We start from the raw sequence: 57,671 nt of genomic DNA, 5'->3' as shown, positions 1-57,671 counted from the left end.
TTACCGTACACGAATTGCAATTTTTATATTGATCTTGATACATTTTTAGTTTGGCTTCTTTGGTAAAGTTAGGAAATTGCGGAATAGGTTCGTTCCAATTTGTGAGTACCAATGTTGGCGTTTTGATGGTTTTGATGGCTTCCCGTAAATCTGTACTCATCATTTCAAACATGGTATATCCTAACGTTCTACGATCTGATTTTGCAGCATCATTGAGTACGAAGCCAATTTTTTCTTTGTTGCGCATCATACCGTTTAGCGTTTGTTTTAGCGTATTTCGCAACATTATACTGTCCATAGGCATGTACATTTCTTTGAGCATTCCATAAGACGATTTTACAAAGTCTTCAGTTATGGCAGGATTGGAAGCGCCAGCTAAGAATGGTAAACTGTCTACAATGATGATTTTAGAAACGATACGTTCTTCCTCAATTGCCATAAGCAAGCTTGTAAATCCACCTATACTGTGCCCGATAAGAATACAGTTGTCCGTTTTTTGTTTTTTGATGTAATTGATTAATTGTGATTTTACTTCTTGCAAAATGGTATTTGAGGCAATTGGTTTTGTGCCGCCATAACCCGCAAGTGTAATGACATGAATTTGATAGTTTTTTTGGTATTTGGCAACTGTTTCATTCCAAACATTTCCTGAACAGGAAGCGCCTGGAATTAGGAACATAGTATCGCCTTTTCCGTGTATGGAAACTTCAAAAGCAGTTGGTGTTGTAACTTCTTGTGCTTGTACATTCGCGAAAGCAAAAAAGAATAAGAGCATAGATTGTATTGTTTTCATCGTTTTTTGATTTTGTATTTTCCTTTTAGTACAGACCTGTTTTATTTATTACAGTTTTTTATAAAAAAAATGAAGTTGTTCGTTTTAAAAGCTGTTCTTAATACGTTTTGTTACGAATTATTTTCTGTGCTGAACTGGATTCAGTAAGGCAGGAATCTACTATACTTTAAAATGGATTCCGCATCAAGTGCGGAATGACAAATGATAAATGACAAACAATGAAGTCACAAGCGTCAGTTTGAGTGATTTTTGATAGAAACTTGCATCTCGACTGCGCTCAATGTGACATAAAAATGAAAAGAATACTTTATGCGTCTTATTTATTTTAAAATATACTAAATTGTTGTTCATTCAGTTTTTATAAGTAAATCAAGTCGTAATGAAATATACTTTTAACCTTTTGATTATTTTTTTGACCGTTTTTGTGAGTTGTACCGAATCGCAACACAATAATTGTGTAAAATTACAAGAAGAAAATGCTATGCTTAAAGATTCGTTAGCTACGCTTCAACAATTTTCTAATACACAACCAGAAGCAATTGTTGAACTTAAAAAGATGAATATTGTCTATCGTGGCGTTGATAATCCTTTAAAAATTGTAGTTCCGAATGCAAAAAATGTTGCTGTAATGGCGCCAGGCTTGCTCAATAAAGGAAATGGAAATTTTAATTTGAAACCACAGTCGGGCAATGAAGTTACGCTTAAAATTGTAGCTCAAATGCATTCTGGAAAACAGTTAACGTTTGAAAAAGTGTTACGGATTGAAGATGTTGAAAATCCTAATTAGTAGCATCTTATACACTGTAGTTTGTATTCAAATAGTTAAAATTAATCTTGGATTCCGCATCAAGTGCGGAATGACAAATGACAAATAACAAATGACTAACAATGAAAGTACAATCGTGAGTTTGAGTAATTCTTGATTGAAACTTGTATCGAGAACTACTCCACTATCTCCATTTTCTTCAACAAGAACGAAGCATTCATATTGGCGCAGATTCCTTTTTTGAGTAAGTAGCCAAAGAAGAGTTCATCATTAATGATTTCGGCATCAAAGAAGTAGTTTTTTACTTGGTCAATTTCTTTTTCCAATTCACACAAACTTAAATCATGCGTGGCAATGATTCCCGCAGCATTTTGTGAAGCTAGTTTTTGAACGATCTTTTTTGAACCCATCGCTTTGTCATGACTGTTGGTTCCTTTTAAAATTTCATCTAAAATGATAAAATACGTATCGTCTTCAATTTTGTCTACGATCATTTTTAAGCGTTGCAATTCTGAAAAGAAGTACGAAGCACCTTCTGCCAACGAATCCGTCGTACGCATGCTTGTAATAAGTTTTATAGGCGAATATTCGGCGGTTTCTGCACAAATTGGCAAACCAATATTAGACATGACAATTCCGAGCGAAACCGTTCGTAAAAAGGTACTTTTTCCAGCCATATTTGCACCTGTAACAATGAAAAATTCCGAGTTCCCAATGTTGAAATCGTTGTCAATTCTGTTTGTCGTTCGCAATAATGGATGTCCCAATTGTGAAGCATTCAGTACTTGCGTTGCGTTTTCTGAAATCGTTGGATAATTAAATTCTGGATGATTGAACGCAAAGTTCCCTAAACTGTTATATGCATCAAAAAATGTCACGACATCAAACCATTGCGCCACTTTTGTACTGTGTTTTGCAATCCATGTTTCGATGTGATATGATTTTGAAATATCCCACAATAACAATCCATTTAAAAATACTCCAACTAAGATATTATTTCTATTGTCCAATGCATCAATTCGTTTTGAAAATTCGCGCACTAAGGCAGATGCTTTTTGTACATCGCTGTGAATGTTTTGTTGTTTTTCTTTCAACAGTGTTGTTGTAAATGTTTCTTCTTCAATACGTTGCAACAAGTGTCCGTATTGTTGAAATGTATCTTTTGCTTTGTTCGTATTGATCGATAATAGATTGATACTTTTTAGAAATCTCCCTGTAATTCCCAAGCCCAATCCTATCCACATTAGCACGTATAAAAACGGAATGATTTCTAAAAACGATAAGGTTATGATTGTGATAGAAAGTACTGAAAATAGCATTGGCAAGAAACGAACTGCTTTTGGAATGAAGCTTTTGTATTCGTGTAACCATGTTGTGATACTTTTTGAAGTTGCATCTACTTTGATGAGCAATGCAATGGCTGAAAAATGTTGTCGCCACGTTGCTTTTTCGCCTAATTCTTTGATGGCTTCTTGTCGTGTAGTAATGTTTGAAATGTCGTTACTTGCGAGTAATTCTGCCAATTTGTTTTTTCCTTCGCGTGTGGTTGCTCTGTTGAGATATTGAAAGAAAGAAGCATTTCCAAAGAGATCAATATCGTAACTAAATTCGTGTGAAGCGTCTAGAAATTCCTCGCCTGTTGGTAGTTTTGACAAATCGCCATTGATGACATCTATTTCAAGCTGATTGCATTGTATTAATGCTTTTAGTTTGTTGCTTTGATAGACTAAATCTGAATGACGAAAGACTAAAAACAGAAAGATTCCCATACCAACTATGGACGCCAATATTACATAGTGCCATTGTCCAAATAAGAGATATATCGCGAAAGCAATGCTTAAAAAAACGAGCAAACGCAAGAAACTAGATTGGTTTAGTTTTCGTCGTTGTACTTTTAATTCGGCTTCAAATTTGGCTTTTTGTGCTGTGTAAAAAGTTATTGGGTTCTGCATGATGGTATTCTGAGAAATATCTCGCCAAGAAACAAAAAAAAACGCAAAACAAATAGCTTTGCGTTCGCTAGTATTTCATCCTAAGAAAAGTTTAACAATTACCGTTGTCAAATCTACTTTTTAATAAACTTTAGTACTCTTTTTTCTAGTTGGATGAAATAGATTCCTTTGGTTAATTGTTTAATATAAATTGGTTCATTTTCGTTTACAATTCCTTCCACAACTTTTTTTCCAGAGATATCCAAAATTGTATAGTTTTCTGTTTTTTGCAAAGCTGTTAACTGAATACTATTTGTAGCAGGATTTGGATAGACGCGTAACTTCATTTCAGCTGTATCCACATCAGTTACGCTTAGTGTAGAATCATCAATATTAACAGAGAAAGCCAAGTGTTCTCCAATTTGCGCAACTCCATTTCTGTATCGTACTCCACCTGTGTAATTTGTAGAAAAAGGGCCATTAAATCCTCGTCCTGTTAAGGTTGGCAGTGTAAAATCGGATACTATAATTGTGTATTGTGAAGAAGTATTCATAGAAATCATCAATGCAGAAAAGTCAAAAGTAGTACTAGCGCCTATGTCAGCAATATTTAATGTACCTAATACAGTTCCTCCCAATCCGTCGCCTTCATACAAACGTACGATAGCTTGACCAATCATATTATCAGGACTTGCTGCTATGACAGAGAAACCTGAGTTGAATGTGATGCTTGTTAATATTCCGCTACAAGTACCATCTGTAGTAAAAGAGATTCCTGTTGAGTTGCCTGCAGCATCAAAATTTGAATTGTCACTGAAAGAAGGTCCACATTGTGCATTTAAAAATAATGATGCACTTATAAGCATCACAAAAGCGAGTATTTTTTTTGTCATAACATGTAAGATTTAGGTTAAGACTATAAAGGTATTCAACTACTTGTCATGTTTCTTACAAATGTTCTGAACTGCTTACTTAATGTTCTGAATGTACTATTTAAATGCGCTTATTTAATTTTATAGGTAGCTTGGAAAAAGATAGCTGCTGTTTATAACAAATTGATTTTGCTTAATAGTTCTTCCTTGTATTTTTTACCAATAGGAATGGCTTGTTTGTTAATTACGATGGTATTTTGATCTATTTGTTCTAAGTATTCTAAGTTGACAATGTAACTGCGATGTACACGTACAAATTTTTGATTGAGCTTCGTAATGATTTTGTTTAAATTCCCACGAATGACATGTTTTTGATTGTTTTTTAGTTGAATTTCCGCGTATACATGTTCGCTTTTGATGAATAGAATGTCTTCAAATTTCAACTTGATAAATACGTTTTTTTCTTTGATGAAAAATGCATCTTTGATGATGAGTTCTTCTTCATTGACTTCTCCGACACGTTTGGAATAGTTGTAGAGTGCAATTTCTATAGAAGAGTAGAGTTCATCTTTGGTAAACGGTTTGACCAAATACGCTGGTGGCATTACTTTTTTGGCTTCCGAAACCGTTAGTGGATCAGAGTTTGAGGTTAGAAATATAAATGGGAAATCGTATTCTTTTCGGATTTTTTCTGCGATATCAATTCCTGTTTTTCGTCCAGAAAGTTGAATGTCTAAGATTGCCAAATCAGGTTTTTCAGCTTCTATCGCTTCTATGGCTTCTGTGTAATTGATTACAGGTTCTAACGCTTCATATCCTAAATCGTCAAGTGTATCACATATGTGATCGGCAATGATAATTTCGTCTTCAACTACTAATATTTTTACTTTACTCATAGCTTGATTAGTCTAATAATGCTCTTCGTTGTGTGTCTTTAAAGGTAATTTCAAATGAAGCGCCATCACTGTTATTTAGTGTAAATTTTCCTTGCAATTGTTTCGTCAGTCGTTTTACCAAACGCAATCCTAAACTTTTCACTTTCGCCAAATCGATTGTATCATCAATTCCTTTTCCATTGTCGGCTACAACGAGTTTGTATTCTTCTTCATTGACTTTGTTGATCGAAATGTTTAGTTGATTTTCTTTGGTAGCATCAAACGCATATTTGTACGCATTTGTAATCAATTCATTCACAATTAACCCTAATGGAATTGCCGTATCGATATCAAATTGCATGTTCTCTGTATGGATATTCGTTTGTACTTTTTTCTCAGAAGCATACATGTATGATAGTTCTTTTACCAATACGTTGATGTATTCGTCAAAATCAATCAACCCTGTTTCATTTTGATAGAGTTTTTGATGAATTAACGCCATCGATTTGACTCTGTTTTTTCCTTCATTTGCCAAACTCAGTGCTTTTTCATCTTCAATACCTTTCGTTTGTAATTCAAGCAAACTTGATACAATTTGGAAATTATTTTTAACTCTGTGATGTACTTCTTTTAGTAAAAGTTGTTTTTCTTGTAATGCTTTTTCTATGATTTTATTTTTCTCGTCTAATAGTTTAGAGGTTTTCTTTTTTCGTTGGTATGCGTAATAGGCAAATCCGCCAAGCGCTAATGCTGCCAAGAATAATCCTAAAAGAATTTGTTGTATGTGTTGCTCACGTTGAATTTCATTTTGTTGTTCTAACGCCATGATATCTAGCGCTTCGGCATTTTGGATACTGTCTCTGTATTGTTGCTTTTCAAAAGTATACGTAAGTTCTAATTCTTTTTCTTTTTCAATTTTAGTTTTATTTACTAAAGAATCTTTTGTCGTGGTGTAGTTTTCCAGATAGAAGAACGCCTTTTTATCATTATTTAAATCTTGATACAAACTCGCTAAATGTTGCGAAACATATTGTTTATCTTTTAGTTTATTGAGCTTGTCCCAAATTTTGAATGCTTTTTCAAATTCTTGAATTGTTTTTCGTTTGTTTCCAAGGTTTCCCCAATAATCACCAGTTGTTTGATATAAGTATCCTAAAAAGCTAGGATTTATTTTTTTTGGTAAACCTTCTTTTGCAGTAGAAAGATATGTATATGCACTATCAAACTTTTTCTGTTTCATTAAAGCTCTTGCCATATGTACTGAAGCATACGATTTTCCATAATTAAAATTAATACTGTCTGATAATGCTATGGAAGCATGCATATTGTTCTTTTGCTCATCTAACGAAGTACAGTTACAACTTGCATAAATCATCCCTAAGTTATTTCGCCATACAACAACACTTCGCTTGTTATTTTTTTGATCAAAATAAGCAATCATTTCTTTAACAGCGGCTATTCCTTCTTTATAATATCCTTTTGAGTAATATAGAAAGCTTTTTGCTTGAAGAATAGGTAATAACTTCTCTCCATCTTTGTATTGTAATGCTAATTTTTGTGCTTTGTTTAAGTCTTTGATGGCATTGTCAACTTGTGAAAAGTTTCCATATACATTTGATCGAAAAGAGTATGCATTGATGATGAGTTCAGTGTCTTCAGCCATTTCTGCATATTCCAATGCTTTATTTACAGCCTGAAATGCTTCATTGTATTTACTTTGCGATTGATACGCTCTTCCTATAGCCACATGTGCTTTGCTCAGTGCAGCAATATCATCTAGTTCTTCATATAGTAAAATTGCTTTTTCAAAGTTTTCTATAGATTTCATTTCTCCATAATTACTTCGTAAAGCAATGGTAAAGATTGTTTCAGCTAATCGTTTCTTGTCATTTGCTTTTTCTGCAAGTTCTTTTTGAAGATTTAATAAGGATACAATACTGTCTTTTTGCTTTGTTTTTTCAAGTATTGCAGCAATACTGTCATATTCTTTTTGAATTTCAGTGGTTTGTGCTTTTACACTAATAACACATAATAACATCAAAAATGAAAGACTGAATTTTAGTGATTTGAAATTCATAAAGACAGGTTAAAGGTTCGTTTGGTTACACAAAAATACACATGTTTTTAAATATGTTAAGGAGACAGCTTTTTAAAAGTGTCTCCTTAAAGTAGTACTCAGTATATATGTTATACTTACTGAACGGTAATTTTTTTCACGATGGTTTCATTTCCGTCATTTTTTATCTGCAAAAAGTACAATCCTGATGTTAATTTTGACACATCAATTTTTACACTTCTATCACTCTGAACGAGTTTGTTACTTTCATATACCTTTTGTCCTGTAATGGTATACATCGTTATGTTTGTTTTATTGATTTGATTGTTTTCAAATTGTATCGTTAACAAATCACTTACAGGATTTGGACTTACCTGTACTTTTACAGCAACGTTTTCTTCTTCAATACTTAATGGCGTTGTCAATACACCTTCAAACCATGCAAAATATCCAGGGCTAAACGATCCTAAGATAGCATCTAAAACTCCATCACTATTTACATCTCCAAAACTAACTGTTGCAAATTGTCCAAAATCGAATGTTTCTAAATCTCCTGGCATATTTTGATACGCATATGTTCCGAAGTCTGGTGCTGTTGGCGAACCGATATTTTCTACCCAACGTACAATTCCTGTATCAGTTCCCACAATTAAGTCATAATCGCCATCACGATCTACATCTTCAAAACTAGGCATTGTTACCAATATGTCGCCGTGTGGCCAGTTACGATCCAATACTCCTGTACCTGTGTTCATATCCCAAGGATTGTCTAAATGCAATCTACGTTCATACATTGGCACTAATTTAGTTCCTGTATTTTCAAGATAGGATATAGAATCACTTCCGATACCTACCATATCTAAATCATCATCGTCATCTAAATCGACAAATCCGAGACCTGGAAAGTTTGCTATATTCTGATTCAAAATCCCAGGAATGGTCGTTTCTACAAAATTCGGTACGGTAGCGGTTCCCGTATTTTCATAGTAATGAATATCATTAAAGTTAAATTGATTTATATCATTTTTAGTCGCAAGGAATAAATCAAAATCTCCATCATCATCGATGTCTACAAATTGACCTTTTGTTTCATTATTTCCTCCTGGAGCAATGGCAACGGCGTCTAATGCTGGCTGTGCTGTTTGCACCCAGTTTGGAGCCGTAGCAGAACCTGTGTTTTCATAGTAAAATAATTTTCCTTCCGCAGCTTGTGCGCCAGAAACCATGTCCAAATCACCATCACCATCTAAATCGACCAATACTGGTGCGCTGAGTCTTCCAGTTAATGTTGGCAAAACGGCTACATCTAAACCCGCAGGATTCGGTCCTGGAGCTGGTACTGCGCCCACATCGGGCGCATTGGAGTTTATTCCTCGAAATTCGAATGTATCAGGAAATACAGCTTGTGCTGTGAGTATGTATGTGCAAAGCACACACGATAGAAAAAGTAATTTTTGCTTCATTGTAGTTAAGATTTGAGTGTTTACTGTAGGTTAGCACGACAAATATATACCGAAAAGCACTTGACAGTTTCTTAAATGTTCTGAACGTTTTCTATAATGTTCTAAACCGCTTTGTGATGTTATGAAACAAAAAAAGCGAATACCTATTACGATATTCGATCTTTATTTTTTCTTGATTTTATTTACAATGAACTATTGTCTACATCTTTGAAAAAAGTGAGGATGGTTTGCACTGCATTTGTATAGAATATTGGATGAATGTTTTCAAAATCGTCCGTGGGTTTGTGATAGTCTTCATGATCTTCTACACCAAAATATATGAATGGAATTTTAGCCTGATGAAATCCAGCATGATCGCTCATGTGTGTCCATTCTTTGTGACCAATTTTTAAGCTTAGATCTCCGCTTGTTTTGGTGTTTTCGATAATTGATGTGTATTGTGGATAGTGTTGCGGACCTACAGCGTACAATTCTTTTTTGTCGCTTCTACTAATCATATCCATATTGATATTTAGTTTGAGCTGCGTTTGTTCTACTATTGGATTTTTTACATAGTAAAACGAACCTACCAAGCCTTTCTCTTCTGCGTCAAACGCTGCAAGAATGACTGAATGTTTTGGTGGATTTTTTTGAAAATATGCTGCGAACGCTATTAATGCGCTGATTCCAGAAGCATCATCATCAGCACCATTGTATATGTCTCCATTTTTGATTCCTTCATGATCGTAATGTGCAGATATTACTATGTATTCAGTAGGCTTTTCACTTCCTTTGATGAGTCCCAAAATGTTTTCTCCTTGCATTTCTTTTAGTGGAAATACTTGTCCAAAATCATTTCCTAATGGTTGTACATTTAGTTTTTTGAATTCTGAGATAATGTAATTCTTAGCTTTTGTAGCACCTTGGGTTCCTGTTTCGCGTCCTTCATATGCATCGGATGATAATTCTTTGACATGATTTAACAAGATCGTTTTATCAAAATCATACACGATTTCCGTTTGTACTTCAGATTGTTCTTTTGCTTCTTTTTTAGATGCTTTCTCCGTTTTACAACTTATAAAAAGCAGTAATAGGACAATTAAAATGTTTTTTGATTGTATCATAGTTTTTTGATGAATGTAATTAAAAAATCCCAAGCAGGTTGTACTTGGGATTTTGATATGATTGTATAGGCTTAGCGTTTATCCTTTGAAAGATGCTTTTAAATACTCACGATTCATACGTGCAATATTTTCAAGCGAAATTCCTTTTGGACATTCTACTTCGCAAGCTCCAGTGTTTGTACAGTTTCCAAATCCTTCAGCGTCCATTTGATTTACCATGTTCATCACACGGTCAGTTGCTTCTACTTGTCCTTGTGGTAGTAATGCGAATTGCGATACTTTTGCTGAAACAAATAGCATGGCACTTGAGTTTTTACAACTTGCCACACATGCTCCACAACCAATACATGTTGCTGCATCAAACGCTGCATCTGCATTTGCTTTTTCAATTGGAATTGAGTTTGCATCTTGCGTGTTTCCTGAGGTGTTTACAGAAACAAATCCTCCTGCGTGTTGAATCCGATCAAAAGAACTTCTGTCTACAATTAAATCTTTGATTACAGGAAATGCTTTGGCTCTCCATGGTTCGATGTAGATTGTATCTCCATCTTTAAACTTACGCATGTGCAATTGGCATGTAGTAACCAAGCGATCTGGTCCATGCGCTTCTCCGTTTATATATAGTGAACAAGAACCACAAATTCCTTCACGGCAATCGTGATCAAAAGCTACGGGCTCGTCTCCTTTTATTATAAGTTCGCTGTTAAGAACGTCTAACATTTCAAGAAAAGACATGTCTGGAGAAACATCGTTGATTTGATAATCAACCATTTTCCCTTTAGCGTTTGCGCCTTTTTGACGCCATATTTTTAATGTTAAATTCATAACTATTAGATTTTAGTATTGAGTATTGAGTATTGAGCAGTTAGCTTTCTAACATCTCATATCTCAATACTGACATCTATTTATAACTTCTTTCTTTTACTTCAATATTCTCATATGCCAAGTCTTCCTTGTGTAAGACAGCATCTTTTGGTTCTCCTTTATATTCCCATGCAGAAACAAATTGGAATTCCTTACGACGTTTTGCTTCTCCTTCAGGAGTTTGGTGTTCTTCTCTAAAGTGTCCACCTGCGGATTCTTCTCTTACTAAAGCATCTTTTGCAAACAATTCTCCTAATTCTAAGAAATCTGCTACACGACCTGCTTTTGCTAATTCTTCGTTGTATTCATCAGCTTCTCCAGGAACACGTACATCTTTCCAAAATTCTGCTCTTAGTTGTGAAATTTCTTCAATAGCAGATTTTAAATCTTTTTCGTTACGTGCCATTCCACATTTATTCCACATAATTTTTCCTAATTTTTTGTGGAAATAGTCAACTGGCTTCGTTCCTTTATTATTGATTAAGTGATTGATATCTTCGCGTACTTTGTTTTCAGCTTCTTCAAATTCTTTTGTTTCTGTAGAAATTGGTCCTGTACGGATATCATTTGCTAAGAAGTCTCCAATGGTGTAAGGCAATACAAAATAACCATCTGCCAATCCTTGCATTAATGCAGAAGCTCCCAAACGGTTGGCTCCGTGATCAGAAAAGTTTGCTTCTCCGATAGCATACAATCCAGGAACGGTTGTTTGCAAGTTATAATCTACCCAAATTCCTCCCATTGTATAATGTACCGCTGGGTAAATCATCATTGGTGTTTCGTATGGATTTTCGTCAACGATTTTCTCATACATTTGGAATAGATTTCCATATTTATTTTTAACAACTTCTTGTCCTAGTTTTTTCACTAAAGCCGCATCATTTTCATCCAATCCTTTTACGTGTGCTTGCTCTTTTCCGTAACGCTCAATGGCTGCCGCAAAGTCTAAATACACTGCTTCACCTGTAGCGTTTACACCAAATCCTGCATCGCAACGTTCTTTAGCTGCACGCGACGCAACATCACGTGGTACTAAGTTACCAAAGGCTGGATAACGACGTTCTAAGTAGTAATCTCTATCTTCTTCTTTAAGATCGGTAGGTTTCAATGATTTGGCACGAATTGCCTCCACATCTTTTTTGTGTTTTGGCACCCAAATACGACCATCATTACGCAATGATTCTGACATTAACGTTAATTTTGATTGATGATCTCCAGAAACTGGAATACATGTTGGGTGAATTTGTGTGTAACAAGGATTTGCAAAGTATGCACCACGTTTGTGTGCTTTCCAAGCTGCCGTTACATTACTTCCCATAGCGTTTGTAGAAAGGAAAAATACGTTTCCGTATCCACCAGTTCCTAATACAACTGCATGTGCCGAATGTCTTTCTATTTCTCCTGTAACTAAGTTACGTGCTATAATTCCTCTAGCTTTTCCATCAACAACAACAACATCTAACATTTCGTGACGGTTGTACATTTTGATTTTTCCACGACCAATCTGGCGGTTCATGGCAGAATAAGCTCCCAATAATAATTGTTGTCCTGTTTGTCCTTTGGCATAAAACGTACGTGATACTAATACACCACCAAACGAACGGTTGTCAAGTAATCCGCCATAATCACGTGCAAAAGGAACTCCTTGTGCTACACATTGATCAATGATGTTTGCAGAAACCTCAGCCAAACGATATACATTAGCTTCACGCGAACGGTAATCGCCACCTTTTACAGTATCGTAAAAAAGTCGGTAGGTTGAATCTCCATCTCCTTGATAGTTTTTTGCGGCGTTGATTCCTCCTTGTGCTGCAATTGAGTGTGCACGACGTGGAGAATCTTGAAAGCAAAACGCTTTTACGTTGTATCCTAGTTCAGCTAATGTCGCTGCCGCAGATCCACCTGCGAGTCCTGTTCCTACAACAATCACATCAATAAGACGTTTGTTGGCAGGGTTTACAAGATTGATTTCGTTTTTATGTTTTGTCCACTTATCTGCTAGTGGTCCTTGAGGTATTTTTGAATCTAAAGCCATAGTTTTGATAAGTATTTTTTAATGTGTTCCTGTGAAATGGTGATATAATGCAATGAAAATAAATCCTGCTGGAATTCCGATAGAATATACTTTACTTATACCTTGTAATGCTTTTGTGTATTTGTTGTTTGCTCCAATGGATTGGAATGCTGAACCAAAACCATGTAATAAATGTAATGCCAAAAAGACAAATCCTACACAGTACAAAGCAACTCTCCAAATTGGCTCAAATTTTACTACCAATTCTTCATAATATCTAAATCCACTTCCTGGATCTGCTGGATTGATTAATCCTGTCATATCGCCTGCAATGTATTTTACATTCATTTCATGTACCCAAAAGTCAATCATGTGTATGACGATGAAGATCAAGATAAAACCTCCACTCCAAATCATATTTCTACTCATCCAAGAAGAGTTTGCGCTTCCATTGTTTTTGGCATAACTCACTTTTCTTGCATTGTTGTTTTTTATTTCAAGAACGAATCCCATCACGAAGTGAAAGATGACTCCCAAAATTAAAACTGGCTGCAATAGGTATTGTACTGCCCAAAACGTTCCCATAAAGTGTGATGCTTCATTGAAAGCATCTGGACTAAACACAGAAAGAATATTGATTGCAAAGTGTTGTAGGATAAAAACCATTAGGAAGAGTGCCGAAAGTGCCATCGCAAACTTTCTTCCAATCGAAGAATTTAAAATTCCGCTCATTATAATTGTGATTAATTATTTGTTTCACAAATATACGGCTCGCTAAGAATCTCTACAAGTTTTAATGATTGTTTTGAAGTCTATTTAGAATGAATTTAAGTAGTTTGCTTGCTAAAAAATCGGCTATTTGATTGTTTTGCTATAACGTTTGCGCGAATTAGCTTTTAGATTGTAAAAAAATGAGGCTATTTTGTAGTTTCTTTTGTCTAGTTTGAAACAGAAGGAATTAGTCCTCGCAATCCCATATCGACAGGTTGTTCGCCAATGGCAGGTTCATATTTACCATCGGCATTTACTTCTGTCCATTCAAAACTATTGTTTACCGAAAAAGATAAAGTGACTTCTACGTCTGCTATTTCGTTTCCTGTGATGATGAAAGCATTTTCGAATTGTCCTGTAACTACACACGAACCTTGTGGCACTGGCGACGAATTGAATAACGGATTTGGAACAGTCGTTGCTCCTGCTGGCGCTTGTCCTTGCGTGGTAAATCCTAAGGCTTCAAATGTCCAAAATCCTTGTAATTTATTTTCATTAATGTTGAATGTACTTCCGTTGACATCAAAGTTAGTGATGTAATTGTTGTACCCAACAAAACTTGCCAAAGTTCCTGTGATATCATTTCCATTTTGTAAAAAATTGATGCTTCCTTCTTGATATGCCAAGGAAACACGCACCCAATTGTAGTTTCCTGAAGCAACTTCACTTAAAGGAATTGACAAGAAAACCTCATCATTTCCTGCAAATTGTGCCGATTGAAAATCAATTGCCGTAGCACCACCTTGCGTAGTTTCTGCTCCTGAATATATGATTTCGCCAGCTCCTAAGAGTGTATTCGCGCTTGACGCAAATTCTATATAATTAGCGCTCATTTTTGCAAAGTTTGGCGATTGTGCCGCATTTCCTGCTGGAATAACAGCAGGTTGTCCCAAATTGTCTAAACGCGCTTGTGTTGCATCAAACTTGAACTTTATAATCAAATTTGCTTCTCCTGGGTTTGGTAAACAACAGTCTTCATCAGATGCACAAGACAAGAAAAATGTGCAAAGTACGATTACGAGATACAGAAATTTTTTCATCGGTTTATTTATTTTTCAATCCAAAATATATGAAAGAATAACGGCTTTTTTATAAATTTTAGTATGTTTTTACATAATTGATTTTTAAATATTTATCGTTTTTTATCGAACGAGTCTTTTTTAGTAAGAAAGTTTACTTATTTTTAAAAATTCTTACTTGACTCAACCTAAAATGAATATTTATATTCTCTCTATTAATTCCCGAATTTATTCCACGAATAGATTGTACCATGAAGCCACCAAAAAAGGACATAATGTCCGTGTGGTAGATCACACGCGTTGTGCTGTACTTCTCGGAGAAGCGAAACCTCAAATTTATCTAGGTTCTGAAAATATTACACATGGTGTAGATGCTATTATTCCGCGTATTGGCACTTCGGTAACACGACACGGTTCTGCTATTGTAAAACAGTTTGAAATGAATGGCGCTTTTACTACTGCAAAATCTTTAGGCATTATTCGATCGAGAAATAAGTTGCGTACGATGCAAATTTTAGCTCGAAAGCGCATTCCAATTCCGAAAACCTTGTTTGCAAAAGATACCGCTAATATTAAAGAACATATTGAGTTGCTTGGTGGCGCTCCCATTATTATAAAGTTGCAAGAAGGAACACAAGGTTTGGGCGTGATGATTGCAGAAAGTAAAAAATCGGCGAAATCGATTATTGAGTCGCTGTATAATATGAACGTAAATATTATTTTACAAGAATTTATTGAAGAAGCTAACGGACAAGATATTCGTGTGTATATTGTGGGAAATAAAATTGTGGCTTCCATGATGCGAAGTAGTACAGAGGAAGATTTTAGAAGTAACGTGCATCGCGGCGGAACGACAGAATCTGTAACGTTGACAGCTTACGAAAAGAAAATTGCCATACATACTTCAAAAGTGTTAGGATTGCCTGTTTGTGGCGTTGATATTATTCGCTCCAAACGTGGTCCGTTGGTTATTGAAGCCAATTCGTCCGCAGGTTTGGAAGGTATTGAATCGCACACCAATATTAATGTAGCTGGCGAGATTATTAAATATTTAGAAAAGAATGTTCGAAGATTCGGAAAATAAAGATATTAGCATTCACGGAGAAACTGTGAAGCCTGGCGAAGCCAAATGGATTAAGATTCCTATTGATCGGTTGCCGACGGGAACATTGATTGATATTCCTATATATGTGTTTAATGCACAACAACCTGGACCGACATTGTTGGTACAAGGCGGTTTGCATGGCGATGAGATAAATGGTGTGGAAATTATCCGTAGAATGCTGTTTGAAGGTTGTTATAAAATCAAACGTGGCGCTGTGATTGTCTTACCCTTATTGAATATTTTTGGGTTTGTACATTTTTCACGTCAAGTACCTGATGGCAAAGATGTAAATCGTAGTTTTCCTGGTGTCAAGAACGGTTCGCTTGCCGCGAGAATTGCCTATGAAGTCACACACAACGTATTGCCACAAGTAGATTTTGGTATTGATTTGCATACAGGCGGCGCACAACGTCACAATCATCCACAGATTCGCTATACTGAAAGTATGCCTGAGAGTAAAAAACTTGCGGAAGTGTTTCATGCGCCTTTCTATTTTGCAACACCGCTGATTTCAAAATCGTTTCGAAAAACGGCATATGACCGAAAGATTCCGATTATAGTATTTGAAGGTGGCGAAAGCATGCGTTTTGACGAATATGCCATTAAAGAAGGCATACAAGGTGTGCTGAATGTCATGAAATTTGTGGGTATGATTGACAAGATTGATCCCATGCTGATAGAACGTAAGGAGAGCGAATTGCTAACCAAACACAAATGGTTACGAGCGCCAACGGCTGGTATGTTTGTTCCGCAAGTGTTGAATGGAAGTTCTATAAAAAAGGGAGAAGTGCTCGGTTTTGTAACAGATACTTTTGCCAGCTACTGTGAAGAAGTGAAAGCTCCGTATAACGGTTTTGTGTTTTGCATTAACAATCAAGCAGTTGTGAATCAGGGAGATGCGTTGTTTCATATAGGTCAATAACTTTGTCATTCCTGCGAAGGCAGGAATCTGGACTTCTTAGATTGTTAGAATATTAGATTCGATTCGATTCGCTCCATTCAAAGATTTAAGGATTCAATAATTAAATGTTGTTTTGATTTTAGACGTATTTCTTGTGTTAAGGAGTTTGGCGTATGTATGACAGAAAAGCAAGAACTTAGATATTCCTGCTTTTCTGTTATTCTACAGCTTTATAAATATGATTTTATGAAAATTCAGTTGTTAATTATTTGGTTTGGATATCATATTTTAAATCGTACGTGCTATCGAAGTTGCCTTTTTGGTTAAATTTCCCATTGGTCGTATCACCTATCAGTTGTACTAATTGATTGCCATATTTCATATAAAATTTAAATGTGTAGGTTTCGCCAGCCTGAAAAGCTAATGAACCTTTTCCTCCTTGAAAATTGATTGTTCTTTCTGTACCAAAATTTCCAGGTTGGAATTTGATTCCTTCTTGTATGTATACAGGATTTCCAGACGTTGTTTCTCCTTTATATATTTCTACATTGATGGAAAAGGGACTGTTGCCTTGCGATATCCAAGAAAATGATTTGAATTGACTTCCCGAGTAGCAAGCTTTATTTACAACCACACTTTGTGCATAGTATTCTCCAGGTTTAATATATACGCTGTGTTTTCTTTTTTTATTGATGGTACTGCAATCTGTTACGGTTGGTTGCTTATTTTTGGCGGTTTCTAGAATGTCTGATTTACTGTTGCAACCTTTGCCATTATTACCAATTGTAAAGTCAGTTAGATCCAAAAAAGGAATGAAAACACTACAATCTCTTAAATTTGGATTATTAACAATATATGTGAACGCGTCAATTTCATCTGTAGGTGTTATTTTCTTAAGCTTGTCAAACTGTACAGCCTCCAAAATAGGGTTGTCGAATATTTGTATGACATTAGTTTCTTCAACTGAGTTAAGGGCTATGTTTTTGAGTTTGGGATTGTTCTCAATATGAATATATTTTACTTTGGAGAGGTTCTCTAATCCTTTGAGTGATGATAAATCAGTCCCCATTATTACTAAAGCTGCAACTTCTGTTAAATTGGATAATGGACTTAAATCGTGTACATCTTCTCCAGTTATCCAAAACATACCTGTAATCTTTGATGTATTTTTATACTCAGATACCTCAGATTGGCTGTTAATATCCCATTGACCTTCTTTTACTTCTTGCGCAACGCTATTGTTGATAAAAATTAGTAGTAATGTAAATGTTGTAATGAATTTTAGTGATTTCATAGTGTAAAAGTGTTAATTCATGATGAATATTATTTTCGCTTTTGAGCTGCTTTTTTTAGGAAATAATTGATATAAATTCAGTTGTAAATTATTTGGTTTGGATATCATATTTTAAATCGTATGTGTATACAGTATAAGTAATGCGCTACCAATTCAAGCCCATATTAACAGCGTTGATAGTTTCCATAGCGCCATTAGTGCGTTTTTGGTTAGTTATCATGTTTGCTGAATACGAAGGTTGTATTAGTAGCGCATTTAAGTTGATGCCGTAGCATCTTTGGGGTACTAGTGATAAGATAGTAGCTTACCTGTTTCTTAAGACAATAAGTGATTATTTATTTCTTTTCTAGAAACCACATTTGTCCTGTATATCTTCCTGGTTTTGCCATAAAAGCGGCATTTCTTTTACTATTGTAAATATCTAATGCTCTTTCTCCATCATCTTCCTCTCTATTTGTTGTACTGTCAGTATCAATATAAAATACGAACTGATAATAGTTAAAATTCCATTTTCTTATTCTTACCATGGCTTTATCACGTGATCTTGAGCGTTTCTTTACTTTTACATTTTTTCCAGACCCATAAATTTCCATGTCTGTTTCCATGTTCACTAATTTTGGACTAGGATCATCTCCACCAGGATGTATGTACCATGTTTGATTTGGATATTTTCCTTTTTCTTTTAAAGCTACGGTGTATTTACCTTTATTTTCGATGAGTGTCAACACTTTATCAGTTCCTCTAAATTTTGTAGAAAGATAGAATTGATTGTAATTTCCATCAGCGGCAACAAAAATTTTAGCAAATTCTTTACTTCTTACACTTATATCGCTTTGCGCAAAACTTATTTGACTTATAAGGATAAAAAAAGTGAAAATTAATTTAAGTTTCATTGTATATTAATTATTGATTCTTACTCTATTTCATATGAGGCTTTTCAGATTCCGCCCTTGTTATTGAATTTTGGTATATTATTTAAATTGACAGTTATTCGTCCTTTTCCAATTGATTGTTATTTGTGAGACCAGATTTCTTTGCCGTTTTTATCTAGCAACACAATTCTACCATCATCAGTAATGATTAGTTTATCAACTTTGTGTAGAACAGTTCTGTTTTTATCTCTTCCATCCGTCATTCCCCAATATTGTTTGTTTGGGTTTGCATATTGTAGATTTCCATCAGATTTTTGAACAAAAAACTTTATTTCATCGGTTTTTAACCAAGAAGCTCTTACCACAGGAAACACATAAACCGTCTGAGTTTTGGCTAGTTCCAGTTCTTCTTTTCTTTTTCTTTTTACAATCTTTCCTAATTCTGGGATGTTGTCTTTATTGAGGTATAACAAATAATTTTGGTTTGATGACATGAGCATCTGACGTCCTTTGATACTTTCTCCTCGTTTGAGTTCAAAACGTATTTTTTTTAACTTGCGCCATTCATTACTATCATCTTGTGCAGGATTGGACGTAGTAGTTGTATTAGAAGAAGAATTACTGCTTTTTCCAACCATAATTACATCTCGTAAATAGCGTTGGTCACCTGAACTATGCAAGGCAAGATCTACTCCTATTTCATCAATATTATCTTTCATTAAAATATCTCTATGCCCAGGACTTGTGAGAAAGCTTATTACAAAACCTGCTGGTGATATATGACCTCCGTTTAAACATTCTCCACGAACACCTTCGTATCCAACAACTTCAGCTCTTGCCCATGGACTTCGTCCTTTACTATCAAGGTGTTCAGGTCCATTTATGATTCCTTTATCCGCCGCAAGAAGTTCTGCTGCTTTCGCGAGTGTTGTATTTTCTTTTAAGATTGGTAATGAAGTTGCTCTTTTAAGATAATTAATTGCAACTTGTAATTTTTTTTGGCGGGCGGCAATACAAGCATTATCATTTTCTCTACAAACTGAAAGAAAGCCTTTGCCTATTGCTATAAATTCACCAGCGTTTTCTTTTGGTCCATATGTTTTAAAAGAAAGTTTTTCTAACGCTGCTGCATAGGCTTTTGGATTTTGTCGTACGATGTTCACCTCTTTTATGATTGCTTTTTCCATCGCTCTGATATCAATATTAGATGGCAAAACATCTGTCGGTCTTTCTGTATACGTTTCTACACATTTACCAACATAATTGATTTTATCAGCTTTCATATCCTTTTCTTGGCCTTGTTTAGGTCCTTCTAGATACCGTATCTTATAGGTGTGTTTTTTCGCATCAAAATATTTATCCAAAATAGACTTCCCATAAACCATTCCTTTAGTAGGTGTTCCGTCAACAGTTACACAGACTCTAGTGCCTAATTTCATATTAGATTTATCTTGGTTGGCGTCTTTTTTAGTAGTGATATCTTTTAATTTTCCTTTGGTAAGGTTGTACTGTAAGTTTGAGGAGGCAACAGAATATTGAGCCATTATTTTTTGTGAGTTCAAGCCGAAAATAAAAAGGCAAAGAATCAAAATTAGTTTTTTCATTGTGTGGGTTTTTATTGTTTGTTTCTGCTTTTTTGAAGGATTTTTGACTTCCTCCATATTATGATGTAGTACAACTTTTTCCACGTTCGTTTTTGAAAAAGTTGTAGTTATGATTTAGATTTTCTAACTATATATTTTAATTAAAGGTTGGTGTAGCAATACGTTACAATAGTATCAAATCATCACATAACTGCAAATTATATGTTATAAACAACCGTTTTTTGTTGCAAACAACATGCTTTCTAGTGTTGATATAAAAGAGATTGTCTGAAAAGTTTTAAAAGGTGTCATGTTGAATCATGTCTGAATCAAGTTTGATTTGACGAAACTTCAACTTTTTAGAAAGTTACTTTACTTAAGTTTATATTTTAACTAGCGTCAGTTCTATGTAGGTAATTCAATTTATGTTTAAGTTTGGAAACCCTCTACTAATTATCTTATTTTCATTTTCTTTGCTTTCCCAAAGAAAAGAAACAAAAGAAAGGGAACTTTTCCAGAGGTATTTTTAGTTTTTCTTTCTGAAAAAAACTAAAACCGCATGAATTTCCCTAAATTTTTTCCAAGGCTTCAAAAATTTTTAACGGAAAATCCCTGCTATACTTCGGAAAAGAAAAGTATAGAACTAAATTTTTCACATCGAACTCATATTAATTAAGTAAACTTTTGAAGTGATTGTTAGCTGCTATTTTTTAGAATGACAAGTTTTTAACGTGTTGTAGAAAGTCTTTTTTATACGATCTGCCAAGCGGAAGTTTTAAATCGCTTAGTCGTACAAATTGACTTGTATAGCCTTGGATGTATTCTTTATTGATAATGGTAGATTTGTGTATTCTAATGAAGAAGCTTTGGTATATCTTCATAAATTCAGAGAGTGATTTCCGTACCAAATAACGTTCGCTATCAGATTTGTAAATGTATGAATATGCGCCTTCTGCTTCAATATGCGTAATTTCAGAGAGTTGTATTTGCTGTTTGATGCCTTTGTTTATAAATGTAAACGAATCACTTTTTGAAACTGAACTCAAAGCCATTTCCACATTGGCAAATACCGCTTTGTTTGTAAAAGGTTTTACAATGTATCCTGTAGGCGTCGTAGTTTTAGCTTTTTCCAATGTTTTGGCATCTGCGTTTGCCGTAATGTAAATATAGTTGAACGTTTGCTGCTGCGATAGTATTTTTATCAAATCAATACCATCCATACTGCTATATTCGCCCAAGTTGATATCCATAAGCACCAATTGGTATTTTTTTTGGCTGAATAGTTCTTGTGCTTCATCAGCATCAATTGCGACATCTACATTGTCATACTTGTATTCTTTTAGGATGAAACGTAAATTTTCAGCAATGATTTGTTCGTCTTCAACTATTAATATATTACAATCTTTCATGAACTATTTTTTAGTGCGTCATCGGAAATACCAAGCGCGTCATAAACATCTCAGATTCAAAATAGCGATCCATTTTTCCTCGCAATTGTCTGTTTAACGATTTTATTAAAAATAAACCTAACGAATCTTTCAAATCGTGCGTTTCCTTATTTTCAAATCCTCGACCAGAGTCAGCTATTACCATTTCGAGTTGTTCATTTGTGGTGGCTACTTTTAATTGGATTTGATTCGCCGTATTTCCTTCTTCTACACCATATTTTAAACTATTGGTAAGTAATTCATTTACAATCAATCCTAACGGAACAGCCTGTGTTAGCGACAATTCTACATCTTCCACAGAAATCTGATATTTAATAGGAGAATTGATACTTGTGTAACTGTTTTTTACATAATACAACAATTCTTCTAAGTAACTTTTTAAATTGATTCGTGCCAAATTATCTGATTGATATAATTTTTGATGTATTAACGACATAGAGTATACTCTAGATTTACTCTGCAGTAATACTTTTTTATTTTTGGAATTTTTGGCGGAAGCTACTTGCAAATCCAACAAGCTAATCACAATCTGCAAGTTGTTTTTTACTCTATGATGAATTTCTCTTAGTAGCACTTCTTTTTCTTCTAAAGACACCGCAAGTTCATTGGTTTGAATTTTTACCAATGCTTCCAGTTCTTCTTTTGTTTGTTTTTCTAATTTTTCCTTTTCTTTTCGCACTAAATTGTATTTGTGACCTAACGCAAACGACAGTACCATCACTTCTATAAAACTTCCTATATGGACAAAGTTTTTTGTGTACATATTTTCAGGAAGAATTCCTATCCTATTGAATGCATACAACACGACACCAATTAAATAAATCGTCCACGCAATGTTGAAATACAACGCTATTTTATGTCCTTTGATAAGTCGATCTAAAGAAGAAAGATAAATAACAAACGACACTGCAAGGCTTATGACAATGGTTATTTTCCGAGACAAATAATCAAACTCTAAAAACTCAATAATAAGCGCAGGTATCGGTAAAATAGTAAACAATACAAGGAGATAATAAAAAATACCATCTTGTTTCTTAAAATTCAAAAACTTTAGCGCAAACCAGCTTGAAAACACACAGGTAGTCAACATAGAAACCACCGGAATTCGAAAAGAGAATTCTGTCCATTCAGGAGTGATATAGTGAATGTAAAAACCTAACACATATCCTTGCGTTACAATGGTAGAAACCAATGCCAACACGTATAATAAATAACCATAATCGCGTAAACTAAAAAATAAGAATAGGTTATAAATCGCCATGCATATTAAACCGCCTAATAGTAAAGCTGTAACGAAATAAATATTCCCTTTTTCTTTGTAAAAGACCTCTTTTTGTTTCATGACAGGAGAAACGGCCATTGCCCATCTGCTGTTTACTTTCAGAAATACTTCAGGAGATTTTACATTTTTAAGCGGAATTTCAAATGCAGGAATGTGATGATTGAGTTTGTTTTTAGATTGAGAATACATGATTCCCAAAGTATCAGATACTTGTTTTCCTTCTTGTGTTGTGTAAAAAAGGATGATTTCATCTAAAAAAGGACTGTCTATTTCAAGAACTGCTGTCGTGTCTAATTTGGCAGGATTTAAGTTTATATGTACCCAAACGGTACTTTTGGTAATTCCTAGTCGGACAATGTTATCTTTTGCTTTTTGAAATTTTTCTTTTTTAACAGAAGTTAGATCGTGTATGTGTTGTGAGTCTTCAAAGAATGAAACTTCCGAAATGATGTTTTCTTGAGAAAAAACGTTGTTATTGTTTATGCCAATGAGGGAAACTAAAAGAAGGCAAAATACGATTGATTTATGCATGTTTGTGTACTTCGTATGATTTTATATTAAAATTTGACATGCTTCATCTTCCTTATATTTTAACTGATTATAAATACTTAGATTTTTTAAAATAAACTCACTTCTTTGTGTCAAACCAAATATAAAAAAACTTCTCCTAAATATGTATTGTCACTTAAAAAAAGTTAAGGAGGAAGCTTTTTTAGTTTGTATGAAAAACATACAGGAATTTTCGTGAGTAGACTTGTACTCACAATCAATTTTGTACGGTGATGTATAGACCGTTTTATGTCATTTGAATTATAAAACAAGCTACTTTACTTTCAGGATCGAAGAATATGTATAAATCTCCGTCTCCCCAAAAATTCATATTTTCAAAGTATTGTGTATACCATTCGTCTTTTGGGTGTACGTTTGTTCTTTTGGTTTTGACTTCAAGTGCGTCGGTCAATTGGCAAAGAAATTTCATTGTTTTCTTTGATTTTGGACACGTAGGAATTTCAGGATATTGAATCCAATTGGGAACTCCTGTAAAACCGATACTTTCAAAATCATTTGTTTTTTCTGTAGCTATGAATACTTTTTCATAAACTATTTCAGAATTTGGCTGTATATCATCATATGAATTATCCGTTTCTTTAAGTTTCTCTATGTTTAGAACTTTTGGTTTTAATGGATCTGAATAGTCAATATATAATTTATCAAAATTTATATAGATTGGAGCTACTAAATGCAAATCGAAAGGAAGCCAATTAAACGCTTCGTCTGATTTAGAGAGTTTTCCCAAATATTGAAAAGGTGCATTGAATTCAAATTTTGGAATAGAGAATTCTTTTGGGATTTCTCCACCAAAGTAACTTTCAGATTTGGATACTTGGGTAAAGCCATAAATTTGATTGGGTACTAATTCTTGAAATTCAAATCCTAGCTCACTTTCTTTTAATTTTCTTTCGCTTCTAATTCCTTCGTCAATATCATACGCTTTTATGAGTTTGTTATCTTTAAAGACAAGGTCAATTGAACTCCAAACATGGTTTGCCGTTTTTTTATCTACAACTTGGGTTTCAAGAAATTTTTGACATTGTTCGTCTCCATTAAATTCAGCTTCCCAACCAGCCAAATAAATATGTTTTTCGTCTTTTTGTTCCAAAGAAGAAGTAAATAATCCCATAAATGTAAATAGTATGATTTTGATTAGTGTTTTCATTTTCTCAAGTTCACTACAGCGTGTTTGTGTGTTGTTTTGTTGTATAGTTCAGCATCTAATTTAACAAATAAAAACCGAACAGAAAACCCGTGAAGACTTTTGTGAAGTAGTGTTGCACTGGCAGTTACTTTTGTAACAAACATAACACTTACAAGAACAATCCTTTATTTACATGTGATTGATTATTAACACTTTACTAAAAATATCAAATTGAGCTTTATTAAAATCGAAATATTTTTTGATTGAAAATACAAAGCAAAGCTATCGAGATGCAATTAAAATTCATGTTTTCTTGTGTTCTCGACTGCGCTCGAACTGACAACTACTTACTATTGGATGCTTTATATTCGACAGTAATCACTCCTACGTTGAACTCACATTATTTACAAAGGGAAAAACAAACGTCATCTTGAACTTGATTCAAGATCACATTACCGTGAGTGAGATGCTGAAAATAAGTTTAGCATGATGTTTACAAGAACATTTTTATTTGCAGGAAGAGATTACTTCGTCATGTTTCCTCGCAAAGACGTTCTAAAATGGATTCCTGCCTACGCAACAATTAAAAAATATGAAGTGAGAAACCACCACACGAAAATCGCTTTCCGAGCAGTGGCAAATCAAGCATGAGAATGCTTCTTGGTAAATTTTTAAATTATTAGTTGCGTTAGAAAAAGACTCCGCTTTTCAGCGGAGCTAATTCAACTAACAATTTTGAATACGTCTTCGACTTTTCAAAATTGAGTTTCATTAGAATAAATCTAGGTCTGGCCAAAATTTGATGGCTCCGATTCCTTCTTCCATTGCTTTTTTGAGTTCGCTTCGGTGTGTAGGATCGCCTTCTTCATAGTTTTTTGAAAAGTTTGTTAAGAACACATAACTCACGCCATTGCTCATTTTTTTCATATAAGTTCCTGTTCCACTCATACTTCCACCATGCGCCCAGTTATTTCCATTTACAGACCAACCTTTGGCATAACCTCCATTGGCTGATGAACCTGTCGTCATTGTTGTGATCGTGCTACTTTTTAGAATGTCTTTTTTAGAACTTTGCTTGTCTACACGAACCATGAATCGCATTAAGTCTATTGCTGAACCAATCCAACCACCATGACTGTCCATTCGTTGCATTTGCAATGCATATGGATTTCCATTGGAATAGTATATCACTTCTTTGTATTTACGCTTCTTTTTTTCGTTAGCGCCAATTACCATTTGTGAAATTCCACATGGTTTTAGAATGCTGTTTCGAACATAGCTTTCATAATTTTTCCCTGTCTTCTTTTCAATGATTCTTCCTAATAAACAATATCCGTAATTTGAGTAATGGTAACGTGTTCCAGGTGTGTGACTCGGATTGCGATCGTCTAAAACCCAACCAATGAGTTTGTCTTGACTTAGATTTTTCTTTTGAAACATAGGTGCGCCCCAAGTGTCGATTCCTTCTGGTTTTAAGTTGTTGTCCCACGTATTGCCACCTGCTGTATGTTCTAATAATTGCTGTACTGTAATGGCTTTTTCACGATTGCTTAATGATTTTTTACCATAGTTTGTTCCTAAGAGTTTATTGCTAAAAACTTTGTCGCTAAGGTTTAGTTTTTTCTGCTCTACAAGTTTCATGATCGCTACTGCCGTAATTGGTTTGGACACACTTGCCAATCGCATTAAACTGGTCGCTGATGCAATGGTTTTATCTTCTTTATTTCCATAACCGTATCCTTTTGCATAGACCAGTTTTCCATCTTTTACGATTCCGATAGAAACTCCAGGAACCTTGAAATCTTTCATCACTTTTTTGATTTTACTATCCAATTGATTGGTATCACTACTTTTCCACGTTGTTACATTTTTGAAAGCTGCCGTATAGCCTGCACTTTTTCCTGCGTCGTGTCCGCTAACTGAAATTGGCACATATCCTTGATAGTAATGATTGTCAAATTCTAGTTGATAGTCTTTTGCATTCATAAGATGACGCGCTGTAAATCGTCCAGATTTTTTTTCCATGATGCAAGCGTAATACGTTTTTTTGCGTACATCATAACTATCTACTTGGGTTACTCGGTAACCTTGTTTCCAGTATTTAGTAACCGTTTCTTGGTATTGTTTACTTGACAAACCGTGACGCGCTATATAACCGTTTGGGTTTCCTTTTTTCCAGATAGCCGCATAGTATGTTCTTCCTTTTACACCATAACCGCTAATGTGTACCAATCGATAGCCATCACTTTTATTCTTTCTGAATTCGGCAGCATATTGTGTTCCTGTGAGTCCGTGACGTGCACGTAATCCTCTTGTACTTTGCTTTTCCCAAATGGCAGCGTATAGTGCTTTTTTTCCATTAGAATATCCATCAATATGTACCAAACGATAGCCATTATTGTGATTTTTTGAAAATTCTTGTTGAAATTGTTTTGACGTTAGGTTGTGACGCAATATTTGTTCCGATGGATTTCCCTTTTCCCACAATCCTGCAAATCTTGTTTTCCCGTTTACATAATATCCATCTACATAGGTAAGTTTGTATCCTGCTCTCACAAAGTTGTTTACTTCCGTTTGATATTGTGCCGACGAAAGTGCATGACGCGCTCTGTGACTTTTTAATGTTTTTGTTGCATACGGTTTTTCTTCATTGTGACCGTTTTCGCCTTTTTTTGTTCCTGCAAAGGAGAATGAAAATAGAAGTAACATTCCCCAGATTGCCAATTTTGTTTTTGTATTCATCATTTTGATTTTTAAAATTAATAACGATGCAAACCTAGTGTTGGCAATGGTTCTGAGTGTCCCGTATTGTTGAAACTAAAAGAATCAGGACGTTTATGGGTGTTTTTCCCTGAATACCGTGGGGGACATTCCCGTATGTTTTTTGAACGAATTGTAAAAAGCCGATTTGGAATTGAAACCCGCTTCTAGTCCGATAGACAGTACAGGATATTCCGCAAATGCTGGATGAAGTAGTTTGGCTTTTATTTCTTCAATACGATAACTATTGACAAAATCAGAAAAGTTATGTCCGCTAAGTGTGTTGATGAGTTGTGAAAGATAATTAGCGCTAATATTGATTTCTTTTGATAGTGTGGCAAGTTTTATTTCTGGATCACGATAGCGTTTTTCTTCTTCCATTAAGACACATATTTTTTTGTAATAAAGATTGTCATCTGCAATGTGGAGCCCTTTTTTCTGTTGTTGTAGTTGTAGCAATTTGTTTTCTGTAAGTTTTGCAATGAGTTGAAACAAACACAGATGATTTTCTGTGAAAAAGTTCCGTTCGGAATGTTCAGCATCTAAGACACCAACCAGTGTGTCTTCTATAAAAATTGGAACCGCCAATTCGGATAAACGAACTTTGTCGTCTATAATATAACGTTTGTCTTTGCTTGTATCTTTAATAAGTTCGTAGTTTCCTGTTTTTGCAACGCTTCCTACAATGCCTTTCCCCACAGGAATTTCTTTTGGCTTGTAAATTTCAAATGTAGCTTCTTTTTTGTTTCCAAAAGCGGCTTCTTGTTGCAACACCATCCTTTTTGTATCTAATAAATACAATACGCAGTCTTCTAGTTGTAGTCTGGATATACAATTTTCTAGGATATCCCAAAGAACTTCTTTTGTTTTGTTTTTGTCAAATAGTGACGTCGCAAAGTAGCTTAAAATAGCAATGACTTGCGATTGATTTTGCTTTAGAATTTTTATGGTTTCGGGTTCAAATAGTTCGTCTAAACCTGAGAGATTAAAGGTCTTTTCTTCTGCATTTCTTTCTTTTTGAATGTTTTCTAAGTGTGTTATACTTTTTATAAAAAATATATAGTAACAAACGAGATAGGCGATCCAAAGTGGATAATAGGTATCGTTTCCTCCGACATTATCATCAATTTTTATGTATAAAAGCGTTAAGAGCCAAAATATACTGAGTAAGATTAACGTAATGTAGATATTTTTCAACCATTTTGTTTTCCGAATGACCACTTGATACGAGAGTTCGCCCAAGCTTTTTTCGTAATTTTTGATGATGTTATAATTCCAGACTTCAATGATAAATGTAAAGAGTAATGCTAGGTTTTCATTCCATTCCATCCGAATGTTGCTAACCGTTTTGCGTGATAGTATAGTGTAATCGACAAAGACATTTATTTTCACAACAGTGTAAATAAGGAAGAATACTATGAACGGAATGAGCAAGTAATATTTGTATTTTTGAAAGAGTGCTTCGTTTTGCAAATACGAACAGGTAAACGCCGTAAAGATGACTGGCGCTAGAAATTCGAACGGAAAAAAGAACAGCATAATCGCTTTAAATTTTCGAGAAAATCCAATGTCGAACGAAATGTATTGCAAAATGGCAATTGCTGTTAATACGACAAACCAAAAGAAATAGCGTGTAGTTTGGTCACTTATTTTACGAGTGAAAATATGATACAGAACTAGACATAACAGTCCAATAGCGCCCACAAAAATTGTGGTATTGTATAGATTCCAATGTAACATTTTAGGTAGGTTTCGTTACCTAAAGATACGCAGAAAATGAATTGAGTATTGTACTTTTTTGTTTAATTGGTTGGTATTAGTGTGTTGATTGATCGTTTACACAATTTACTAAAACCAATGGTAATTGTTAGTTTTTCTTCGTAAGCTACAGTTCGTTTTCAAGTAAGTAGAAATAACTTTTGAGCGCGTAGGAATATGTATTTGGATCAGAACCCAAGGTTTTAAATTCTTTTTTTAAAACCGCAATGAGATCTTGTTTAATAGCTTTTCCTTCAATTTTTGCACAGTTGAGTTTTACCCAATGAATTTTAGACGAGTTTGGAAAGTCTTGTAATGCTTTTGCCAAATCAGGATTGTCAAAGGTGTTTTTGTCTGCCAATCCAATGAAATAGCTAATCGCGAATTTTTCACTGTTGTATTCGTTCCAACCTTTTTTATCCGTTTCAGCAGTAACACGTCCTGTAACAGTGGATTCTAAATATGCATAGATATTAAGTAGTTCTATATCTTTCTGTGTATCTGCTAAGGCAATTATTTCTTTTCCTCTTTTTTCAAAAAATGTAGTTTCATCCAACAGTTTGTTTTGAAATGCAATTCTAAGAAGATCGGAAGCGATGTTTCCATTTTCTGGAATTTGATTGTTATCAAGAATGAGCTTTGCTTCCGTGAATGCTTTTTTAAACACATCGTTATTACTGAATTCTTTAGAAAGTTCCTTGATTTTTTTATACGCCGATACATGTTTGTATTCTTTACTTTCAACACCAAAAACACTTTTGATGATTTCCATATCTTTCTCCAAAAAGTAGTCTTGAATGTTTGAATTCCACCAATCTAATTCCCAATTCATGTCAAGAAAAATTAGTTCGTACGCGCTTTTTGAATCTTTTTCCTTGACGTTCGCCACTAAGTTTGAACGCTTTTGCAATTGGTCTGTTTTTCCATGAATGATATGAACGGCTTTGTCAATTCCGACATGATTTTTTGCATGATTTGCCGCTTTCCAATGTTCAATTGCTTTTGCATACTTGTCTAAATTGAGGTAACATTCACTCAACCAAACATCAACTCTATAATCTTTTTCAACTTCTTTTTTGTATATTTTATAGTGTTTAATAGCCGTTTCGTAATCTCCTGCTCTGTGACTTTCCAATGCATATTCTAAATTAAAATTGAGCGCATTTGGCACTTTTTCACAAGCTGTTTTATGCAATGTGTACGATGCTTTCGGATCAATATTGTACAATGCGCCCGCAACTACATACGCTTGATATTCGTTTGTTACTTTTGACACAAGTTCTTCTACACAATCATCACAATCTTTATTGACTACACAATCTGAAAAGAAATATTGAAACGCTGGCGTAAGTTCTGTTTGAGCTTTTTGCAAAGCTTCTTTAGTCTTTTCGCTCATTTGTGCATTCACATTGATGAATGAAACACTAAAAAGAAGTACAAGTATGATTTTTCTCATTGCTGGAAATTCGTTGTAAATGCTAAAACTATGATAATCATATTGAAGATCAAAATTGGGTTAGCTTTTATGTGTACTAATAATACGCGTCATCGTCCAAATTCCATTGTCGTTTTTCCAAACCGTCACAAATTTGCTTGGAATTTGTTTTGCATTTGGCTCTTGATTGTTGAAGAATTTATGTGTTCCCAATTGCACAGCGCCGTAACCTGGAATTGGATATACTTCGGTTGTGCCTTCAATTAGTGTACGCGTAACTTTTCCACAGACATTGTTTTTCATCGCTTCCATAATTTGTGTTTTGGACGTCGCCAGTCCGCCTTGATCGTGAAAAAATTCTAAATCTTCCGAAATGAGTTCGGCTTGAGTTTTTAAATCGCACGTATTATACGCATCAAAAAAACGTTTGTCTAATGCAACAATCGTATTGTATAATTCTTGATCAATAGGTGTGTATGTTTCTTGTTTGACAATGGTTCGTTTGGATTTGGTTCGTACCGAAATACAAGAAGTTGTAAAGATGCCACACGCTAATAAGAGTAGTAATTTTGATTTCATGGTTTTGTTTTTTTGATTGATACTTAGTAGACAACAAAACCTATAATTTGTTACACTTCCATTATTTTTTGATTGTTTTTGATACAGTTTGTAAAATGTAGACGAAACAGTTGATTTATGAGAGTTTACACTTCTAAGTTTGACCAAAAGTGTCAACGAATTACTTAACCTTTACAGAAGTGACAACTGTAGATAATTAAAATTCAACAATCGTTAATCTGGCAATCGATCACGTTGTCCTTTTTTACGATTGAATCGGTATACAAATGTGAGCGAAATTCTTCTTCCAATGGCTTTTCTTTCAGATTCCAAACGGAAGTTTTCTCCTGTGACAACTCTGTCTTGAATTCGTGAGTCAAATACGTTTCTAATATTTAACGTAAGCGCGCCTTTGTCGTTGAAAATGTCTTTACTGATGGCGAAATCTGCAAAATATTGTGCTTTTTGCAAGGTTTGTCCGTTTTGATTTCTTCCCGTATAGTTAAAACTCGTTTGCATAGATAGTCCTTTTTTGAAACGAAATCTTGAGTTGATTCGCGTAAACCAAGCTTCATCTTTGGTATTAAAGTTTTGTCCTTCAAAATCTCCTTTTTGATCGTACTGAAAGAAATTGAATTCTCCTGAAATTCGCCACCATTTGAATGGATTGTAGGTTGTAGATAGTTCAAAACCGATACGATCTTCCGTGTCTAAATTGACTGGAAATGTAACAAAGTTTCCATCATCCGTTTGTGTAGTGACAAAGTTGAAAAAGTCGTTGGTGTGTTGGTAATAGAGCGATGGATTGATCGAAAATTTTCCCCAACGTTTTAAAAATGCTACTTCAAATGCATTTGTATACATAGGATTTAAATCTGGGTTTCCTGCAAATAGATTTCTAAAATCTGTCAATCCGCCAAAAGGATTCAATTGCCAAAATCGTGGTCGGTTGATCCGTCTGCTGTAACTTAATTGTACGTCTGTTCGTTCTGCAAGTTGATATGAAAAATGTGCCGTTGGAAACAAATTTGTATAGTCTTTGTCATCACTAAATAATCGTTTTTCATCATCAATACCAATGTTTGAGTGTTCTACACGCAATCCTAATAAGTAACTAAACTTCCCTATTTTGTCTCCGTATTGTGCATATACACCGTAAATACGTTCGTTGTAGTCTAATTCATTGTCCAAATCGGGCACTAATTGATCGTCAATATGTACCATATAATCACTTGTGATTCTTCGTATTTCGGCTCTAAAACCCGTTTCTAATCGTGATGTTTCTGTTAATGGAGATACAAAATTTGCTTGAAACAGAAAGTCTTTGCTACTTTCCACATCGTCACTACGAATGGTTGTAAAGTCTGTCGTTGTTGGAAAGGTTCGTTGCTGACGAATACTTTCTTGCTCATCATCATTCCAAAAATCATATTGTACGTCCATTTCTAGCTTCTGCCCTTTTTTGTCAAATGTTTTTACATAATTCATTTCTAATCGATTGAAATTTTGCGGCTCTTTGTAGTTTTCTATACGAGAAATCGTACTATCAATTGCTCCTGTGGCGTCTAAAAAGGAATAATTTAAACGGGTTTCATCCGTATTTTTCAAGAAAGTATGATAAAAACTTGCTGTTAATGTATTTTGATCATTTATATAATAATCGCCACCAAAAAAGATATTGTGTGCATTGTCATTTCTATCTTGATCGTTATGTTGCGTTAATCCATTTGTAATTCCGTTGTTTGTTACAACTTGGCGTGTAGTTTCTTCTCCAAAGAAATTTGAATTTCGATAGCCAACATTTGTAAATAGATTTATTTTATCTGTTTTGTACGTCAAATTTAGATTCGCTCTGTAATCTCTTGGATTTCCCGCGCCCAATTGTACCGAACCGCTCAATCCTCCTTTTTTGTTCTTTTTTAGAATGATATTGATGATTCCAGCTGTTCCTTGTGCTTCGTAACGTGCGGAAGGATTTGTGATGACCTCAACTTTTTCAATGGTTTCTCCTGGAATTTGATCCAAACCATTATTCGCAACCAACGCTGAAGGTTTTCCATTGATGAGAATACGCACATTTCCGTTCCCGCGCAAGCTGATTCCGCCACCAGCATCTACAGTTACTGAAGGCACATTGTCTAAGATATCATTCACAGTTCCGCCTTGTGTAAGCAAGTCTTTTCCAACATTGAATACTTTTTTATCTAGTTTTAATTCTACCGTTGATTTTTCAGCAACAATTTCAACTTCTCCCAACGCTTCTAAATCTTCCTCCAAATTGATCGTTCCCAGATTCATATCTTTTTCAATAGCAACTGATTTTAATGTGTATGTTTTAAAAGAAATGAATTCTACATTAATATTGTAGATTCCTTTTTCGATCGTCAGCGAAAAGTTTCCACTTGCATTTGTAATGCCACCTTCTAATACTGTATTCGTTTTGGTATCCAGTATGGTAATTGTGGCATATTCTAACGGTTGCTGTGTTGTTTTGTCCAATACGTTTCCTGTAATGGTTTGTTTTTTGCTTTGTTGTGCAGTGGCAAGCATTACCGCCAAATACACTAATAGGATGATGATTTTTTTCATGTTCGTTGTTTTTTTAATTTGATTGATGCCACAAATATGTTGCTTTAACCAACGCTATTTTTACAAATAGCCGAACATGGTTTTTTAATCGTCAGACATGGATATTTTTCGCCAATACTGGATTCGTCTACTTTTTTAGGGTGTTTGGGTCTTTTTTGACCGCATTCATCGATCTGTAATTTTTATAGAAGTGTAATGTGTACTTTTATGAATATTATTAGATTTGATATGTTATGATACAGATGATAAAAAATATTTTTAGCTATATAGAAAACCGACGCGTTTTGAAACACGTGATTTTTTGGATTATCTTGTATTTATTCTTGATATTTTCTGATCCGATAGAAGATAATGATCCAATTTGGGTTTTTGTGATTGCCCGAGGAGCGCATATTATTCCGCAAATTATGATCTCCTATTTTTTAGCGTATTGGCTACTTCCTAAGTTTTTGTATACTAAAAAGTATGTGCTTTTTACGATTTACGCAGTGATAAGCGCCTATATTATTTGTGCTTTTTCTCGTGTGTTAATGGTGCATATTGCGGAACCCATGTTCCGTCCGATGCCGTTTCATCAAGAACCGATTTTAGAGATTTTAACCGATTGGGGAAAATTGATTAGCGGTTATTTTTTGACGATTTATTCAATTGCTTTGTTCTTTCTTTTGATAAAATTGACCTTTGAACGTATTGAAGAACAATCTTTGAAAAAGGAAAAAACTGCTATTGAATTGAAGATGTTGAAAGCACAGTTGAATCCGCATTTTTTGTTTAATACCTTGAATAATATTTATTCGTTGTCGATTATCAATTCGCCAAAAACGTCTGAATCTATTGGAAAATTGTCTGAGATTTTAGATTATGTTTTATATCGCTGCAATCAAAAATATGTACCCTTGGCGGGAGAAATTACGTTGCTAGAAAATTATATTTCGTTGGAACGATTGCGCTATGACGAACGTTTGGAAGTAACTTTTACACATCATGTTGCGCCGCAGACAGAAATTGCACCGTTGATTTTATTGTCTATGGTTGAAAATGCGTTTAAACATGGCGCTGGCGAAGATTCTGGAAGTCCTAAAATTACCATTAATCTTACACAGGAAGAAGACGTATTGACCTTTACCGTATTTAATACTACTGCAAAATTACCACAAGAAAAATCTGGTGGTGCCATTGGTTTGGAGAATAGTAAAAAACAATTGGAGTTGTTATATCCAAATACACATACCATTGCTATTGAACAACAAGAAAACTCGTTTCAGGTTGTCATTACCTTAAAAACTACAGCGCATGAAAGTTAAATGTTTACTAGTTGATGACGAACCGTTGGCAATAAAATTGCTAGAAAATCATATTTCAAAGATTGCTTCTTTTGAAGTTGTGGCGACTTGCAATAATGCGATGAAAGCTTTGGAAATTTTGAATACACACGAAATTGATTTGCTGTTTTTAGATATTAAAATGCCAACGATTACAGGAATCGAATTTTTGAAATCATTACGTCATCCGCCCAAAACTATTTTTACCACTGCGTATAGAGAATATGCGTTGGAAAGTTACGATTTGGACGTTGCTGATTATTTATTGAAACCAATCACGTTTGATCGTTTTTTTAGAGCTGTGGAACGATTTTACAGAGATATTAAACCTACACAAATTGCGGTTGCTACGCCAAAAAATGAAGTGGAAACCTTGATTCAAATCAAGTCAGGAACGAAGTATCACAAAGTTGCTGTTTCAGCTATTAATTATATAGAAAGTTTAAAAGATTATGTAAAGATTCATACGGCTTCAAAGTGTATTGTATCTAAACAAAAGATTAGCGATTTGGAAGCTGAACTTGCGAAACATGCATTTCTACGTGTACACAGATCGTATTTGATTAATAGTAAAAAAGTCACTGCTTTTACGCCACATGATATTGAACTTACTGATGTAGAAGTTCCTATTGGCGCTAGTTATAAGGAATATGTGTTGGCTGTTTTGAAGGAGTAGTTTATAATGTCGTAATCATTTTCAAAATACCAATACTATCAACTTTTGCTAGTTTTTTAGCAGTTTCTAATTGTTTTCTTGCCATTGCTATTTCTACTTCAGTACTAGATTCTAGATTTTCTAAAAGACGTAATTTTAACGCATATACGTTTGTATGACCTTCATATAAAACTGTAGCTTTTGTTATTTCGCGCAAAGCTTCTTCGTATCTTTTTTCTAGTTTTAACAATAACGCTTTCAAATAGTATATTCTATACTCTTTTAGTCCTAATTGTTCACTTTGGTGTAGGTATGAAAAGATATTTTCGAATACGTTTATAGCTCCTTTTTTATATTCCGTTTTTTTAAGATAGATCGCTTTCGCCAGATATAACTTGGGTTCATACGGATATCGTTGCAACAATTCATCCAAACGATCGGCAAACTTTTTACCTTGCCAAGCTAATCCTTGCGTTGGATCGCCAAAACCTTCGAGCAAGTTGTCAATTTCTAAGGAAACATCATGAAACATGGCTGTACGATATATTTTGGAACGTAACAGATAGTAATTTCCATATGCATAGCTTTCGTAGTAATATCCATCTTTATTTCTTGGCAAGAATGCAATGACGTTTTCAATGATTTTTTTGGCTTTTTCGTACTGACCGTTTTCATAAAAATGTTCAGCAATTTGATGTAACTTATCAAAACCTAAGCGTAAAGCATGTTGAATTGAATACGAATGCCTTTTTTGATACGCTTCTGATTTTTCTTTTTCTGTTTGATAGAATGACACATACTTTTTTGCAATACATTTTAAATAGGTTACCAAACGTTCCGAATTCTGAGTTGCCTTTAACAATAGTATTTTTTCCTTTTCAAAATAATCACGATTGACTTTATAAGATTGCACATACGACTTGTTAATATCTTCCTTTGGCGTAACCAAATCTATGTAAGCCAAGGCTTTTTCATAATTTTCTATGGAATTGCCATCTTCTTTGGTGTAATAATACCTTGCCAATGCCAAACATAGTTTCCGTTTTAGTTTAAATGACGGATTCAGTTCAAGTGCCGCTTCATAATCCGCAACCGCATATTCTACATATCCAAGAAAATAGAAAAACTCGCCTCTTCTTAGATAATAATCGGCTAATGACACGGTTTGATTTCTATATTGTATCGTGTCATTTTTTGCAATTAAATAATCCAAATCATCAAAAATATAATATGGAGTTGCATCATCTCGGTAACGAAATCTTTGCACGACACCTGGTTTTTTATATATGTCAAAATTTGGTCGAAATACAATATCTATACGTTTCCAAAGTAGTAACGTATTATTCGGATCATTTTGCAATTCGGTTTCAATTTGTTGCAATTTTGCTTTACGTATTGCCATATAATCTCCAGGTTGCGCATTGACAACATAACAACTGCATAGAAGGAAGAAGTATAAAAATTTCATTGGCGTATTTTAGGTTCCTAAAATACGTAGATAGTATTGTTAAGAAAAGTTACAATGCGTAAACTCCCTTTTTGAACACGTGAACGAGTTAATTTGTAAAGAATTGAAGGATTGTATTTTTTACCAAATCGGGCATTTCTAACGGAATCATATGTCCGCAGTTTTTTAAGATGGTAATGGTCGCTTTGGAAAAGTACTTTTGTGTTTCTTTTACGTCTGAAATATTTACCAACGCATCTTCTTTTGACGCAATAATGTGAACTTTTGCTCGAATTTTTGATAGTTTTTGGTGTAAATCTACGCGTTGTGAAGTGGCTTTCAATTGTCTGATTAACACTTCTTTTCCTAAATCCGCATCCATGTCTTTTATCACTTGAATCAACTCGGTATTTTGATGATTTTTTGGATGTAAAAACTGCAATGCTCTTGCGGTAGAAATCCCTTTGTAGTTATGAGTTTCCAAGAAATCAATCGTGCTTTTTCGCAGTTGTAATTCTTTTGCAGCTAAACCATTTGCAGAAGCGGCAATGCTAATCATTTTTTGAATCCGATTAGGATGCGAAACTGCAAAATGCATCATTGCGTACGCGCCCATCGAGAATGCTACAACACATGCGTTTTCTTCTAATGTTGTTTCCAGCAAATCGTCTATTGCTGAAAAGGAAGTTGCCGAAGTTGTGTCTATAAAAATACAATCAAATTGTGGCAAATCTGCACATACAAATTCCCACAATAGTGGTGTACACATGGTTCCCGAAAGGAAATAGAGTTTTTGTTTTTTCATACTGTAAAAGTAAAAACGTACACTCAAAATTGCTAAGTGTACGTTTTTGTAATATTATTTCGTTATGCTAAACTTGATTGAGCATTCCGAAATTATTATATTCTTTTGTGATCTTGAATCAAGTTCAAGATGACGTCTGAATTTGAAAAACTAAATTTATAAACTAGTAAACTTTTCAACTCACTTATTCTATAATTAATTCTGTAGCACTTTTTCCACCATTTCCAGAAATTTCAATAGTATAGGTACCTTTTGGCAAGTAATACGCACCATTTTTCTTTTTAGGAATAGCCGCATCTTTCTTTTTGTCTAAGTACTTTTTTCGTCCTTTTTCAGTGACACTCAAGTCATAATTCCAAGTATTGAATCCAGCATCCGCGGTAATTTTATCTTCTTGTAAAACAACATCATTCGCCATCACTTTTACGGTAAAAGTTCCTGCCTTTTTCGCATGGAAATAGATTTCTTTTTCAGGCACACGTGCTTCTAACCATTTGCTCCACGTAGATCCCCAAGATGAACGATAACGTTCGCTTTTAGTGGCAAATACATGAACGTCTTTTGCTTTTATAGTTTCATCAATTTCTTGTAAAACGGCAATATTTGCTTTGTATATAGAACGTCCGTGTGTTCCTATCAATAAATCTTTTGCTTGTTTTTGCACCACAATATCATGCACTGCAACATTTGGTAACCCTTTGTGAAACGGTTGCCATGTTTTCCCCATATCTAACGAAGCGTATGCACCATTATCTGTACCAACATAGAGTATATTTTCGTTTGCTGGATCTTCTCGAATCACGTTTACTGGCGAATCTGGAATTCCGTTTGCAATGTTTTTCCACGTTTGTCCATAATTGTCAGACATGTACACATAACTTGTAAAATCGTCCCAACGGTAACCGTTTAGTGTTGCATATACACGTTCTTTTTTGTGTGAAGATGCAATCACGCGAGAAACCCATAAATCTCTTGGTAAACCATTTGAAATTTTTTGCCAATCGCCGCCACCATTTTTGGTAACGTGAAGCAATCCATCGTCACTTCCAACATAAATTAGTCCAAATTGAAAAGGCGATTCCGAAATGCTCGTCAACGTTCCATAAGCTACATTTCCTTTCTTTCCGCCTTGCGTTACATCGTTAGAAATGGTTTCCCAAGTATCTCCTTTGTCAAGCGATCGGTGCAATTTGTTTCCTCCAAAATATAGAATATCTTGATTGTGAACTGATAAGTGAATTGGCGTTTGCCAGTTGAATCGATAAGGCGATTCTCCTAGTTCGTGTTTTGGCTGAATGTATTGACGATCACCAGTTTCACGATTCAATCGGAAGTAATTTCCAAATTGATATCCTGTATATACAATGTTCGGATTTCGATTGTCTACTTGAATTTGCATTCCATCTCCACCCATAATTCGCTTGTACGGATATTCGCCTTCTTCATGCCATTTCACAGACGCTTTGTAACTGTTTGGACCAACCCAAACACCATTGTCTTGCAATCCGCCGTATACTTTATACGGTCGTTGTTCGTCAGCATAAATCGCATAAAACTGTCCCACAGAAGGTGTATTGCATTTGATCCAATTGTCGCCATTGTCATAAGAAATATTGACTCCACCATCATTTCCGTTCACCAAATGATTTGGATTATTCGGATTGATCCAAAGTGCATGATGATCGGCGTGTACGTTTTGTCCATTGATGGATTTGAATGTTTTTCCGCCATCTTGCGAACGTATAATTGGAACACCTGCAATGTAAATTTGATCAGGATTTTTTGGGCTTACGCGAATCATTCCGAAGTAATATCCATAGGAATATACCAAATCATCTAAATAATCATCATGTGTTTTTTTCCACGATTTTCCGCCGTTTATCGTTTTGAAAACTTGTGCACCAATTACGGGCGTATCAAATAATAATGAATTTGCGTTTTCTAGATATTTTGACAAATCAATTGGTTTGATGGTTCCGCTTCTGACCAATTGTTTTACGTTTTCAGCTCTGTATTTTTCTTGAAAACCGTTTGTTTTTAGGTATGTGTTTAATTCTTTATCTGTAAGATTTAAAAAGGTTTGTGACGACATCGTTTTAAAATCATCTTTCGTCAATGCTTTGGAATCACTTTTCTTTTTTTCTTTTGTTTCACGTCTAAATTGACTGTCGTGAAATGCATAAACAGTATTTTCATCGTAAACTGCCAATCCAATTCGTCCCACGCCTTCTCCTTCTGGAAATCCTGAATTGTCACTTATTTTTTTCCATGTATTTCCTGCATCTGTACTTTTGAAGATTGCCGAATTGTTTCCATTTCCAACAAAATTCCACGCTTTACGATCGCGTTCCCAAGAAGCCGCATATTGAATGTTGAAATTATTTGGAGAAACTGCAATGTCTACAATTCCTGTTTCATTGTTTACAAACAATGTTTTGTTCCATGTGTTTCCGCCGTCAGTTGTTTTGAAAATTCCACGTTCTGCATTTGGCGAATATAAATGTCCCAACACAGCTACCAACAATTCATTGCTGTTATTCGGATTGATTAAAATTCGGCTGATATGATGCGAATCGAGCAATCCTTTGTTTTCCCAATTTTTTCCATTGTCGGTACTTTTTAGAATTCCGATTCCTGCATACGACGAACGCGAAGAGTTATTTTCTCCTGTTCCGACCCAAATGGTATTTGTTTTCCAATCGATAGCAATATCGCCAATGTTTTGCGTTGGCGAACTGTCTAAAACTGGTGTAAATGTCGTTCCGTTATTGTTTGTGTGCCACAATCCACCTGAAGCATACGCAACGTAAAATTCGGTCGTATTGTTAGGATTCACGTCAACATCTACTACACGACCACTCATAATTGTAGGTCCAATATTGGTAAATTTGATATTTTTTACGGTAGAATTTTGTGTAAGTTTTGCTTTTTGATTTAACGCTTCTTGCACTGTTGAAGCAGAAGTTGCAGTGCTTTGCGCGAAGCTAAATTGTGCTATAAAAAGAAATAATACGGATAGTAGAATTTTAGGTTTCATGGTTGGTTTTGGTTTAGACTTTCAAAGTACTTAATGTTGTAAACTTGGCAAAATTTTGATGGTTTTTTTAACAAATTAAAGAAAGATGGTATTGAAAATGTGAAAACCCATTGTGTGGTTTTGACTTTGCACAAGATAATTGTAGTTTAGAAGAAATAACAGGAATTCTTGTGATACATTAAAAATGAAATTTTTTCAGATGAAAACATCGATTCGCTAACCAAAAGTGTGACGGAATTGAAGAATATTGGAACCAAAATTGGAACAAGTGTTGGACAACAAGAATTGACAAATATTTTAGCGTCAGCCATACAAAAAGATGCTCAACTTTTCAGAAAATACGTTTCAACTAATGAACTTTTTGGTGGCGCTGGTGCATTATGGGAATTTGAGTGCAGAGACACCAAACTACAATCCGAATTCAAAAATAAATTCAATAAATTTTGCCATGATTTAATCAATATTGGGATTAAAAATCGTAGAATAGAACAAGTAATGAGTTATACAAAAGACAGTTGACGACAATTATGACAAAACAAATTCAATCTATAATTTTCATATTAACCGTGACTTGTATCTTTAGTTGTACAGATAAGAAAAATGGAGTTAATATAGCAAAGTCAAAGATTGAGATTGACACCATTCAAGTTAAAAATTTCCTTAAAGATCCTCGTAACAATTTGGCAATTAACAAACTTGATTACGAAACGGAATGTACGCCTAGCGAAACTAAAAATCCTACTGACGTAAAAGTAATATCAAGAAAGTATTATGACTGTAAATATATTTATAAAGGGGAAAAAATAGCGGAAATGAAATCCTCTATCTTCAAAACGGATTCAACTTGGACTTTTGGAACAAATGGATTCGAAATACATCACTTTGAAAGTGACCAAGAATTTTTCCCTCTTAAAAACGGATTAAGTATTGGCTCGACTGTTGAAGATTTTCAGCATTTATTCGGAATGCCCAAAAAGCTAATGAATACATATTTATACAATTTCGAATTTGAATTATTTTCAAGTAAGTTAATTTTGGAATATGATAAGAATATGGTAACAAAAATAACAGTAATTAACACTAGACATTAGTAATTGCCTCTGGAAGTTGCATAGAGAAGAATTAAAAATAGAATCAGGTTTGACAAAGCTTTGCAACTTGATTGACAAAAAATCTGTGCATAACTACGTTACCATCAATTAAACAACTCAAAATGAAACTGAACTGCAAAAAATGTGGAAATGAAATCTACCTACTTCATCTAACGGAAGAACAGAAATTTGAAATTTGGGGAATGGTTAAACAAGATTTAAAATTGTTTGCAATCAAGAAAATTGTTGATGATTTCGGATTAAGTCATAAAGAGGCAAAAATTATCGTTTCTCACATAAATCCTGATTATGGCACATGTAATCGTTGTGAAAATGATGAATTAGACTCGGAAAATATTGAATGTATTAAGTGTGGAGCGTTTAATTTTAACTTCAAAGAACCCGTTTTCAATAGCGAATTTTGTTCACATTTAGAATATAAGCTAGATTTTGACAGCTTAGGTATGGAAAACGTGGTAGGATATTGGTGTGACGGAGTTGATTGTTATCCATACGATTTAAAAAGTTTGTCCAAAGAACGCATCAAAAAAGATAAGATGATAGTGACTCGTGCTTGGATCGGAAAAGGCGGGCAAGGAATTTATGAAATGAACATAAAATTCGGAAAACAATCTATAAACAACTATATAAACGGATTAAGTTTAATTGATTGTATACCTGACGGAGCGCACAAAACGTGGATTAAAATAGAACCAGAAAAGAATAAAATTCAAATATCACTGAAATAATAATATGGCGTACATACAACTAAAAAAGCTTATTTTTAACCTTGTATTTTTGTAACCATGAATAATTCCACCACAAATTTCGAATCGTATCTAAAAACCTTCATTCAAGATACTGCTTTGGAAGATCAAATTCCTGCAATTTTGGAAACATTCAAACATGTACATGTGAAAAAGAATACATTTTTTGTGGAAGAAGGTAAAGTTTGTCAATATTTCTGTTTTATTGAAAGCGGTATTTTACAACATCATATTTTGGTAGCAGGCGAAGAAAAAACAACCTATCTCGCTTTAAAAAATTCTGCCACAGCCGCATTGAAAAGTTTTATGCATCAAATTCCATCACGTAAAAATATCAAAGCGATTAGTGATTGCGATTTGTTTGTGATTGATCAAAAAAACTTTCAACATTTGCTAAAAACCAACGAAGCTTTTCATCGTTTTTATTACAATTTAATAGAAAATCAAATCTACAGAATTGACGATTACAGAATTGATTTATTGACCTTATCTCCCGAAGAACGGTACAAAAAATTACTTGCCAACGAACCAAAATTACTCAAAGAAGTTCCACTGCGCTATTTGGCTTCCTTTTTAGGAATCTCCTCGCGACATATGAGCCGTATTCGGAAGAATGTAGTTTTGTGAATTAGGTATTGGGTCTTTGGGTGTTGGGTTTTTGGCAAATAAATTGACAAACTAACATCATTATCAAATCGTTACAACTTCAAATTATTACAGGAACATGTGGTTTCAATCGCTTATTTTTATATTTTTACCATCGAGTTTAAAAATCACGTTATAAACTCACTATTTCTGCCTCGATTTTATTGTATTATAACAACACATCCGCTATGAAAAAATTAGTACTTTTCTTCGTATTGCTAAGTGCAATCGTAAGTTATGGGCAACCACTCAACAAAAATGTTTCCAACCAATTGTACAAAGACGCACCTGAATGGGCAAAATTAATGTACAGCGAACATCCAAATGTGAATACGATTGATAACTTATATCGATTGTATTATGAAACACATGCTTATGAAAAATCATTTCATACACAATATTATAAAAGATGGCGCAGAGCAATTGATCCGTATGTAAATAAGGAAGGTTTTTACGATCATACCAAAAAATTACAAGCTATTGAAGCCGCACGAAATTTAACGAATTCTCAAAATTCCAACTCAGAAATGGGCAATTGGTCTGTTATTGGACCTTTTGAAAGTTACCGAGAAGGTGGCACAGTTTTAAGTGGCGCACAAACCAATGTATACAGTATTGGCAGATGTCAAACTGTTCCGAATACCTTATACTGCGGAACAGAATCAGGCGAAATTTACAAAACAACGAATGGTGGCGATAATTGGACAAATGTTTCTAAAACCTTAGTGACATCGTTAGCGCCGCAAGCCGTAATTGCAAATTCAGGTGTGAGTGCTATTGCAGTACATCCTACAAATCCTGACATTGTGTATGCAGGTTCAGGAACGGAAATATTTAAGACAACAAATGGCGGAACCTCATGGACTGTCGTTTTTGATAGTAATATTACGATATTTGGTTACCGCGTAAATCCTGCGGAAATATTTATCAATCCGAATAATCCAAGTATTGTATTATTAGCTGGAGAAGAAGGCATTTACAGAAGTATTGATGATGGCGCTACTTGGAATAGAGTCGTTGTAAATGAAAGCTTTGATATAAAAGCACAACCTGGAAATCCAAATACATTATATGCCGTACGAGAAAATCCTACGACGAATAGACACGAATTTTTAAAGTCTACAGATGGAGGTTTTATTTGGTTGGTTCAATCTACTGGTTGGTACAATTCAACAGATCCAAACAGAAGTGTGGAAGGTGCACGACTTGCCGTTAGTGATGCAAATCCTAATAGAGTGTACGCGTTTTTAATTGGAGATTCGAAAGCAGGCGACAATGGTTTTATTGGCGTGTACAGAAGTGACGACGCTGGTGTTTCATGGACAAATACCATGGGATATGATGGTGCGCCATACACAGCAACACATCCAAATTTATTAAATTCTGATACCTCAGCAACAGGTTTCAATCAAGGGTTTTACAACTGCGCTGCGATGGCTTCCAACTCCAATGCTGATCAAATTTTAGTTGGTGGAATTGGCATGTGGCGATCCAATGATGGCGGACAAACCTTTACGTGTATTTATAATTATGGTTGCGGAACGTACAATCCGATGCACGTAGACATGCAAGATTTTAGAGCGTTTGGAAATGAATATTGGGCAACAACTGACGGCGGAATTTTTAAATCGAATGATTTATTTGCTTCACAACCAGAATTTAAAATGAATGGCGTTCATGGAACAGATTTTTGGGGATTTGGCTCAGGCTGGAATCGTGATTTATTGGTTGGTGGAACGTTTCACAATGGTGTAGATGTATATTCTGAAGGATTTCCTTTTGGCGTATTTTTAGATCTAGGTGGTGGCGAACCAGCTTCAGGATATGTAAATCCAGGAACTGAACAAATTTATTCTACCAATATTGGAAGCCGTTTTATTCCAAATACAATAAGCGGTGCCGTGTTGAATGCTTCCATGGGATTGGCACCAACCGAAGAACCTTGGTTTGCACAATCGTCCGAAATGGAATTTCATCCAAGCTGTTACAATCAAGTATATTTAGGGAATTCAAATCAATTATTTAAAAGTGAAGATGCTGGCGCAAGTTATGAAGCCATTTATACAGCTCCTGCAAGTAGTACTGTTTTAGGAATTGAGATTTCGCGCACAAATACAGACACGATGTATATTGTTGTACGTCCAAATACTGGAAATGCATACCTTGTAAAAACTACAGACAATTGGGCAACAACAAGTACAATTACTTTACCAAGCGGCGATGGAAGTTTGGCATTAATTAGTTTAGATCCTGAAAACGATCAAACGATTTGGTTGGCATATCCACGTGGAAATAATGGTGCGAAAGTATTCAAAAGTACTAATGGAGGAACTTTCTGGTCAAACGAAACTTCTAGTGAGTTAAACGGACAAAACATTCAAGTATTAACTACTATTGGTGGAACTGACGGTGGCGTGTATGTTGCCACAAGCATGTCGGTTTATTATAAAAACAACACCATGACTTCATGGACATTGGATAATGCAAACTTACCAACAACCATTGGTGCCAACGATTTACGCCCTTTTTACAGAGATGGAAAAATACGTTTGGCAAGTTATGGAAAAGGCATCTGGGAAAGCAATTTATTTGAAACACCTTCACGACCTGTGGCAAAAATTATGGTTGATAAATTAACCGCAACATGCGCTGGAGATATTTTCTATTTTGATGATTATTCGATGTTAAATCATACCAACGCAACATGGTCTTGGACCTTTGAGAATGGAAATATTGCCACTTCATCTTTGAGAAATCCGCAAGTAACGTTTACCACAACTGGAACACATACGGTAACATTAACGGTCACCAATGCTGCTGGCGTTTCTGCTACGGATACAATTACAGTAAATGTAGAAGCATTGACAAATACAAATTTAGAAGAAGATTTTGAAGTGGCGTTTGTACCTAACGGTTGGACACAAGCTGGCACTGGAAATTACACATGGACATATGAAAATACTGTTGGTGGTTTTGGACAAAGTACCAATTCCATGTATGTAAATAATTATGTAATTTCTCAGGTTGGGACACATTGCGATATTATTGCGCCACTAAATATGGTAAATACAGCTGTCGCAGATGCTACACTGACTTTTGATGTAGCGTATGCGTTGTATTCTGGCGCGTATGAAGATGGTTTGGAAGTAGAAATTTCAACCGATTGTGGCATGACATGGACAAATGTATATAGCAAATATGGAAGCGTTCTGGCAACAGCTCCAAATACTACGGCTCAGTTTGTACCAACGGCTACACAATGGCGCGAAGAATCAATTGATTTGTCAGCCTATATTGGCAATGAAAACGTTCAAGTAAAGTTTAGAAATGTCAATGCATACGGACAAGCGTTGTATGTTGATAATATTAATTTGGGACGCGTATTAAGTGTAAATGAAGTTGCGTCGAGCGCGATTACATTCTACCCAAATCCTGTGAAGAATAATGCGAATGTTTTTGTTAAAAGTACAAAGAACGAAGACTTGAAATTTTCACTATATAACATTCAAGGAAAATTGATCGGAACTGTTTTTACACAAACCAACAAGGCGATTCCAACACAACAATGGAACTTAAGCGCTGGCGTGTATTTATACAATATTCGATTGAATGATAAAATTAAAAAAGGAAAGTTAATTGTGTATTAATCGGCACTTTTTGTCATTCCTGCGAAGGAAAGAATCGATACGTTTTTAAAGTGGATTCTGAAACAAACGCAGAATGAAAATTTTAGTATTTTTTAAATAAGAACTATTTGTTTACAGTTTATTTTCAAATCAAAAAATCATTATATTTTATATTAAAAAAATCACACATTAGAAAAAACGCCATTTGGCTACACAATTCCTCTTTTGTTTGATTATTTTTGAAACAAATCCATTAAAATTACCAAAATGAAATACCATCCAATAGATCGCAACCTGTTTATTAAAAATAGAAAGAATTTCATGGCACAGATGAAACCGAGTAGTTTGGCTGTGTTCAATTCGAATGATATTTATCCAATTAGCGCAGACAGCACGATGCCATTTGAGCAACATAGAGATATTTTCTATTTAAGCGGTGTAGATCAGGAAGAAAGTATTTTGGTATTATTTCCCGATTGTCCGAAAGAGAAACACAGAGAAATTTTATTCTTAAAAGAAACCAACGAACATATTGCGGTTTGGGAAGGTGAAAAATTGACCAAAGAAGCAGCCTTAGCAACTTCTGGAATTAAAACGGTGTATTGGTTGCAAGATTTGGAAAAAATCATGTTTGAAATCATGACGCAATGCGATACGGTATACATTAACACCAACGAACATTATCGCGCCAATGTAGAAACGGAAACACGTGAAGATCGTTTCACAAAATGGTTAAAAGACAAATATCCAGCACATAGTGTGGCAAAAAGTAATCCTATTTTACAACGCTTGCGTTCCGTGAAAGATCCTATTGAATTAGATTTGATGCAACAAGCTTGTGATATTACAAATAAAGGTTTCCGCAGATTGCTTAATTTTGTAAAACCTGGCGTGTGGGAATATGAAATTGAAGCCGAATTGATTCATGAATTTCTAAGAAATCGTTCAAAGAAATTTGCCTACACACCAATTGTCGCAGCAGGAAACAACGCAAACGTATTGCATTACATCGAAAACAATCAACAATGCAAAGCTGGCGACTTAATTTTGTTAGATGTCGGAGCCGAATACGCCAATTACGCAAGTGATATGACACGTACCATTCCCGTTTCAGGACGTTTTTCTGAACGACAAAAAGCTGTATACAACGCTGTAAATCGTGTAAAAGATGAAGCTACAAAAATGTTAGTTCCAGGAACCGATTGGGCAGCATATCATGTAGAAGTTGGAAAATTGATGACTTCTGAATTGTTAGGTTTAGGGTTGCTAGACAAAGCCGATGTACAAAACGAAGATCCAGATTGGCCAGCGTATAAAAAATATTTCATGCATGGCACTTCACATCATATTGGGTTAGATACACATGATTATGGAATTTTAACGGAACCAATGCAAGCCAACATGGTTTTTACGGTAGAACCCGGAATTTACATTCCAGAGGAAGGTTTCGGAATTCGTTTGGAAGATGATGTTGTCATTCAACCAACTGGCGAACCATTTAACTTAATGCGTGATATTCCTATTGAAGCTGACGAAATTGAAGATTTGATGAATCAGTAAGTTGGGTCTTGGGTCTTGGGTCTTGGGTCTTGGGTCTTGGGTCTTAAAAAGTATTTTTCTTGATTTAAAATTCATCATTCGATATTTGGAATTCGTAAAGTTGTTGAGTTGAAAGACATATTTGAAATTGAACCACACATTTAAACTTCATCATTCGTTATTCCTTGTTCGATATTCGTTATTCGATATTTGTTATTCGATATTCTGTATTCGTAAATTTGTTGAGTTGGAGGACATATTTAAAATCGAAGTACACATTTGAACTTCATCATTCATTATTCGATATTTGTTATTTGTCAATTCATGGAGTAGTTGAGTTGAAAGACATATTTGAAATTGAACCACACTTTTAAACTTCAAAATTCGTTATTCCTTGTTCGTTATTCGATATTTATTATTTATCAATTCGAAATACAGCACAACTCAATACTAACTTCTCAATACGCAATACTATTTGAACGCTAACCAATAGATTCTGTGAACATTAACAGGTAATTATTACGAAAAAAGAGTTATTTTTGTTAGAATTAACTTTTTACCAACTATGAAAAAAAAATTACTATTCCTTACCTTTTTTTGTATTGCCTTTTTATCTTTTGGTCAACAACATTGCGGACAAGAAATTGTACAACAACAATTGTTTGCAGCACATCCTGAAGCGCGTCCTGAAAACAATCAAGCTTTTGGAGATTTGGAACGTTTTACGGAAAACTTTCAAGCAAGTCCATCAATGGGCGAAGATTTTACAGGTGTTGAAGGGTTAACCATCGGAACCGATTATATTATTCCTGTGGTTGTTCATATTATCCATAATAATGGTGTCGAAAATATTTCTGATGCAGCTGTAGAAAGAGCGATAGAATCATTGAATATTTTCTTTGCAGGAAATTCCGCTTTTGATCCTAATATTGATCCTAGCTTTTTACCTGTCCGAGGTGCTTTTGATACTAAAAAATTACGATTTGTTCTAGCAAAGTTTGATCCGCAAGGAAATCCAACAAACGGAATCGACAGACAAGTTGATGCTTTTTACACCTTACGTGGAAACAATCCTAACATGCGACAAATATACCATTGGCCACGTGAAAATTATTTCAATATTTACGTAGTGCGTCAAGCAATTGATGGAAGCGGAACGTCTGGTTTTGCAACATTTCCACCAAGTGTAGATGGTCCTTCACTTGCCTATTTAGACGGACATGTGATGTCTGCTTGGGCTTTTGGAGAACATGACGAAATGTGGCAAACTTGGTATCATAATTTATCACATGAAGTTGGACATTGGCTCAACGTGTATCACATTTGGGCAAATGCAGGTGGAAACGGAAACAGTATATATTGTAACCAAGATGATAGCGTAACCGATACACCAAATACATTAGGGAATACCATTAGAGATTTAGACGATTATCTTGGTCCTGGAAGTGTTACAAATTGTGGAACCGTAGACAATTTGACCAACATGATGGATTATACAGGCGCAACCTATGCTATGTTTACACAAGGACAAAAAGTGCGTATGGAAGCGGCATTAAATTCTACCGTTGCCGATCGAAATAACTTATGGTCTGTTGACAATGTACTGACAACTTTATATGGCTGTACTTCTGGATTAGACACCGATTTAGACAATATTCCTGATGCGTGTGACGACTGTCCAAATGATCCAAATAACGATAGTGATGGCGATGGCGTTTGCGATAGTCTTGATATGTGTAATGGATATCCTGATGTAAATTTAGACTTAAATCCAAACCAAAATGACGCGTGCGATACGTTGATTCCTATTATTGATTTTAGTACAGAAACAATTTTGAGCTATGATGCAGCACAAGATAATGGAGTGTCAACCGTGTACGATAATGGAGCTACTTTACATTTATCGGTTAATGCATGGAAAGCTGTTGAGATTAATTATACAATTACGGCAGATACCGTTCTTGAATTTGATTTTATGAGTACAATTGACGGCGAATTACATCTTATCGGAATTGACAACGATTTAACACTTGATCCAGAACTTGCATACAAGTTATACGGTTTTCAACCAATTCCGCCAAATGCTGCATATACGCTTGATTTTAATACGTATACTGACGGAGAGCGCTATACGTACAAACATTACACCATTCCAATTGGACAATTGTATACAGGAAATGCACAGTATTTATTCTTTTCAGCAGACAACGATTTGTTTAATGAAACATGGACTTCTGGTGATAATTACCCTGGTGGCGGAAGTTATAACGACGGAACTTCGTTTTATAGAAATGTAAAAATCTATGAAAACTCCGTGTTAGCTACTCAAGAATTTCCAAATTTGAGCTCATTGATTTCTATGTATCCAAATCCTGCTCAGAACGAAATTACGATTGCTTCTACTAGTGGAACTGTGCTAGAAAGTATTGCTATTGTTGATATAAATGGGAAGGCTGTTAAAACAGTAACATTGAAAAATCAAGTTCAAAATACTGTTGCTATTGACGATTTGGCAAGTGGCGTGTATTTCGTAAACATCCAATCTAACAAAGGAGAAAAGGCAACCAAAAAGCTGATTAAACTATAATAACAACTACATACACGTTAAAACTTGTAACTTTTAGTGATAAACTTACTATAGTTACAAGTTTTTTAGTTTTATATTTATAGTCAATCAATCAACTGGTAATTTCTTTTATGAAGTCAAGACAACGCGCTACATATTTAATAATCCTGTTTTACTTAGCGTTTTTTTCTATAGGTTTTTCACAAGAATATGTGTTTAAAAACTTTGACACACAACAAGGATTACCGAGTTCGGAAGTATACAATTGTTTTCAGGATGCGAAAGGTAAAATTTGGTTTTTAACCGATCGTGGATTGTCGATGTACGATAGTTATTCATTTCAAAATTTTTCTACCAAAGATGGTTTGCTTGATAATACCTTGATGAATTTTCACAAAGTATCTGACAGTTTGGTGTGGATTTCAAGTTTGAGCAATCAACTGGTTTTGATGAATACCAATTCCGTTACGTTTCAGCCATATCTATATAATGACAACATCAAAGCGGCTTCGTTAAAGATGGAATCAAGCAATACCAATTTTAATAATTTTATAGTTTATCCGGATCAATCCTTATTTGCAGGAATGACCATGTTGAGAAAAATTGAAATTGATCGTGACGGAACGGTTGCTCCACAGGAAAAAATTGAAATTTCAAAACAAACCAATTACATTCACTTTTATGCGTCTCCAAAAGGTGTTGTAAAAGCGTATAAAGGCACAAAACACGATACACTTTCTTTAAAAAATCATGAATATATAAGAGTTAAAAGTTTTAATACTGTACGTTTTAGTGCTGCAAAAATTAATGATGAACTAAGTGTCATTGGTGAGAAAGATTCTTTGTTTCTTTATAAAAACGGTAAAATTTTCGAAAAGAAGTTTCACAAAAATCGAATTCTAAATATTGGTCAATTTTACGACAATCAATTTTGGGTAAGTTACATTGGCGCTGGTGTAGATGTGTTTGATGAAAACGGAAATTTTGTCAAGCACTTTTTAGGGAAAGAATCAATTAGTTCTCTTTTAATTGATCATCAGCAATCGTTATGGGCAACGTCATTAACTTCTGGTGTGTATTATTGTAAAAATCCAAACTTAACTTTTCATAAAACCAGTCCTGCAAATCATATTCACTCATTAGTCACAAAACAAAATACATTGTATGTAGGAACATTTGATGGTCATATTTTTCAACGCAAAGGTGATTCGCTTGTTTCTGTGTACAATTCAGGCAGTAATCTTCCCATATCGCTTTCGGCAAATAATATCATTGAAGATGTCATTTTTAACAATAACAATAGTACGTACACACTGTTTGGCAAGAAGTTTATAAAGCAAGAATATGTGCGTGGTTTTTCGGATGACGTGCACGATTCGTTATATATTTTTGGAGGCAATCCGTTTGTGTATAGAATGACAGAAAATAAAATTACACCTTCAATTATTGAGCAATCTAATATTTTAAAAGTGCGCATGACTTTTGATTTGCAATTGTTTGAAGACAAACTGCTTGTTGGAAAAAATGATGGACTTTATGTTGACGCAACTGCCTCATCAAGTTTGTATGAAGGTCGTGTTAATGATATTGACCGTTTTCAGGATGACTTTGTAATTGCAACCGCAGAAAAAGGCGTCGTATTTTTTAAAAATTACAAACCGATTCTTGAAGTTACTGATAAAAATGGCTTGTATAGCAATCAGATTACCGAACTTTTGGTGGAAAATGATTCCGTAGTTTGGGCATGTTCTAATGTTGGTGTAAATAAAATTGAAATTGCCAATGATAGTATTGTTGCCATTTCAGGATTATCACATGCGGAAGATTTGGGCATCGAAGTCAATGACGTTCAAATAATACGAGATACACTTTGGATTGGGACAAAAAAAGGATTGTATTCCTATCCTACAAAAAAGAGTACCAACGTTCATAAAAACAAGTTACCATTCTTTACACTTGAAGAAATTACCGTTAACAATGAAGAACGCTCCAAACATGATTTAAAACAACTCTCATACGATGAAAACGCAATTTTTATTCGGTACAATTGCATTGCTTTCAACAACAGTGCGAACTTAGCATACCGTTATAAATTTGAAAATCAGGATTGGATTTATACCAAAAATCGCGAAATCCGATTGAATAATGTTCCTGCCATCAATACAAATTTTATCATTCAAGCACGCGAAGGTTCTAATGCGTGGAATACGGCTAATCAACTGATACTTCCCATTCAGATTACACCTGCATTTTGGACAACTTGGTGGTTTAAATTGCTCATGGCAATTGCCGTTGGTTTTTTAATTTATACATTCTTTAAAATTCGTGTGTTAACTTATAATAAAGATATTGTTAGAGGTTTGCTCATGTCCGTTTTCAATAAAATAAAAACAGAGAAGCTTGTTATTACTATTAAAAGCGATGGAAAACATGTAAAACTGTTTAGTGATGCTATTTTATATGTACAATCGTCAGGAAACTATATTGAAATCTTTACCAACGAAAAATCATTTGTAACACGTGATACGATAAAATCTTTTCACAAAATGTTGCCTGATAAAATAAATTACTTGCAAATTCATCGTTCGTATTTGGTTCGACTTGATAAAATAAGCGCGCATAACTATACATCTGTAACGATCAACGAGCTTTCGATCCCTATAGGAAAGACGTATCAAAAAGAAGTTCACAAAATACTTCTCAAGTAACGAATTCCATTCTTCACTTTTTTAGCTCCATTCGTCCCTTTGCATTGTCGATATTGATGTTGCGAACGATTCCGCATATATATTTGCCAAAAAAACGAACACAAATTTACAATGAGAAAACCTGTATTACTTTTAGCGATGCTTGCTATTTTTTGTTCTTCATGCACCTCAGACAGCAACAATGAAGAAGATATGAATGATCCCGTAGATCCTATAACTGGCATGTCGGAGGCACGTATTTTTGCGTTGATATTAGATACAAATGATAACGCAAGCGTAGCAAATTATAATCATGACACGAATGTACTCTCAAATATTTTCCCTTTAAATAGTGAAGGATTTTATGAAGAAACTACCGTTTATGACGCTGCCAATAATAGAATTATGTATGCAACAGATACTGGAATTAGTACCGTAAATGTTATAAATGGTGCTATAACATCAAAACCATTTCCGTTTAACGCTGCAAATGGATATGGATTGGCGCTTCATTATGATACTTCAAACACAAAAATATATGCACTAATTTCTGATAGTGATGATAATTTTATGGTTAGTGAATATGACTTTGATAACAATACTTTATCAAATACATTTTCAATTTCAGACGATGGTGCTTTTGAAGAATCTACCGTATACGATAGTACTAATAAAAGAATTTTATATGCAACAGATACCGGAATCAATGCTGTAAATGTATTAAATGGTAGTATTACGTCAAGATCATTTCCATTTGATGCCACAGATGGTTATGTGCTTTCATTACACTACGATCATATAGAAAATAAATTTTACGTATTAGTTTTAGATACCAATGATGACTTCATCCTTGCTGAATATAATTATGACTCAAATACATTATTAAACTCATTTTCAGTTTCTGGCGAAGGCTTTTACCCTGAAACTGCTGTTTACAATGTTGCAGAAAAGAAAATTATCTACGCAAATGACACAGGAATTGACGCCGTAAATGTTTTAGATGGTAGTGTAACATCAAAACCGTTTCCATTTGCTACAGCTAATGGATATTCTCTTTCGTTACTATACGGAGTAACTCAATAAATACAATTACTACGATTTAGACATATCATTTAATACACACCATAAAATGAAAAAAATAACACAAATATGTACAATCATTCTTATTGCTTTTTTTCTTTCATGCACCTCAGACAGCAACAATGAAGAAGATATGAATGATCCTGTTGATCCTTCTACAGAACTACTTCTTAAGAGAACCGTAACACAAGATGATAGTGGCGATGATTATATTATTAATTACTTATATAATGGAAATAAACTTATAGGTTACAATGAATCAGATACTTTTAACGTAACCTATACTTATGAAAATGAACTGTTGGTACGAATAGACGCATACATCGGAAATATTCAAGAAACGTATACTACGATAACATATGGCGCCGATAATATTTTAACAGAATATACAATATACTATGTTTTAGGAAATGTTGATTCAGCTACCAGACATGTGCTTACATATTTACCTAATAATCAAATTAGCACAAAATCATACAGAGGAACTCATTCAACACAAAATGTTTACATTAGTGAAAGCATTGATACTTTTTCTAATGGAAATTGGACAAAAAGATTTTCTGTAGATTATGGTGACGAAGAAGTATTTTTATATGATACCAAAAACGGAACATTAAAAAATATACATCTGGCTTTTATCTTTCAACTTTTAGGTGAGCCTGGAGAAGGTGCTACAAATAATCCTGTTGCGTTATATAACGGTGAAACACGATTAGAATATGTGTACAACGCCAACGATTATCCAGTAAGTTCTTTAGGATATGAAGAAGGCAATAACCTTCCTGTAACGTCTACACAATATTTTTACGAATAATAGTTAGTTTGTGTTTCCCCAAATATAAAAAAGCACGCCGAAAAGCGTGCTTTTTCACTATCAATCATGAAAAAAAAGTAGTCATTACTCTACTACCAACGTATATTGCGGTGTTGGATTTAGGGGGCAAAAGTATACATATGTACCTTTTGTAAGCGTTACTTCTTTGGAATGTCCTTTGGTATTATTTTTTACAACTTCTGTGACATAAGCACTTTTTATATGGTTTGCAGCGTCCGTTTTTCCTTTGGGCGCTAATACAAAACCTACATCGTGTCCAACGTCTGTATTTGCGATTTCAAAAACATAAGTTCCTTCTGAAAGTGTAATAGATTTTTGCGTGAATTCTCCCTTTGTTTGTTCTAAAGAAACGGTTTTAGCAGTTGTCTTCATCATGTTGTTTTGTGCTTGTGTAGTGATTGAAAATCCTACGAATAGTACTAAAATTGCGATTAATTTTTTCATTGTTTTTATTTTTAATACTCCTGAATTTAGTTCAAGATCTTTTGATAATTGTATGTATTTGTGATTATATAAGTTGAAATGAATTCCTGAATTCTATTCCTAAAACTCAGGAAATTCATGCTATTCTTATTTTTATATTAAATTCTTGTCACATTGAGCGCAGTCGAAATGTTATTCTGCTACAGCAGCAAACTGTCCAGCTTCAACCTTTGGGAAATCAATTTCTGTTTCTGCAATGTGGTTTACGTAGTTTGTCAATGTATTTGAAACTACATTTAAGACAATTTCTAAAACATCTCCATCATTATATCCTGCTGCTTTTACGGCTGCAATTTCTGAACCTGAAACCTGTCCTCTATTTTTAGTTACGCTTTGCGCAAATTGCAATCCAGCTTGTACTTTAGCGTCAGTTGCCAATCCTTGTCTGCTTGCTTCTGTTTGTTCTTCTGTCAATCCGTTCATTTTTCCGATTGCCGTATGTGCTGACAAACAGTAATTACAAGAATTTTCTTCTGCGATTGCTAAGGCTAATTGCTCTCTAAATTTGTTGCTAAAGTTTCCACTTGCGGTCAATTCGCCTAAACTTAAATACGATTTCAAGGTTGCTGGAGAATTTCCAAATACTTTGATCAAGTTTGGAATAAAGCCTAATTTTTTCTGAACTGCGTTAAATAATTCTTTAGAAGTTCCTGTTGTTGTTTCTGGGTTTAATGTTTCAATTCGTGTACTCATAATTTCTGTTTTTTTGTTTGTTTTTAATTTTTGCATTCACAGATTTGTCTATCTGGATATTGCTCGTCGTATTCTTGATATCCCCAACAATTTGGGCATGTAGTTATTTGTGTGTCTTTCATACTATCTGGTTTTGTTTATAACTAAATTAAAAATGGCAACTTTACTTTTTAAAAGCTTATGAAATGCGTTGCTTCATTTGAACAGTACAAAGATGCGGCGGAAAGACATGCCAGAAAATGGACAAAAGTTCCTAAGCGTTGGACAAATGGGTTTTAGACTGATTTAGAGCGTTAGATTTGCTTCGCTTTTTGATTTTTAGGCGTATTCTCATATAGATTTTGCCATTCCTGCGATCTGTACTGAACTTGATTCAGCAAAAAAGTAATCTATATTTTGATTGTAAGACAGATTCCGCATCAATAACGAATCAAGTTGAGTACAAGGTGTGGAATGACAGTGGAAAAAAATACGTTTTTAAGTACTTCTCAATACTATTTTATTTCACAAAATCACTCGAAGTGACGTTTGGGAATTTTAAATTATAAATGCTGAATTTTAAATGTAAAAGTTGTACGTCCCTGA

At 34.5% G+C, this 57,671-nt stretch carries 42 protein-coding genes (1 of these 42 running past the window's edge); 15 read left to right on the top strand and 27 right to left on the bottom strand.

From position 1 onward, the window contains the following. Positions 1–793: the 5' portion of an alpha/beta fold hydrolase gene (locus tag AA089_RS15070; RefSeq protein ID WP_082113292.1), read on the bottom strand. The gene continues 86 nt to the left of window position 1, outside the view; only the first 793 of its 879 coding nucleotides appear in the window; it begins with the start codon at positions 791–793; its stop codon lies off the left edge, out of view. Between the two features lie 379 nt (positions 794–1,172). Between AA089_RS15070 and AA089_RS15065 the strand changes: the two genes are divergently transcribed. Further along, positions 1,173–1,580, top strand: coding sequence for a GldM family protein (locus AA089_RS15065; RefSeq protein WP_046757798.1), 408 nt, complete (start codon positions 1,173–1,175; stop codon positions 1,578–1,580). A gap of 155 nt (positions 1,581–1,735) precedes the next feature. Here AA089_RS15065 and AA089_RS15060 read toward each other — a convergent pair whose 3' ends face one another. The 10 genes from AA089_RS15060 to AA089_RS15015 form a co-directional block, all read right to left on the bottom strand. Beyond that, the gene (locus tag AA089_RS15060) at positions 1,736–3,511 is read right to left on the bottom strand and encodes a MutS-related protein (protein WP_046757797.1); all 1,776 of its coding nucleotides are present in this window, start codon (positions 3,509–3,511) and stop codon (positions 1,736–1,738) included. A 113-nt stretch (positions 3,512–3,624) separates the two neighbouring features. After that, on the bottom strand, positions 3,625–4,383 hold the full coding sequence (locus AA089_RS23785) for a T9SS type A sorting domain-containing protein (RefSeq protein WP_053002464.1): 759 nt from the start codon (positions 4,381–4,383) through the stop codon (positions 3,625–3,627). A 152-nt stretch (positions 4,384–4,535) separates the two neighbouring features. Continuing rightward, on the bottom strand, positions 4,536–5,258 hold the full coding sequence (locus tag AA089_RS15050; protein WP_046757796.1) for a LytR/AlgR family response regulator transcription factor: 723 nt from the start codon (positions 5,256–5,258) through the stop codon (positions 4,536–4,538). Positions 5,259–5,265: 7 nt separating this feature from the next. Further along, positions 5,266–7,314, bottom strand: coding sequence for a tetratricopeptide repeat-containing sensor histidine kinase (locus tag AA089_RS23780; RefSeq protein WP_082113291.1), 2,049 nt, complete (start codon positions 7,312–7,314; stop codon positions 5,266–5,268). 116 nt (positions 7,315–7,430) lie between these two features. After that, a complete protein-coding gene (locus tag AA089_RS15040) occupies positions 7,431–8,756 on the bottom strand; it encodes a T9SS type A sorting domain-containing protein (RefSeq protein ID WP_046757795.1) in 1,326 nt (441 codons plus the stop codon). 182 nt (positions 8,757–8,938) lie between these two features. After that, on the bottom strand, positions 8,939–9,859 hold the full coding sequence (locus AA089_RS15035; protein ID WP_053002461.1) for a M28 family peptidase: 921 nt from the start codon (positions 9,857–9,859) through the stop codon (positions 8,939–8,941). Positions 9,860–9,937: 78 nt separating this feature from the next. After that, complete coding sequence (locus tag AA089_RS15030) at positions 9,938–10,684, bottom strand: succinate dehydrogenase/fumarate reductase iron-sulfur subunit (RefSeq protein WP_046757794.1); 747 nt, start codon at positions 10,682–10,684, stop codon at positions 9,938–9,940. A gap of 76 nt (positions 10,685–10,760) precedes the next feature. Further along, entirely contained in the window at positions 10,761–12,758 is a 1,998-nt protein-coding gene (locus tag AA089_RS15025) for a fumarate reductase/succinate dehydrogenase flavoprotein subunit (protein ID WP_046757793.1), read from the bottom strand. Positions 12,759–12,776: 18 nt separating this feature from the next. After that, positions 12,777–13,469 (bottom strand): succinate dehydrogenase cytochrome b subunit, encoded by a 693-nt coding sequence (locus AA089_RS15020; RefSeq protein WP_046757792.1) that lies wholly within the window; start codon positions 13,467–13,469, stop codon positions 12,777–12,779. 206 nt (positions 13,470–13,675) lie between these two features. Next, positions 13,676–14,548 carry a hypothetical protein gene (locus tag AA089_RS15015; RefSeq protein ID WP_053002459.1) on the bottom strand — a complete coding sequence of 291 codons (873 nt, stop codon included), beginning with the start codon at positions 14,546–14,548 and terminating at the stop codon, positions 13,676–13,678. Positions 14,549–14,720: 172 nt separating this feature from the next. Here AA089_RS15015 and AA089_RS15010 point away from each other — a divergent pair, with 172 nt between their 5' ends. Together AA089_RS15010 and AA089_RS15005 are read left to right on the top strand one after the other, a co-directional pair. After that, the gene (locus tag AA089_RS15010; RefSeq protein WP_046757791.1) at positions 14,721–15,611 is read left to right on the top strand and encodes a RimK family alpha-L-glutamate ligase; all 891 of its coding nucleotides are present in this window, start codon (positions 14,721–14,723) and stop codon (positions 15,609–15,611) included. After that, positions 15,589–16,554, top strand: a complete 966-nt coding sequence (locus tag AA089_RS15005) for a succinylglutamate desuccinylase/aspartoacylase family protein (protein ID WP_046757790.1) — start codon at positions 15,589–15,591, stop codon at positions 16,552–16,554. The genes AA089_RS15010 and AA089_RS15005 overlap by 23 nt, the downstream gene beginning before the upstream one ends. A 244-nt stretch (positions 16,555–16,798) precedes the next feature. On the opposite strand, the gene AA089_RS15000 is transcribed toward AA089_RS15005, so the two are convergent. From AA089_RS15000 to AA089_RS14950, 11 genes are all read right to left on the bottom strand, one after another. After that, on the bottom strand, positions 16,799–17,827 hold the full coding sequence (locus AA089_RS15000; protein WP_046757789.1) for a receptor L domain-containing protein: 1,029 nt from the start codon (positions 17,825–17,827) through the stop codon (positions 16,799–16,801). A 335-nt stretch (positions 17,828–18,162) separates the two neighbouring features. Continuing rightward, entirely contained in the window at positions 18,163–18,720 is a 558-nt protein-coding gene (locus tag AA089_RS14995; RefSeq protein ID WP_046757788.1) for a hypothetical protein, read from the bottom strand. Between the two features lie 119 nt (positions 18,721–18,839). After that, a complete protein-coding gene (locus AA089_RS14990; RefSeq protein ID WP_156169044.1) occupies positions 18,840–20,387 on the bottom strand; it encodes a CAP domain-containing protein in 1,548 nt (515 codons plus the stop codon). A 605-nt stretch (positions 20,388–20,992) separates the two neighbouring features. Then, a complete protein-coding gene (locus AA089_RS23775; protein WP_053002457.1) occupies positions 20,993–21,691 on the bottom strand; it encodes a LytR/AlgR family response regulator transcription factor in 699 nt (232 codons plus the stop codon). A 10-nt stretch (positions 21,692–21,701) separates the two neighbouring features. Continuing rightward, complete coding sequence (locus AA089_RS23770) at positions 21,702–23,543, bottom strand: 7TM diverse intracellular signaling domain-containing protein (RefSeq protein WP_053002456.1); 1,842 nt, start codon at positions 23,541–23,543, stop codon at positions 21,702–21,704. 265 nt (positions 23,544–23,808) lie between these two features. Then, complete coding sequence (locus AA089_RS14975; RefSeq protein ID WP_046757786.1) at positions 23,809–24,729, bottom strand: hypothetical protein; 921 nt, start codon at positions 24,727–24,729, stop codon at positions 23,809–23,811. A gap of 750 nt (positions 24,730–25,479) precedes the next feature. Next, the gene (locus tag AA089_RS14970) at positions 25,480–27,450 is read right to left on the bottom strand and encodes a serine hydrolase (RefSeq protein WP_053002455.1); all 1,971 of its coding nucleotides are present in this window, start codon (positions 27,448–27,450) and stop codon (positions 25,480–25,482) included. Positions 27,451–27,543: 93 nt separating this feature from the next. Further along, the gene (locus AA089_RS23765) at positions 27,544–29,208 is read right to left on the bottom strand and encodes a helix-turn-helix domain-containing protein (protein ID WP_053002453.1); all 1,665 of its coding nucleotides are present in this window, start codon (positions 29,206–29,208) and stop codon (positions 27,544–27,546) included. A gap of 145 nt (positions 29,209–29,353) precedes the next feature. Beyond that, positions 29,354–30,682, bottom strand: a complete 1,329-nt coding sequence (locus tag AA089_RS14960; protein ID WP_046757785.1) for a tetratricopeptide repeat protein — start codon at positions 30,680–30,682, stop codon at positions 29,354–29,356. A gap of 60 nt (positions 30,683–30,742) precedes the next feature. Next, the gene (locus AA089_RS14955) at positions 30,743–31,240 is read right to left on the bottom strand and encodes a nuclear transport factor 2 family protein (RefSeq protein WP_046757784.1); all 498 of its coding nucleotides are present in this window, start codon (positions 31,238–31,240) and stop codon (positions 30,743–30,745) included. Between the two features lie 213 nt (positions 31,241–31,453). Next, the gene (locus AA089_RS14950; RefSeq protein ID WP_046757783.1) at positions 31,454–33,808 is read right to left on the bottom strand and encodes a TonB-dependent receptor domain-containing protein; all 2,355 of its coding nucleotides are present in this window, start codon (positions 33,806–33,808) and stop codon (positions 31,454–31,456) included. 293 nt (positions 33,809–34,101) lie between these two features. On the opposite strand from AA089_RS14950, the gene AA089_RS14945 reads away from it, so the two are divergent. Then, the gene (locus tag AA089_RS14945) at positions 34,102–35,112 is read left to right on the top strand and encodes a sensor histidine kinase (protein ID WP_241480003.1); all 1,011 of its coding nucleotides are present in this window, start codon (positions 34,102–34,104) and stop codon (positions 35,110–35,112) included. Continuing rightward, positions 35,102–35,806, top strand: coding sequence for a LytR/AlgR family response regulator transcription factor (locus AA089_RS14940; RefSeq protein WP_046757782.1), 705 nt, complete (start codon positions 35,102–35,104; stop codon positions 35,804–35,806). The genes AA089_RS14945 and AA089_RS14940 overlap by 11 nt, the downstream gene beginning before the upstream one ends. A gap of 1 nt (position 35,807) precedes the next feature. Here AA089_RS14940 and AA089_RS14935 read toward each other — a convergent pair whose 3' ends face one another. The 3 genes from AA089_RS14935 to AA089_RS14925 all read right to left on the bottom strand — a co-directional run bounded on the left by AA089_RS14935 (position 35,808) and on the right by AA089_RS14925 (position 41,074). Further along, the gene (locus tag AA089_RS14935; RefSeq protein ID WP_156169043.1) at positions 35,808–37,253 is read right to left on the bottom strand and encodes a hypothetical protein; all 1,446 of its coding nucleotides are present in this window, start codon (positions 37,251–37,253) and stop codon (positions 35,808–35,810) included. A gap of 88 nt (positions 37,254–37,341) precedes the next feature. After that, on the bottom strand, positions 37,342–38,037 hold the full coding sequence (locus tag AA089_RS14930; protein WP_156169042.1) for an alpha/beta fold hydrolase: 696 nt from the start codon (positions 38,035–38,037) through the stop codon (positions 37,342–37,344). Positions 38,038–38,221: 184 nt separating this feature from the next. Beyond that, entirely contained in the window at positions 38,222–41,074 is a 2,853-nt protein-coding gene (locus tag AA089_RS14925; protein WP_046757779.1) for a beta propeller repeat protein, read from the bottom strand. Between the two features lie 237 nt (positions 41,075–41,311). Here AA089_RS14925 and AA089_RS14920 point away from each other — a divergent pair, with 237 nt between their 5' ends. The 10 genes from AA089_RS14920 to AA089_RS14875 all read left to right on the top strand — a co-directional run bounded on the left by AA089_RS14920 (position 41,312) and on the right by AA089_RS14875 (position 55,889). Further along, complete coding sequence (locus AA089_RS14920) at positions 41,312–41,593, top strand: hypothetical protein (protein WP_156169041.1); 282 nt, start codon at positions 41,312–41,314, stop codon at positions 41,591–41,593. An 8-nt stretch (positions 41,594–41,601) separates the two neighbouring features. After that, the gene (locus tag AA089_RS14915) at positions 41,602–42,165 is read left to right on the top strand and encodes a hypothetical protein (protein WP_046757777.1); all 564 of its coding nucleotides are present in this window, start codon (positions 41,602–41,604) and stop codon (positions 42,163–42,165) included. 122 nt (positions 42,166–42,287) lie between these two features. Further along, entirely contained in the window at positions 42,288–42,914 is a 627-nt protein-coding gene (locus AA089_RS14910) for a hypothetical protein (protein WP_046757776.1), read from the top strand. A gap of 57 nt (positions 42,915–42,971) precedes the next feature. Beyond that, the gene (locus AA089_RS14905) at positions 42,972–43,559 is read left to right on the top strand and encodes a Crp/Fnr family transcriptional regulator (protein WP_046757775.1); all 588 of its coding nucleotides are present in this window, start codon (positions 42,972–42,974) and stop codon (positions 43,557–43,559) included. Positions 43,560–43,765: 206 nt separating this feature from the next. Continuing rightward, positions 43,766–47,224, top strand: a complete 3,459-nt coding sequence (locus tag AA089_RS14900; protein WP_046757774.1) for a T9SS type A sorting domain-containing protein — start codon at positions 43,766–43,768, stop codon at positions 47,222–47,224. A 246-nt stretch (positions 47,225–47,470) separates the two neighbouring features. Continuing rightward, positions 47,471–48,763, top strand: coding sequence for an aminopeptidase P family protein (locus tag AA089_RS14895; RefSeq protein WP_046757773.1), 1,293 nt, complete (start codon positions 47,471–47,473; stop codon positions 48,761–48,763). A 544-nt stretch (positions 48,764–49,307) separates the two neighbouring features. Continuing rightward, on the top strand, positions 49,308–51,329 hold the full coding sequence (locus AA089_RS14890; protein ID WP_046757772.1) for a M43 family zinc metalloprotease: 2,022 nt from the start codon (positions 49,308–49,310) through the stop codon (positions 51,327–51,329). A 110-nt stretch (positions 51,330–51,439) separates the two neighbouring features. Further along, entirely contained in the window at positions 51,440–54,016 is a 2,577-nt protein-coding gene (locus AA089_RS14885; RefSeq protein ID WP_046757771.1) for a ligand-binding sensor domain-containing protein, read from the top strand. A 111-nt stretch (positions 54,017–54,127) separates the two neighbouring features. Next, positions 54,128–55,078: a hypothetical protein gene (locus AA089_RS14880; RefSeq protein WP_046757770.1), complete on the top strand. Its 951-nt coding sequence runs from the start codon at positions 54,128–54,130 to the stop codon at positions 55,076–55,078. 46 nt (positions 55,079–55,124) lie between these two features. After that, entirely contained in the window at positions 55,125–55,889 is a 765-nt protein-coding gene (locus tag AA089_RS14875) for a hypothetical protein (RefSeq protein WP_046757769.1), read from the top strand. A gap of 84 nt (positions 55,890–55,973) precedes the next feature. On the opposite strand, the gene AA089_RS14870 is transcribed toward AA089_RS14875, so the two are convergent. Continuing rightward, positions 55,974–56,354: a cupredoxin domain-containing protein gene (locus AA089_RS14870; RefSeq protein WP_046757768.1), complete on the bottom strand. Its 381-nt coding sequence runs from the start codon at positions 56,352–56,354 to the stop codon at positions 55,974–55,976. A gap of 171 nt (positions 56,355–56,525) precedes the next feature. Further along, positions 56,526–57,086 carry a carboxymuconolactone decarboxylase family protein gene (locus AA089_RS14865; protein ID WP_046757818.1) on the bottom strand — a complete coding sequence of 187 codons (561 nt, stop codon included), beginning with the start codon at positions 57,084–57,086 and terminating at the stop codon, positions 56,526–56,528. Positions 57,087–57,671 lie beyond the last annotated feature (585 nt).

This window comes from Kordia jejudonensis, from assembly GCF_001005315.1.
In the GTDB taxonomy this organism is placed as follows: domain Bacteria; phylum Bacteroidota; class Bacteroidia; order Flavobacteriales; family Flavobacteriaceae; genus Kordia; species Kordia jejudonensis.
The sequence above is the reverse complement of the archived record's forward strand: the minus strand, read 5'-3'. Positions and strand labels throughout refer to the sequence as shown.

Excerpts from the sequence above, each read along its gene's own strand:
- AA089_RS15065 (WP_046757798.1), top strand. The coding sequence starts at position 1,173 with ATGAAATATACTTTTAACCTTTTGATTATTTTTTTGACCGTTTTTGTG.
- AA089_RS15060 (WP_046757797.1), bottom strand. The coding sequence starts at position 3,511 with ATGCAGAACCCAATAACTTTTTACACAGCACAAAAAGCCAAATTTGAA.
- AA089_RS23785 (WP_053002464.1), bottom strand. The coding sequence starts at position 4,383 with ATGACAAAAAAAATACTCGCTTTTGTGATGCTTATAAGTGCATCATTA.
- AA089_RS15050 (WP_046757796.1), bottom strand. The coding sequence starts at position 5,258 with ATGAGTAAAGTAAAAATATTAGTAGTTGAAGACGAAATTATCATTGCC.
- AA089_RS23780 (WP_082113291.1), bottom strand. The coding sequence starts at position 7,314 with ATGAATTTCAAATCACTAAAATTCAGTCTTTCATTTTTGATGTTATTA.
- AA089_RS15040 (WP_046757795.1), bottom strand. The coding sequence starts at position 8,756 with ATGAAGCAAAAATTACTTTTTCTATCGTGTGTGCTTTGCACATACATA.
- AA089_RS15035 (WP_053002461.1), bottom strand. The coding sequence starts at position 9,859 with ATGATACAATCAAAAAACATTTTAATTGTCCTATTACTGCTTTTTATA.
- AA089_RS15030 (WP_046757794.1), bottom strand. The coding sequence starts at position 10,684 with ATGAATTTAACATTAAAAATATGGCGTCAAAAAGGCGCAAACGCTAAA.
- AA089_RS15025 (WP_046757793.1), bottom strand. The coding sequence starts at position 12,758 with ATGGCTTTAGATTCAAAAATACCTCAAGGACCACTAGCAGATAAGTGG.
- AA089_RS15020 (WP_046757792.1), bottom strand. The coding sequence starts at position 13,469 with ATGAGCGGAATTTTAAATTCTTCGATTGGAAGAAAGTTTGCGATGGCA.
- AA089_RS15015 (WP_053002459.1), bottom strand. The coding sequence starts at position 14,548 with ATGAAAAAATTTCTGTATCTCGTAATCGTACTTTGCACATTTTTCTTG.
- AA089_RS15010 (WP_046757791.1), top strand. The coding sequence starts at position 14,721 with ATGAATATTTATATTCTCTCTATTAATTCCCGAATTTATTCCACGAAT.
- AA089_RS15005 (WP_046757790.1), top strand. The coding sequence starts at position 15,589 with ATGTTCGAAGATTCGGAAAATAAAGATATTAGCATTCACGGAGAAACT.
- AA089_RS15000 (WP_046757789.1), bottom strand. The coding sequence starts at position 17,827 with ATGAAATCACTAAAATTCATTACAACATTTACATTACTACTAATTTTT.
- AA089_RS14995 (WP_046757788.1), bottom strand. The coding sequence starts at position 18,720 with ATGAAACTTAAATTAATTTTCACTTTTTTTATCCTTATAAGTCAAATA.
- AA089_RS23775 (WP_053002457.1), bottom strand. The coding sequence starts at position 21,691 with ATGAAAGATTGTAATATATTAATAGTTGAAGACGAACAAATCATTGCT.
- AA089_RS23770 (WP_053002456.1), bottom strand. The coding sequence starts at position 23,543 with ATGCATAAATCAATCGTATTTTGCCTTCTTTTAGTTTCCCTCATTGGC.
- AA089_RS14975 (WP_046757786.1), bottom strand. The coding sequence starts at position 24,729 with ATGAAAACACTAATCAAAATCATACTATTTACATTTATGGGATTATTT.
- AA089_RS14970 (WP_053002455.1), bottom strand. The coding sequence starts at position 27,450 with ATGAATACAAAAACAAAATTGGCAATCTGGGGAATGTTACTTCTATTT.
- AA089_RS23765 (WP_053002453.1), bottom strand. The coding sequence starts at position 29,208 with ATGTTACATTGGAATCTATACAATACCACAATTTTTGTGGGCGCTATT.
- AA089_RS14960 (WP_046757785.1), bottom strand. The coding sequence starts at position 30,682 with ATGAGAAAAATCATACTTGTACTTCTTTTTAGTGTTTCATTCATCAAT.
- AA089_RS14955 (WP_046757784.1), bottom strand. The coding sequence starts at position 31,240 with ATGAAATCAAAATTACTACTCTTATTAGCGTGTGGCATCTTTACAACT.
- AA089_RS14950 (WP_046757783.1), bottom strand. The coding sequence starts at position 33,808 with ATGAAAAAAATCATCATCCTATTAGTGTATTTGGCGGTAATGCTTGCC.
- AA089_RS14940 (WP_046757782.1), top strand. The coding sequence starts at position 35,102 with ATGAAAGTTAAATGTTTACTAGTTGATGACGAACCGTTGGCAATAAAA.
- AA089_RS14935 (WP_156169043.1), bottom strand. The coding sequence starts at position 37,253 with ATGAAATTTTTATACTTCTTCCTTCTATGCAGTTGTTATGTTGTCAAT.
- AA089_RS14930 (WP_156169042.1), bottom strand. The coding sequence starts at position 38,037 with ATGAAAAAACAAAAACTCTATTTCCTTTCGGGAACCATGTGTACACCA.
- AA089_RS14925 (WP_046757779.1), bottom strand. The coding sequence starts at position 41,074 with ATGAAACCTAAAATTCTACTATCCGTATTATTTCTTTTTATAGCACAA.
- AA089_RS14915 (WP_046757777.1), top strand. The coding sequence starts at position 41,602 with ATGACAAAACAAATTCAATCTATAATTTTCATATTAACCGTGACTTGT.
- AA089_RS14910 (WP_046757776.1), top strand. The coding sequence starts at position 42,288 with ATGAAACTGAACTGCAAAAAATGTGGAAATGAAATCTACCTACTTCAT.
- AA089_RS14905 (WP_046757775.1), top strand. The coding sequence starts at position 42,972 with ATGAATAATTCCACCACAAATTTCGAATCGTATCTAAAAACCTTCATT.
- AA089_RS14900 (WP_046757774.1), top strand. The coding sequence starts at position 43,766 with ATGAAAAAATTAGTACTTTTCTTCGTATTGCTAAGTGCAATCGTAAGT.
- AA089_RS14895 (WP_046757773.1), top strand. The coding sequence starts at position 47,471 with ATGAAATACCATCCAATAGATCGCAACCTGTTTATTAAAAATAGAAAG.
- AA089_RS14890 (WP_046757772.1), top strand. The coding sequence starts at position 49,308 with ATGAAAAAAAAATTACTATTCCTTACCTTTTTTTGTATTGCCTTTTTA.
- AA089_RS14885 (WP_046757771.1), top strand. The coding sequence starts at position 51,440 with ATGAAGTCAAGACAACGCGCTACATATTTAATAATCCTGTTTTACTTA.
- AA089_RS14880 (WP_046757770.1), top strand. The coding sequence starts at position 54,128 with ATGAGAAAACCTGTATTACTTTTAGCGATGCTTGCTATTTTTTGTTCT.
- AA089_RS14875 (WP_046757769.1), top strand. The coding sequence starts at position 55,125 with ATGAAAAAAATAACACAAATATGTACAATCATTCTTATTGCTTTTTTT.
- AA089_RS14870 (WP_046757768.1), bottom strand. The coding sequence starts at position 56,354 with ATGAAAAAATTAATCGCAATTTTAGTACTATTCGTAGGATTTTCAATC.
- AA089_RS14865 (WP_046757818.1), bottom strand. The coding sequence starts at position 57,086 with ATGAGTACACGAATTGAAACATTAAACCCAGAAACAACAACAGGAACT.